This window comes from Leucobacter musarum subsp. musarum, assembly GCF_001273845.1.
Classification (GTDB): domain Bacteria; phylum Actinomycetota; class Actinomycetes; order Actinomycetales; family Microbacteriaceae; genus Leucobacter; species Leucobacter musarum.
The window spans coordinates 115,344-163,738 of record NZ_JHBW01000068.1 but is presented as its reverse complement, the minus strand read 5'-3'; the positions used below and the strand labels follow the sequence as shown (position 1 = coordinate 163,738).

The 48,395-nt window shown below is 68.3% G+C and carries 43 protein-coding genes, 1 tRNA gene and 1 riboswitch (1 of these 45 only partly in view); of the genes, 13 read left to right on the top strand and 31 right to left on the bottom strand.

Annotation, left to right across the window (positions count from 1 at the left end; translation table 11 throughout):
- Positions 1 to 91 precede the first annotated feature (91 nt).
- Positions 92 to 1,426, top strand: coding sequence for a tRNA guanosine(34) transglycosylase Tgt (tgt, locus tag CH42_RS06765; protein ID WP_053352440.1), 1,335 nt, complete (start codon positions 92 to 94; stop codon positions 1,424 to 1,426).
- A gap of 71 nt (positions 1,427 to 1,497) precedes the next feature.
- Here the strand turns inward: tgt and CH42_RS06760 are convergent, their stop codons facing one another.
- The 4 genes from CH42_RS06760 to CH42_RS06745 are packed head-to-tail and all read right to left on the bottom strand — an operon-like array spanning position 1,498 to position 6,250.
- Positions 1,498 to 2,484, bottom strand: a complete 987-nt coding sequence (locus CH42_RS06760; protein WP_053352439.1) for an NAD(P)/FAD-dependent oxidoreductase — start codon at positions 2,482 to 2,484, stop codon at positions 1,498 to 1,500.
- A 23-nt stretch (positions 2,485 to 2,507) separates the two neighbouring features.
- A complete protein-coding gene (gene gltX, locus CH42_RS06755; protein WP_053352438.1) occupies positions 2,508 to 4,028 on the bottom strand; it encodes a glutamate--tRNA ligase in 1,521 nt (506 codons plus the stop codon).
- 10 nt (positions 4,029 to 4,038) lie between these two features.
- Complete coding sequence (locus CH42_RS06750; RefSeq protein ID WP_075205275.1) at positions 4,039 to 5,289, bottom strand: MFS transporter; 1,251 nt, start codon at positions 5,287 to 5,289, stop codon at positions 4,039 to 4,041.
- Between the two features lies 1 nt (position 5,290).
- Positions 5,291 to 6,250: a LysR family transcriptional regulator gene (locus CH42_RS06745; RefSeq protein ID WP_053352437.1), complete on the bottom strand. Its 960-nt coding sequence runs from the start codon at positions 6,248 to 6,250 to the stop codon at positions 5,291 to 5,293.
- Positions 6,251 to 6,342: 92 nt separating this feature from the next.
- Between CH42_RS06745 and CH42_RS06740 the strand changes: the two genes are divergently transcribed.
- Complete coding sequence (locus tag CH42_RS06740) at positions 6,343 to 7,422, top strand: aminotransferase class V-fold PLP-dependent enzyme (RefSeq protein ID WP_053352436.1); 1,080 nt, start codon at positions 6,343 to 6,345, stop codon at positions 7,420 to 7,422.
- A gap of 9 nt (positions 7,423 to 7,431) precedes the next feature.
- Here the strand turns inward: CH42_RS06740 and rlmN are convergent, their stop codons facing one another.
- The 15 genes from rlmN to guaB1 form a co-directional block, all read right to left on the bottom strand.
- Positions 7,432 to 8,739 carry a 23S rRNA (adenine(2503)-C(2))-methyltransferase RlmN gene (rlmN, locus tag CH42_RS06735; RefSeq protein WP_053352435.1) on the bottom strand — a complete coding sequence of 436 codons (1,308 nt, stop codon included), beginning with the start codon at positions 8,737 to 8,739 and terminating at the stop codon, positions 7,432 to 7,434.
- 34 nt (positions 8,740 to 8,773) lie between these two features.
- Positions 8,774 to 9,298 (bottom strand): DUF779 domain-containing protein, encoded by a 525-nt coding sequence (locus CH42_RS06730; protein ID WP_082309330.1) that lies wholly within the window; start codon positions 9,296 to 9,298, stop codon positions 8,774 to 8,776.
- 102 nt (positions 9,299 to 9,400) lie between these two features.
- Entirely contained in the window at positions 9,401 to 10,420 is a 1,020-nt protein-coding gene (adhP, locus tag CH42_RS06725) for an alcohol dehydrogenase AdhP (RefSeq protein WP_053352462.1), read from the bottom strand.
- 111 nt (positions 10,421 to 10,531) lie between these two features.
- Entirely contained in the window at positions 10,532 to 12,055 is a 1,524-nt protein-coding gene (exaC, locus tag CH42_RS06720; RefSeq protein ID WP_053352434.1) for an acetaldehyde dehydrogenase ExaC, read from the bottom strand.
- Between the two features lie 111 nt (positions 12,056 to 12,166).
- Entirely contained in the window at positions 12,167 to 13,519 is a 1,353-nt protein-coding gene (locus tag CH42_RS06715; RefSeq protein ID WP_075205274.1) for a hypothetical protein, read from the bottom strand.
- A 67-nt stretch (positions 13,520 to 13,586) separates the two neighbouring features.
- A complete protein-coding gene (locus tag CH42_RS06710) occupies positions 13,587 to 14,141 on the bottom strand; it encodes a hypothetical protein (protein ID WP_053352432.1) in 555 nt (184 codons plus the stop codon).
- A 35-nt stretch (positions 14,142 to 14,176) separates the two neighbouring features.
- Entirely contained in the window at positions 14,177 to 15,274 is a 1,098-nt protein-coding gene (locus CH42_RS06705) for a carboxylate-amine ligase (protein WP_053352431.1), read from the bottom strand.
- 112 nt (positions 15,275 to 15,386) lie between these two features.
- Positions 15,387 to 17,162, bottom strand: coding sequence for an alkaline phosphatase family protein (locus tag CH42_RS06700; protein ID WP_053352430.1), 1,776 nt, complete (start codon positions 17,160 to 17,162; stop codon positions 15,387 to 15,389).
- The gene (locus CH42_RS06695) at positions 17,159 to 17,953 is read right to left on the bottom strand and encodes a fumarylacetoacetate hydrolase family protein (protein WP_053352429.1); all 795 of its coding nucleotides are present in this window, start codon (positions 17,951 to 17,953) and stop codon (positions 17,159 to 17,161) included. Before CH42_RS06695 ends, CH42_RS06700 begins: the two co-directional genes overlap by 4 nt.
- Complete coding sequence (locus tag CH42_RS06690) at positions 17,950 to 19,056, bottom strand: branched-chain amino acid aminotransferase (protein ID WP_053352428.1); 1,107 nt, start codon at positions 19,054 to 19,056, stop codon at positions 17,950 to 17,952. The genes CH42_RS06695 and CH42_RS06690 overlap by 4 nt, the downstream gene beginning before the upstream one ends.
- 32 nt (positions 19,057 to 19,088) lie before the next feature.
- Positions 19,089 to 20,153 carry a 3-isopropylmalate dehydrogenase gene (locus CH42_RS06685; protein WP_053352427.1) on the bottom strand — a complete coding sequence of 355 codons (1,065 nt, stop codon included), beginning with the start codon at positions 20,151 to 20,153 and terminating at the stop codon, positions 19,089 to 19,091.
- 165 nt (positions 20,154 to 20,318) lie between these two features.
- Positions 20,319 to 20,391: transfer RNA gene (locus CH42_RS06680), tRNA-Glu, on the bottom strand.
- A gap of 157 nt (positions 20,392 to 20,548) precedes the next feature.
- Complete coding sequence (locus CH42_RS06675; protein WP_053352426.1) at positions 20,549 to 21,715, bottom strand: AI-2E family transporter; 1,167 nt, start codon at positions 21,713 to 21,715, stop codon at positions 20,549 to 20,551.
- A gap of 59 nt (positions 21,716 to 21,774) precedes the next feature.
- Positions 21,775 to 23,205 (bottom strand): threonine synthase, encoded by a 1,431-nt coding sequence (gene thrC, locus CH42_RS06670; RefSeq protein WP_053352425.1) that lies wholly within the window; start codon positions 23,203 to 23,205, stop codon positions 21,775 to 21,777.
- Between the two features lie 46 nt (positions 23,206 to 23,251).
- A complete protein-coding gene (gene guaB1, locus CH42_RS06665) occupies positions 23,252 to 24,751 on the bottom strand; it encodes a GMP reductase (protein WP_053352424.1) in 1,500 nt (499 codons plus the stop codon).
- Positions 24,752 to 25,012: 261 nt separating this feature from the next.
- Here guaB1 and CH42_RS06660 point away from each other — a divergent pair, with 261 nt between their 5' ends.
- Positions 25,013 to 26,122 (top strand): DUF4190 domain-containing protein, encoded by a 1,110-nt coding sequence (locus CH42_RS06660; RefSeq protein WP_156322491.1) that lies wholly within the window; start codon positions 25,013 to 25,015, stop codon positions 26,120 to 26,122.
- Positions 26,123 to 26,183: 61 nt separating this feature from the next.
- Positions 26,184 to 26,642, top strand: a complete 459-nt coding sequence (mscL, locus tag CH42_RS06655) for a large conductance mechanosensitive channel protein MscL (protein WP_053352422.1) — start codon at positions 26,184 to 26,186, stop codon at positions 26,640 to 26,642.
- Positions 26,643 to 26,765: 123 nt separating this feature from the next.
- Here the strand turns inward: mscL and CH42_RS06650 are convergent, their stop codons facing one another.
- Positions 26,766 to 28,175, bottom strand: coding sequence for a dipeptidase (locus tag CH42_RS06650; RefSeq protein WP_053352421.1), 1,410 nt, complete (start codon positions 28,173 to 28,175; stop codon positions 26,766 to 26,768).
- A gap of 172 nt (positions 28,176 to 28,347) precedes the next feature.
- Here CH42_RS06650 and CH42_RS06645 point away from each other — a divergent pair, with 172 nt between their 5' ends.
- The gene (locus CH42_RS06645; protein WP_053352420.1) at positions 28,348 to 28,794 is read left to right on the top strand and encodes a YdeI/OmpD-associated family protein; all 447 of its coding nucleotides are present in this window, start codon (positions 28,348 to 28,350) and stop codon (positions 28,792 to 28,794) included.
- Here CH42_RS06645 and CH42_RS06640 read toward each other — a convergent pair.
- Positions 28,791 to 29,978 (bottom strand): YihY/virulence factor BrkB family protein, encoded by a 1,188-nt coding sequence (locus CH42_RS06640; protein ID WP_082309335.1) that lies wholly within the window; start codon positions 29,976 to 29,978, stop codon positions 28,791 to 28,793. The two genes, CH42_RS06645 and CH42_RS06640, sit on opposite strands and share 4 nt — an antisense overlap.
- A 199-nt stretch (positions 29,979 to 30,177) precedes the next feature.
- On the opposite strand from CH42_RS06640, the gene CH42_RS06635 reads away from it, so the two are divergent.
- Together CH42_RS06635 and CH42_RS06630 are read left to right on the top strand one after the other, a co-directional pair.
- Positions 30,178 to 31,332: a DNA alkylation repair protein gene (locus CH42_RS06635; protein ID WP_053352419.1), complete on the top strand. Its 1,155-nt coding sequence runs from the start codon at positions 30,178 to 30,180 to the stop codon at positions 31,330 to 31,332.
- A 26-nt stretch (positions 31,333 to 31,358) separates the two neighbouring features.
- Positions 31,359 to 32,042 carry a GyrI-like domain-containing protein gene (locus CH42_RS06630; protein ID WP_053352460.1) on the top strand — a complete coding sequence of 228 codons (684 nt, stop codon included), beginning with the start codon at positions 31,359 to 31,361 and terminating at the stop codon, positions 32,040 to 32,042.
- Here the strand turns inward: CH42_RS06630 and CH42_RS06625 are convergent.
- Both CH42_RS06625 and CH42_RS06620 read right to left on the bottom strand, forming a co-directional pair.
- Positions 32,039 to 32,863, bottom strand: coding sequence for an ABC transporter ATP-binding protein (locus tag CH42_RS06625; RefSeq protein ID WP_239683971.1), 825 nt, complete (start codon positions 32,861 to 32,863; stop codon positions 32,039 to 32,041). The genes CH42_RS06630 and CH42_RS06625 overlap by 4 nt on opposite strands.
- Positions 32,860 to 33,546 carry a FadR/GntR family transcriptional regulator gene (locus tag CH42_RS06620; RefSeq protein WP_053352418.1) on the bottom strand — a complete coding sequence of 229 codons (687 nt, stop codon included), beginning with the start codon at positions 33,544 to 33,546 and terminating at the stop codon, positions 32,860 to 32,862. The genes CH42_RS06625 and CH42_RS06620 overlap by 4 nt, the downstream gene beginning before the upstream one ends.
- Before the next feature lie 171 nt (positions 33,547 to 33,717).
- Here CH42_RS06620 and CH42_RS06615 point away from each other — a divergent pair, with 171 nt between their 5' ends.
- Positions 33,718 to 35,568 (top strand): 2-isopropylmalate synthase, encoded by a 1,851-nt coding sequence (locus tag CH42_RS06615; RefSeq protein WP_053352417.1) that lies wholly within the window; start codon positions 33,718 to 33,720, stop codon positions 35,566 to 35,568.
- Positions 35,569 to 35,639: 71 nt separating this feature from the next.
- On the opposite strand, the gene CH42_RS06605 is transcribed toward CH42_RS06615, so the two are convergent.
- The 3 genes from CH42_RS06605 to CH42_RS06595 all read right to left on the bottom strand — a co-directional run bounded on the left by CH42_RS06605 (position 35,640) and on the right by CH42_RS06595 (position 39,318).
- The gene (locus CH42_RS06605; RefSeq protein WP_156322490.1) at positions 35,640 to 38,237 is read right to left on the bottom strand and encodes a M1 family metallopeptidase; all 2,598 of its coding nucleotides are present in this window, start codon (positions 38,235 to 38,237) and stop codon (positions 35,640 to 35,642) included.
- Positions 38,238 to 38,406: 169 nt separating this feature from the next.
- Positions 38,407 to 38,694 (bottom strand): LPXTG cell wall anchor domain-containing protein, encoded by a 288-nt coding sequence (locus CH42_RS06600; protein WP_053352415.1) that lies wholly within the window; start codon positions 38,692 to 38,694, stop codon positions 38,407 to 38,409.
- Between the two features lie 48 nt (positions 38,695 to 38,742).
- Positions 38,743 to 39,318, bottom strand: coding sequence for a TetR/AcrR family transcriptional regulator (locus CH42_RS06595; RefSeq protein ID WP_053352414.1), 576 nt, complete (start codon positions 39,316 to 39,318; stop codon positions 38,743 to 38,745).
- A 151-nt stretch (positions 39,319 to 39,469) separates the two neighbouring features.
- On the opposite strand from CH42_RS06595, the gene CH42_RS06590 reads away from it, so the two are divergent.
- On the top strand, positions 39,470 to 40,555 hold the full coding sequence (locus CH42_RS06590; protein ID WP_053352413.1) for an NAD-dependent epimerase/dehydratase family protein: 1,086 nt from the start codon (positions 39,470 to 39,472) through the stop codon (positions 40,553 to 40,555).
- A 66-nt stretch (positions 40,556 to 40,621) separates the two neighbouring features.
- On the opposite strand, the gene CH42_RS06585 is transcribed toward CH42_RS06590, so the two are convergent.
- Together CH42_RS06585 and CH42_RS06580 are read right to left on the bottom strand one after the other, a co-directional pair.
- Complete coding sequence (locus tag CH42_RS06585; RefSeq protein ID WP_053352412.1) at positions 40,622 to 41,104, bottom strand: hypothetical protein; 483 nt, start codon at positions 41,102 to 41,104, stop codon at positions 40,622 to 40,624.
- A gap of 72 nt (positions 41,105 to 41,176) precedes the next feature.
- Entirely contained in the window at positions 41,177 to 41,596 is a 420-nt protein-coding gene (locus CH42_RS06580; protein WP_053352458.1) for a DUF4383 domain-containing protein, read from the bottom strand.
- Positions 41,597 to 41,838: 242 nt separating this feature from the next.
- Here CH42_RS06580 and CH42_RS06575 point away from each other — a divergent pair, with 242 nt between their 5' ends.
- The 3 genes from CH42_RS06575 to CH42_RS06565 are packed head-to-tail and all read left to right on the top strand — an operon-like array spanning position 41,839 to position 45,012.
- Positions 41,839 to 42,987, top strand: coding sequence for a type III polyketide synthase (locus tag CH42_RS06575; protein WP_053352411.1), 1,149 nt, complete (start codon positions 41,839 to 41,841; stop codon positions 42,985 to 42,987).
- The gene (locus CH42_RS06570; RefSeq protein WP_053352410.1) at positions 42,984 to 43,730 is read left to right on the top strand and encodes a methyltransferase domain-containing protein; all 747 of its coding nucleotides are present in this window, start codon (positions 42,984 to 42,986) and stop codon (positions 43,728 to 43,730) included. Before CH42_RS06575 ends, CH42_RS06570 begins: the two co-directional genes overlap by 4 nt.
- A 4-nt stretch (positions 43,731 to 43,734) precedes the next feature.
- Positions 43,735 to 45,012 carry an FAD-dependent oxidoreductase gene (locus CH42_RS06565; protein ID WP_053352409.1) on the top strand — a complete coding sequence of 426 codons (1,278 nt, stop codon included), beginning with the start codon at positions 43,735 to 43,737 and terminating at the stop codon, positions 45,010 to 45,012.
- Here CH42_RS06565 and CH42_RS06560 read toward each other — a convergent pair.
- From CH42_RS06560 to CH42_RS06550, 3 genes are read right to left on the bottom strand one after another with little or no spacing between them, the layout of a single operon-like run.
- Complete coding sequence (locus CH42_RS06560) at positions 44,982 to 45,764, bottom strand: ABC transporter ATP-binding protein (RefSeq protein WP_053352408.1); 783 nt, start codon at positions 45,762 to 45,764, stop codon at positions 44,982 to 44,984. The genes CH42_RS06565 and CH42_RS06560 overlap by 31 nt on opposite strands.
- Positions 45,761 to 46,561 carry an ABC transporter permease gene (locus CH42_RS06555; protein ID WP_239683970.1) on the bottom strand — a complete coding sequence of 267 codons (801 nt, stop codon included), beginning with the start codon at positions 46,559 to 46,561 and terminating at the stop codon, positions 45,761 to 45,763. Before CH42_RS06555 ends, CH42_RS06560 begins: the two co-directional genes overlap by 4 nt.
- A complete protein-coding gene (locus CH42_RS06550) occupies positions 46,558 to 47,625 on the bottom strand; it encodes an ABC transporter substrate-binding protein (protein WP_053352407.1) in 1,068 nt (355 codons plus the stop codon). Before CH42_RS06550 ends, CH42_RS06555 begins: the two co-directional genes overlap by 4 nt.
- Before the next feature lie 31 nt (positions 47,626 to 47,656).
- Positions 47,657 to 47,766: riboswitch (TPP riboswitch) on the bottom strand.
- Between the two features lie 51 nt (positions 47,767 to 47,817).
- Between CH42_RS06550 and CH42_RS06545 the strand changes: the two genes are divergently transcribed.
- Positions 47,818 to 48,395, top strand: the 5' portion of a protein-coding gene (locus CH42_RS06545) for a YkoF family thiamine/hydroxymethylpyrimidine-binding protein (RefSeq protein ID WP_075205273.1). Its footprint extends 172 nt past the window's final position; the window shows 578 of its 750 coding nt (coding positions 1-578); it begins with the start codon at positions 47,818 to 47,820; its stop codon lies off the right edge, out of view.

The following is a 48,395-nucleotide window of genomic DNA, read 5'->3' as shown; positions in this document are numbered from 1 at the left end:
GGGCGCGCCGCACACCCGAAATGCCACTCCACCGATGCGTAGGCTCCCGTTTCCCCCATCGCATGTCTTTCGCGGGTGCTTAGATGGACGGGTGAATGACCCCTCCATCGCTTCGGCACTCCCCTCCCCCGCAGACTTCAGCTTCACGGTCGAGCATCGACTCGAATCAGGTGGCGCTATCGGGAGCGACGGCTCCCCCCTGGGGCGTGCGGGCACGATCCACACCCCGCACGGCGACATCCAAACGCCCGCGTTCATCCCGGTGGGTACGAAAGCGACGGTCAAGTCGCTGCTTCCTGCAACCGTGACCGAGCTTGGTGGCCAAGCCGTACTCGCCAACGCGTACCACCTGTTCTTGCAGCCGGGCAGCGACCTCGTCGATGAGGCCGGCGGTCTCGGCAAGTTCATGAACTGGGATGGACCGACGTTCACCGACTCAGGCGGATTCCAAGTGATGTCGCTCGGCGTCGGGTTTAAGAAGGTGATCTCGATGAGTGAAACAATGCACTCCGATGCCGAGGTCATCGCCAAGAACAAAGAGCGCCTGGCGCACGTTGATGAAGACGGCGTCACGTTCAAGTCGTTCTTGAACGGCGACAAGCATCGCTTCACCCCCGAGGTCTCGATGCGCATTCAGCACGAGCTCGGCGCCGACATCATCTTCGCGTTCGACGAGTGCACGACCCTGCTCAACACGCGTGCTTATCAAGAGGATTCCGTCGCGCGCACCGAGCGCTGGGCAGTCCGTTGCCTGGACGAGCACGCGCGTCAGACCTCATCTCGCACGCACCGCCCGTACCAGGCACTCTTCGGTGTCGTGCAGGGTGCGCAATACGAAGACCTGCGTCGCCAAGCGGCGTCCGGGCTCGCTCACCTGACCGGAGCCGACGCGACGGATCAGCAGTTCGACGGTTTCGGTATCGGCGGCGCGCTCGAAAAGAGCGAACTCGGCACGATCGTTGGCTGGGTCTCCGATGAACTCCCCGAGTCGAAGCCGCGACACCTACTCGGTATCTCGGAACCGGATGATCTGTTCGCCGGGATCGCTGCCGGCGCAGATACGTTCGACTGCGTCGCCCCGTCGCGCCAGGCGCGAGGTGGCACGATGTACTCGTCGCGCGGCCGCATCAACGCGAAGTCGGCGGGTCAACGCCGCAGCTTCGAATCGCTCGACGCGGAATGCGATTGCTACACCTGCGAGAACTACACCGCTGCATACTTGCACCACCTGTTCAAAGCGAAGGAGATGCTCGGTTCGACGCTGGCGACGATTCACAACGAGCGGTTCATCGTGCGTCTCGTCGAGCGCATTCGCGCGAGCATCATCGACGACACCTTTGCCGAGCTGCGTGACGAGGTGCTCGGACAGCAGTACGGGGTGGAGTACGCTCGGCAAGCGGCTGCCCGGTATGCATCGCAACGCTAGGTGATGCGGAGAGTTCGCCCGACACTGCCGTGTGCGGCAGCTGTCGGGCGAACATCAGCGAGTGAAGTTCGCTATTCGTCGACGCGACCGACGCCGAGTGCCCCGCGAATCATGTCGAGGTTCAGCTTGGCCGCGACTCGGGCGCCGCCGCCCGCAGCGATGATCAACTGCTGCGGACCGGGCGGCACGATATCGCCGACGCCATAAATTCCTCGGATCGACGATTCACCGCGATCGTCGACCTCCAGAAGCCCCCAGCCGTCTCGAGCAATATCGAGATCGCCGAGGAATTCCACCGGGGCATGCCACCGCGGCCGCACGAACCCGCCGACGCGCGGAATCACGGTGCCGTCGGCCAGTCGCACTCCGGTCATCTCCGCGCGTTCGCCGACGATATCGTCGATCGGACGTCGCTCGACACGGATACCGATGCGACCGAGCTGTGCTTCTTGCTCAGCACGCACAGTGTCGGCACCGTTGGTGAACACGATGAGGTCAGAGCTGAAGCGACTAATCAGCAACGCTCGCGCGAAGACGTCGGTCGTCTCTCCAATGAGTGCCAATGGCTTATCGGTCTTCTCGAACCCATCGCATTCCACGCAGCTATGTAGCGCCGTTCCGTAGTAGGCACGAATCATGGGGAGCGCTGGCAGCTCTTCCGTAAGCCCGGCGGCGATGAGTACTCGACGCGCCGTGTACTCGACGTCGGCAGCGCCGCGAATGCCCGCAGCGCGCACCGTGAACCCGATTCCGTCGGGGAACCCTGCTGCACGCGCCTCGGCCTCGTCGAGCGGAACCACCTCTCGTACGATTGCCTGCGCATACAGCGCGGTCGGGTACGCCGTGAATTCTTCCCGGCCAAGCCGACGGAGTTCGAGCGGTGAAGCACCATCGCGTGTCAAAAAACCGTGCGATCGCAGCGTCGCCGAATGACGCGGGCGATTGCTATCGATGATTGCGATGCGTCGATTCGCACGCACGAGTTGCAGCCCGGCGGACAGCCCAGCCGGGCCTCCCCCGATGATTGCGACACCGATCGGTGCTTCAGCCGTCGTCATACTCCTGCTCCGCGTGTTCGGAATCAGCCCGCGAGCTGGGCTTCCAGACGGCTCAAGCGTGCCAGCGACTCATCGCGGCCGAGCAGTTCGAACGACTCGAACAGCGGAGGCGAAACGCGCCGCCCGGATGCCGCGACTCGTAGCGGGCCGAACGCGAGGCGGGGCTTGATGCCGAGCCCATCGATGAGAGCCGACTGCAGGGCTTCCTGGATGCGTTCCGTCGACCACTCGTCTTCTGCAATGGGGTCGAGCGCCGCGATGCTCGCGGCGAGCACCTGTGGCGCGTCGTCTTTGAGGGAGGCGAGCGCGTCGTCTTCGTAGGCGAGATGCTCGGTCGTCGTGAACAGGAATCCGAGCATTCCGACGACGTCGGAGAGCACGGTCACCCGGCTTTGCACCAGCGGAACGGCGCGCCGGATGATATCGCGCTGCGCCTCCGTGGGTTCAATCTGCAGTGCGCCCCCAGCGATGAGGTAGGGCAGAATCCGCTGACCGAAGTCCTCCTCCGACAGCAGTCGGATCTGGTCGGCGTTGATCGAATCGGCCTTCTTCTGATCGAAGCGGGCCGGATTGGGGTTGACGTTGGCGACGTCGAACGCCGCCACCATCTCATCGCTGGAGAAGACGTCGCGATCCGGAGCCAACGACCAGCCGAGCAGCGACAGGTAGTTGAGCAGCCCCTCAGGAATGAAGCCGCGCGAGCGGTGATGCAGCAGGTTAGACTCGGGGTCGCGCTTCGAGAGCTTCTTGTTGCCCTCGCCCAGCACGTAGGGCAGGTGGCCGAACTGCGGGATCGCCTGGGCGATGCCGAGCTCGACCAGCGCGCGGTGCAGCGCGATCTGCCGCGGCGTGGACGAGAGCAGATCTTCGCCGCGGAGCACGTGCGTGATGCCCATGAGCGCGTCGTCAACCGGATTCACCAGCGTGTACAGCGGAGCACCGTTGGGGCGCACGACGACGAAGTCGATAGTGGAACCCGCAGGGAAGGTGATGTCGCCGCGCACGAGATCGGTGAACGACAAATCGGTGTCGGGAACGCGGAACCGCAGGGCGGGCTCGCGGCCCTCGGCACGGAACGCGGCACGCTGCTCGTCGGTGAGATCGCGATCGAAGTTGTCGTACCCGAGCTGCTTCGGGCGACCCGCGGCGATGTTGCGCGCATCGATCTCTTCGGCAGTGGAGTAACTTTCGTAGAGGTACCCGCCCTCGCGGAGCTGGGCGATCACCCCCTGGTAGATGTCACCGCGCTGCGACTGACGGTACGGGCCATTCGGGCCACCGATATCGATGCCCTCGTCCCAGTCGAGACCCAGCCACCGCAGTGAATCGATGATCTGGCCGTAGCTCTCTTCGCTGTCGCGCGCGGCATCCGTGTCTTCGATGCGGAAGACGAAGGTGCCGCCGGTGTGCCGGGCGTACGCCCAGTTGAACAGTGCGGTGCGCACCATGCCGACGTGCGGCGTACCGGTCGGCGACGGGCAAAAGCGAACACGGACATCGGCTCCGGTCGCAGTGGAAAACTGGGGGCTCTCGGTGTGTGACATCAACGTCAGTCTAGCGTCGTGCAGGCTCCCGTAGGCGAACGGTGCACACGACGCCCGCAACGATGAGCACCGCCGCGACGCTCGAGAGCACGGGGAATCCTCCGGTCGCGAAGAGCACACCAGATACGGCGCCGAAGAGCGCGCCCGCCGCGTTCATCGCGGTATCGGCCTGCCCTTGGCGTGCCGGTCGATCGGCTGCGGGAGTGAGTGCGGTGACCAGCGCCGCGCCCGCGACCGTCACGAGGCTCCACCCCACGCCGAGCAGCACCAGTGAAATCTGCACGGCGGGCACGGACTCGCCGCCGAGTGCGGTGCCGATCGCCGCGAGGGCGAGCAGCGCGAATCCCGCGAGCACCACAGGCACCGCACCGAAGCGCCCAGCGGCCAGGCCGACCAGGGGCGACAGTGCGTACATGCCGGCGATGTGCAGACTGATCGTGATGCCGACGAGCTCGATGCTGCCGCCGTGGTGCGTCAGGTGCAGCGGCGTCATCGCCATGATGCCCACCATGACCGCGTGCCCGATCGCCACGGCGGCGATGGCGAGGATCTGAGCCGTACGCGCACCCGGCGCGACCGACGGCACGGTGCGCGACGGTGCCGCGAGCACGACCCCGAGCTCAGTCTCACGGCCGACGTCGACTGCCGCGCGGCGCCGCGCTTCAAGCAGTGGGTCCGGTCGAAGACCACCCCAGACTACGAGCCCCGCCGCGAGCTGCGCGACGATCGTGAACAGGAAGATGCCCGAGAGCGGATGCAGACCCAGCGCATGCCCGATGGACTCACCCGGGCCGATCAGATTCGGTCCGATGACCGCGCCGACGGTGATCGACCAGACGACGGATGAGAGGTCTCGTGCGCGCTGCGCCGGGCTCGCAAGGTCGGTCGCGGCGAACCGCGCTTGCAGTTGCACAGCGGCCGCAATGCCGAGCACCGCGAGGCCGACAAACAGCAGCCCGCCGAGCTCCGCGCCGGCCGCGATGATGACGAGCGCCGCACCGGCGACAGCGCCTAAATTGCCTGAGGCGAGCGCCACGCGACGCCCGCGGCGAGCCGCGAGGCGGGCCAACGGAATCCCCGCGAGGGCAGCCCCCACGGCGTTCATCGTCGACCCGAACCCCGAGAGTGCCGGATTGCCGGTGACCTCGGAGATCAGCAGTGCCCCTGCCGACAACGATGCGCCCACCCCGAGGCCGCCGAGCACCGTGGCGGCTGCGAGCACCGCGACCGTGCGGCGCTGCACGCGGTGCGGCGCGATCACCTTAGACAGGCTGACCGACTGCTTCGAGATGCCAGGCCGACCCGTCGACCGCGGCGAGTAGACGCTTGGCGAGCCGCACCTGCGGGCTCTCGTTGGCGGTCGACATCGACACCAGCCCGATCGTGCGGTATCGCGGCGGGTCGAGCGGCAAGGCGCGCGCGTCTTCGGGCAGGATGCGCGCTGCAGCCAGTGCCAGGCCCGGAACCAGCGCGACCGCTCCACCTGCCGCGGCCATCGCGAGCATCGCGGGCACGTTGTCGGTCTCCTGGATGATGTCGGGCTCGAAGCCGGCGTCGGCGGCTGCAGCGAGCAGGTGGCCACGGCACTTCTCGCATCCGGCGATCCAGTGCTCTGCAGAGAAGTCGCCGAGCCGTGCGGTCGATTCGCCGGCCGCTCGCTCATCAGAGGCGACCAGGTGCACTTCTTCGCGCCACAGCGGCAAGAACGCGCTGCCCGCCGGAAGTTCTGCCGCACCCTCGTAGTCGAAGATGAGGGCGCAGTCGACCTCACCGTCGCGCAGCATTGCCGTGGCCGCAGGCGGTTCGGCTTCCCGGTACTGCAGCGCCACGTCGGGCGCTTCGATCGCGAGCTGACGCATGAGGGTGGGAACGACCGTTGCGCTCGCGCTCGGGAATCCGACGAGGCGCAGGGTGCCCGCACGTTCCCCCCGCAAGTCGTCGATCGCCGCCAGCGCCGCATCGATTTCGGTGACGACGGTGCGCCCGTGATCCGCGAGAATGCGGCCCGCGGTCGTCAGTCGGATTCCACGGCCGTTGCGCTCGATGAGCGGCACGGCCAAGCGGGTCTCCACGCGCTTGATGCGCTGGCTCACCGCGGGCTGGCTCAGCCCGAGGCTCTGCGCCGCGGCCGTGAGCGAACCTGTGGTGGCGAGTGCATGGAGAATGCGAAGCTCGGTCGAGTCGATCGACCCGAGCGGATCGGCAGTGCGCGTCGTACTCATGAGAGCAGTGTACACGAGACATAACTTAAAGCAAAGCAAAGCATAAGAATGATTCCATTTCATTATGCCTTGCGCTCTTCTAGCCTGGCGTGATGATCTCCCTCCCCGCGATCGCCGACGTGCAGGCGCAGTTCCCTCGAGTTCCCGGATACCTGTCGGCTTGCACCGCCGGCCTCCCCGCTCACGTCACGACCGACGCGGTGCGTGCATTCGTGGATGTGTGGGCGTCGGGGCGCATGCGCGCCGACACGATCAGCGAGCAGGTCGAGCAGTGCCGTGCACTTTACGGGCGACTCGCCGGGGTACCCGCCCACCGGGTCGCCGTGGGCACTCAAGCCTCTCAGTTCGCATCGATCGTCGCGACGGCCGTGCCCGACGGCGGGGAGGTGCTCTGCGTCGTCGGCGACTTCGCCTCACTCACGCACCCGTTCGAACAGCTTGCCCGGCGCGGCGTGCGCGTGCGTTACGCCCCGCTCACCGAGCTCGCCGCGTCGGTGCGCCCGACAACGGACCTCGTCGCGTGGTCGCACGTGCAATCCGCGTGCGGATCGATCGCGGACTCCTCGTCGATCGCCCGCGCTGCGGCATCAGCCGGCGCGCGCACGTGCGTCGACCTCACCCAGGCGCTCGGCTGGCTCCCCGTCGACGCGGGAGACTTTGATTTCACCATCTGCCACGCGTACAAGTGGCTGAGTGCTCCGCGTGGCTCTGCGTTCCTCACCGTACGAGAGGGCCTCGACGACGACCTAGTGCCGCTCGCCGCGGGATGGTGCTCGGCAGATGATCCCTGGTCGTCGTGCTACGCCGGGCACACACCGCTCGCCGCGGGCGCCGGACGGTTCGACCTCTCCCCCGCGTGGCCGGTCATCGGCGGCACCGTAGCGGCGCTCGACACGATGGTCGGCATCGACCCGGCAGCGGCGCACGCGCATGCGGTCGGCTTGGCGTCGCAGGCGCGTGAGCAGCTCGGGATCGCCAGAGCAGCGAACGACCCGGGCGCCACTGGCCGTTCGGCGATCGTCACCTGGGCTGACCCCGACGGGCTTGACCTCGCGGCGATGACGCGCGCCGGCATCGTGGCCTCCGGCCGCGCCGGGAACGCCCGCGTCGCCTTCCATCTCTGGAACACGACCGACGACGTCGACCTGCTGGTCGCAGCGCTCGGGCGCTGACTCGGGCGCTTAGCCGGCGGCGGCGAAGGCTTCGGCTTCGGCCTTGTCTTGCTCCGTCGCGACCAGCTGGCCGCAGGCACCGTCGATCTCCTTGCCGCGGGTGTCGCGCAGCGTCGTCGGGATGCCGGCAGCATTCAACCGGTCGACGAACTCGCGCGTGACCTCACGGGTCGACGACGTCCAGATGGAGCCCGGCGTCGGGTTCAGCGGGATCGGGTTCACGTGCACCCAGCCGCGCCCACGCGCATTGAGCTTCTCGGCGAGCAGGTCGGCGCGCCATGCGTGGTCGTTCATGTCTTTGATGAGCGCGTACTCGATCGAGACGCGTCGACCCGTCGTCTCGTAGTAGTGGTACGCCGCGTCGAGCACCTCCTCGACCTTCCATCGGCTGTTCACCGGGATCAGGTCGTCGCGCAGCTGGTCGTCGGGGGCGTGAAGCGACAGCGCGAACGTGATGGGGATGTTCTCGTCCGCGAGCTTGCGGATGGCGGGGGCGAGCCCCACCGTCGACACCGTGATGCCACGAGCCGACATGCCGAGGCCCTCGGGCGACGGTGCGATCATGCGGTGCACCGCATTCATCACGCGCTTGTAATTGGCGAGCGGCTCACCCATGCCCATGAAAACGATGTTGTTGACACGCTCGGGTTCGGCACCGTTGCCCTCGCGGCGCTTGCGGCCGAGGCCGCCCTCGGCGATGACGCGGTTGGCCTGCACGATCTGGTCAAGAATCTCGGCCGTCGACATGTTGCGCGTCAGGCCGGCCTGGCCGGTGGCGCAGAACGGGCAGTTCATGCCGCAGCCGCACTGGCTGGAGACGCACAGGGTGATACGACCCGGGTAGCGCATGAGCACGGACTCGACGAGCGCACCGTCGAACAGGCGCCACAAGAATTTGATGGTGTCGCCGTCGTCGGTGACGAGGCGCTTCACCTCGGTGAGCAGCGGCGGGAAGAACGCCTCGGCGAGCTCCTCGCGGCGGTCCTTCGGCAAATCGGTCATCTGCTCGGGGTCGGTGGTGCGGTGCTCGAAGTAGTGCTTCGAGATCTGCTTGGCACGGAACTTGGGCACGCCCATCTCGACGACCTTCGCCTCGCGCTCTTCGAGCGTCAGGTCAGCGAGGTGCGTAGCGGGCTGCTTCACGCGGGGTGAGGCGAACTGCAGCGTCGGGCGGCCGTCGGGGCCGGCGATCTGCTTCCAACCCTCGGCCTTCGGGCGCACCTGCGGGCGCGACGCCGCACCGGCCGCGGCGGGCCGGGTCTTGATCAGCGGCGTGCTCTTGGGGGCGCGATCATGGTTGAGCTTGTTGGGATCCACACCGTCTATTGTCGCAGGTCGCGGCGCGGGCCGATCACAGCAGGCGCGAACGGATCAGGAAGCGACGACCTTCCGGCGCTTCGAGGGAGAACCCGCTGCCGCGCCCGGGCACCGCGTCGACGGTGAGGTGGGTGTGCGCCCAGACGCCGAACTGCTCGCGCGACATCCAGAACCCGATCTCTCGCGATTCGGGCGCGGGATCGCCTCCCGCAGCGGCTTCCACAGCTGCAGCGGGCAGTTCGAGCGTGCCGAGCAGCACGTCTTGATCGCCCGTGCGGAACTCGCCGCGCTGGTAGCACATTGGCGAGCTGCCGTCGCAGCAGCCGCCGGACTGGTGGAACATGAGCGGCCCGTGCATCGCCCACAGCTGTTCGATCAGGCGCAGCGCGTCCGGCGTGAAGGCGAGTCGGCTTTCCGACTCCCCCGCGACCTCAGGTCGCGCTGCGATGGTGCCGGGAAGCTCTGCCGTACCCGCGGGGGCAGGAGGTGCCGGCGATCCGGACACGGTACACGCGTCGCCGATGTTCGTCGGCGACGAAACTGATTCTGGAGCACTCATGAGCGCGTTCCTCTCCGCGGCCGCACTGCCGCTGCTGCTCCCCAGCCTACGCCGGGTGTGGGGATGGGCCCCGCCGCTGTAGGCCTCGGGGCCCATCCGGTCTCACGCCGCCGCGAGGCGGAGCACGACGCGACCATCGATCTTGCCGGCGCGCATCTCGTCGAGCACGTCATTGACGTCCTCGAGCGGGCGCTCTGCGACGGTCGGGTGGATCAGGCCGCGCGCATAGAAGTCGAGCGCCTCGATCATGTCTTGCCGCGTGCCCACGATCGAGCCGCGGATGGTGAGGCCCTTGAGCACGATGTCGAAGATCGGCGCGGGGAAGTCTCCCGGCGGCAGACCGTTGAAGACAATGGTGCCGCCGCGGCGGGTCATGCCGATCGCCTGCCCGAAGGCGGAGGGGTGAACGGCCGTGACGAGCACCCCATGCGTGCCGCCGGTGAGTCGCTGGATCTCGGCCACTGGATCGGTCTCGCGAGCGTTCACTACGACCTCGGCTCCGTGGCGCTGCGCGAGCGCAAGCTTCTCGTCGGAAATGTCGACCGCGGCGACGCGCATACCCATCGCCACGGCGTATTGCACGGCAATGTGCCCAAGCCCACCGATTCCCGAGATAACGACCCACTGCCCGGGCCGCACCCCCGTCACCTTCAGCCCCTTGTAGACCGTCACCCCGGCGCAGAGCACCGGTGCGACCTCGACGGGGTCGGAACCGGCTGGCACCACCGCAGCGTAGGCGGCGTCGACGAGCATGTACTCGGCGAACGAGCCGTCGACGGAGTATCCGCCGTTCTGCTGCTGCTCGCAGAGCGTCTCCCACCCGGTGCGGCAGAATTCGCAGTGACCGCAGGCGGACCAGAGCCACGCATTGCCCACGAGGTCGCCGACCGCGACGTTCGTCACGCCCTCACCGATCGCTTCGACAATGCCAACGCCCTCGTGTCCGGGGACGAACGGGGGGCTCGGCTGCACGGGCCAATCCCCCTCGACGGCGTGCAGGTCGGTGTGGCAGACCCCCGTGGTCAACACGCGAACGAGCGCCTGGCCCGGCCCGGGCGTCGGGATCTCCAGCGCCTCGACATCGAGGCGGGCGCCGAAGGCGGGCACGGATGCCCCACGCATCGTTGCGCCATCTGTGCGGGCATCGGCCGATCGTGCGGTGGTCTGAATCGGAAGCGTCGTACTCATCGTGCGGTGTCCTTTCTCAGTGCGGATGCGGGGTGGCTCGTCGGCTTAGAAGAAGCCATCGGCCGTCTCGCGGTAGCTCACGAGCAGATTCTTCGTCTGCTGGTAGTGGTCGAGCATCATCAAGTGGTTCTCACGGCCGATGCCGCTCGATTTGTAGCCGCCGAACGCGGCGTGCGCCGGGTAGGCGTGGTAGTTATTCACCCACACGCGGCCCGCCTGGATCGCGCGGCCGGCGCGGTACGCGGTGGTGCCGTTGCGGCTCCAGACGCCGGCGCCCAGGCCGTACAGGGTGTCGTTCGCGATGCGGATCGCGTCGTCGAAGTCCGTGAACGTCGTGGCCGAGACGACGGGCCCGAAGATCTCCTCCTGGAAGATGCGCATCGAGTTGTCGCCGCGGAAGATGGTCGGCTGAATGTAGTACCCGCCCGAGAACTCGCCGCCGAGATCTTCGACGCCACCGCCGGTCAGCACCTGCGCGCCCTCCTGACGGCCGATGTCGAGATACGACTTGATCTTCTCGAACTGGTCGTTCGATGCCTGGGCACCGACCATCGTGTCGGTGTCGAGCGGATTGCCGCGGGTGATGCGCTCGGTGCGCTCGACGACCGCGTCGAGGAAGTCGTCCGCGATCGACTCATGGATGAGCGCGCGCGACGGGCAGGTGCAGACCTCTCCCTGGTTCAGCGCGAACATCGTGAATCCCTCTTGGGCTTTGTCCCAGTACGCGTCGTCTTGGGCGCGCACGTCCTCGAAGAAGATGTTCGGGCTCTTGCCGCCGAGCTCGAGGGTGACCGGGATGATGTTGTCGGATGCGTACTGCATGATCAGGCGGCCGGTGGTCGTTTCGCCGGTGAAGGCGATCTTGCGGATCCGCGGGTTCGATGCGAGCGGCTTGCCGGCTTCGGCGCCGAACCCGTTCACAATGTTCACAACACCGGCGGGCAGCAGGTCCCCGATGAGTTCGAACAAGAACAGGATCGACGTGGGCGTCTGCTCCGCGGGCTTCAGCACGATGGCGTTGCCCGCGGCCAGTGCGGGAGCGAGCTTCCAGACCGCCATCAAGATGGGGAAGTTCCAGGGAATGATCTGGCCCACCACGCCCAGCGGCTCGTGGAAGTGGTACGCGACGAGATCCTCGTCGATCTGTGAGACCCCGCCCTCTTGCGCGCGGATCGCTCCGGCGAAGTAGCGGAAGTGGTCGATCGCGAGCGGAATGTCGGCGTTCAGCGTTTCACGGACGGCCTTGCCGTTGTCCCAGGTCTCGGCGACCGCAATGGCCTCCAGATTCTGCTCGATGCGATCCGCAATGCGGTTCAGGATCACCGCGCGCTCTGCGGGGCTCGTACGCCCCCACGCTGGTGCTGCGGCGTGGGCCGCATCGAGCGCCGCCTCGATGTCTTCGGCAGTGCCGCGGGCCACCTCGCAGAATGCCTTACCCGTCACGGGCGTGATGTTCTCGAAGTACTGGCCCTTTACCGGCGCCACCCACTCGCCGCCGATGTAGTGCTCGTAGCGCGACTTGAAGGTCACGAGCGAATCCGGGTGCCCGGGTGCTGCGTACACGGTCATGGTGCATCTCCTCTGACGTCGTTGTCGGTGCCGATCACTCGGTGAGGATCGGTTGCGACGACGGTACGTCTGCGGACGTTGCACGCACGTTGCGCGCGTGTTTCGCGGCGGTTATCCGAGCTGTTCGAGTCGGGCGACGACGCGGGCGCGCTTGGGCGACATCGGCGGCAGCACCTGCAGCAGGGTCTCCCACACCTGCGCATCGTCGGACGCCCAGTTCTGCGCGTAGGCGAACAACGCATCGGGGGCGGCCGACTGCAGCATGGACTCCCGCAGGGTCGCATCGACCGATGCCCGCAGCTCCTCGACGACGGGCGCACTCGAGGCGGGAAGCACCGGACCTTCATAGGCCGCGAGCGCCAAGCGATGGGCGCCGCGTCCGAGTGCCTCGAGGCTCTCGGTGGCGTCGACCCGCACGCCGGGCTCGAGCCGGTAGGGCCGGGAAGCGAGAGCGAGCCCCGTATCGTGCTGCTCGAGCCACTTGCGCAGGCGCACCATCTCCGGGCGGAGCGTGCCCTCTGCTCCGTCGTGCCCGTAGATCTGCCGGGCGAGCGCAGTGGCACCGAGCCCGCGCGGTGACGCAGCCAGGGCGAGCAGGATCTCGGCGTGCCGACCCGCGACGGGCAGAGCGCGGCCTCCGCACTCGAGCACGGCGGGGTCGCGACCGAGCACGACGAGGCGCGGTGCGGGGCCTGCAGAGGCGATGGGCGCCCGAGGCCGTCGGCTGCTCGTGCGGGCACCGCGATCCTGCTCCATGCGCCGTCTGAGAGCCGCGAGCTGTAGTTCGGCCTCGACCGCGGCCACTGTCGCGTCCATGAGCGGCATCAGGTGCGGAGACGCGGCGCCGTCGCCGCCCGTCACGTCGATGACACCGATGATGGCGCCGCTTACCGGGTCGTGCACCGGCGCCGCGGTACAACTCCACGGGTGCACCGCGCGCGAGTAGTGCTCGGCACCGAGCACCTGCAGGGCGTGGTCGAGAGCGAGCGCACTCCCGGGCGCGCTCGTGCCGACCGCGCGCTCGGACCAGTCCATGCCCGCACGGAACCCCATATCTTCCGCACGGGTGCGCAGTCGCGCGTCTCCGTCGACCCAGAGCAGCCGACCGGACGCGTCGCCGAGCGCGACAATGAATCCCGACTCGCTTGCCTCCTCGAGCAGCAGGCGGCGCACCACCGGCAGCGCCTCGCCGATCGGGTGCGTCCGCTGCAGATCGACGAGCGCGTCGGCATCGATCGCCGGGCGGTCGGGCACGCGGTCGGGGTCGACGGTGTGATGCTGCGCTCTGAGCCAGGACTCCAGCACGAGGGGGCGCACCGCGGTGGCCTGTGCGAACTGAGCTCGGCCGTCAGAGTCGAGCACGATTCCTCGATCTGCCACGAACCGCTCGTGCGCGCGTTCGAGCATTCGCCGTCGCTCCAGCGCCGATTCCCCGCGCCGCAGCGCCTGCCAGGTGTGAGACATCACGACCCCCTCCTCGCGGTCCCGAATGCTCAGAGCGTACCCGACTCGGCTTGCATCGTGCCGAGCGTTACACGTCGCCTCGCTGCAGATCGAGCATGCCGGGGTGACGCCGCGGGTCGGCCCGGTTGCGCAATCCCGCCGCCGCGCACCAGGTGAGCACGCACTCGGGAGGGCTGACATCTTCGATACCCGCACGGTATCCGACGAGCGCGACTGCCCCGATGAGGGCCGTCAGTGGGCGGGCCGTGCCGGCGATCTGCACGCGGGCATAGTCGGTGCCGGATCGCAGCATCAGCCGAGTGACCGCGCTCCAGGGCAGATCGATGTCTCGTGAGCCGATCGCGGCCGTAAGCCCGTGGGGCGTGACTCTCAGGTGCAGCGTGCCGGCACTCACTCGGAGCACGGCGGCCAGCACGAAGAATGCCGCGATGCCGATCACCGCAGAGATCCACACCACCTGCCAGCGCGGCAGCCAGTCTCGCTCAGTGCCGGTGAGTGCGATGAGCAACGCGACCGCCGCGGTTCCCGCACACACGATGGTGCCGACCAGCAGCGCAACGAACACGCCGAACGGCAATGCGAGCGCCCGCACGCGCAGCACGGCCTCGGCACCGTCGGCCACAACGACCCACCCAACGGGCCGGTTCGCCCGCCTGCTCACGGTTCGCGATGCGCGCCGCGGTACAGCCCCAGGAGCGCGCTGATGCCGCCGGAGCGCCAATGCTCGAGTTGTGCCCGCGCGCCACCGCCCTGCTTCCGACGTTCGATGAAGGCTGTCACCAGTGCGAGGTCGCCCGCGCGTTCGAGCTCGGGTGCGACGTGGACGAGCAGCGCGTCGACGACGTCGAAAGCCGGTCGCGGATCACCGGAAGTCGGATCGACCAGCACCGACTCGAGCCCGTTACGCGCCGCTACCCAGTGTGCGCCGCGCAGGTGGTCGCGCTGCGGTTCTTCGACCACCGTGCCGAGCTCATGCTCGCGCAACGCCCGAGCGACCAGGGCCCGGAAGAGCAGCCCGTACGCGACCGCGTCGCCCGCGGCCAACTGGGAATCGGCGAGGCGGGCTTCGATGGTCGGGTACTTGTCGGAGAGCCGAACGAGCCAGTTCACGAGTCCACCGTCGAGCAGGGCGCCCGAGCGCACCAAGCCGGAGACGACGCGATCGTATTCGGCCGCGTCGTCGAACTTCGGCGGGTACCCCGAGGTCGGCCACTGCTGAATCGACATGAACCGCCAGTCGGCGTAGCCGGTCTCTTCACCGAGCCAGATCGGCGAGTTCGCGGTCAACGCGACGAGTGCCGGCGACCACGGTGCGATACGCGCGATCGCACCGACGCCGGCATCTCTCGAGGGCACCTCGACGTGCACGTGTGTGCCCGTCGAGTAGTAGCGCGTCACCATGCCGCGCATCGCCGATTCGATGTCGCGGTAGCGCTGCTTGCCGACTCGCGTACCGTGCCGTTCACCCCCGAGCGGAGGCAGACCGGACCCCGCGAGCACGACGCCCTCGCTATCAGCGGCGTCGGCGGCGGCGACCCGGAACTCGCTCAGGGCATGCAGCGCCTGCGCGCTCGACTCGCACACCGGAGTTGCGGTCTCCAGCTGGCAGTGAAAGTACTCGTGCTCCGCAAGCCGGCCCGGTAGCGCGGCGATCATCTCGTCGACGGCATCGCGGGGCACACCGGTCTGCGCGTCGAGCAGCAGGTACTCTTCTTCGACGCCGAATCTCGGCGACGCGGCGGGGGTCGCAGCCATCTCAGCACCTGCTCCTTCGTCGGGAGATTCCAGTGTGGCACAGGCCGTTCGCCTCAGGACCACGGCGCGTCACGAAGCGTGCTCGCCGGCTGGCATCGAACGCGATCGACCGCTACCCGGTGCCGAAGAGCCCAGCACCGTGGCGCGTGAGCACGCGATAGGCGTCGCCGAAGTTCTGGGGCGGACTTGCGCGCTCCTCGGGGGTGCCGTATCGCGAGAGTAGCAGCCCAATGAGGCCCTTCGCCGGCGGGCTGAGCGGTCGCATCGGGTGTGCGTCAGCCGGATGCGGACCCGCTTCTCCACTCGGAGGAACGTACGCCGCCGACGTCTGCGGCCAGTCGGCGATATTGCGCGGCACACGCCGATTGAACGCCGCGTCGAGCGTCGGCGCCTCCGCGTCACGTCGCGTGAGGGGCTCGAGGCCGAAGCGTTTGCACAGCGATGCGATCACCGACCCATGGTGCATCGCCCCCGAGAACACAGACCCCCGCTCGACGTGCGCCGAGACCAGGATCGCGGGGACGCGGCAGCCCAGACGATCGAACGTGAACCCCATCTCTCCTGCGCCTGAGTCGTCGGGCGGCGTCGCGGCTGGCGGCGGCACGTGGTCGTACGTGCCCCCGTGCTCGTCGAACGTGATGAGCAGCGCCGTGTTCAGATAGTTCGACCCGCGCTCCGACATCGCGTCACGCAGCGCCGAATACACCTCGTGAATCAGCGCGTCACCCGCGCGGACGTCGGAGACCGCCCCGTCGACCACCTTCTCCCCATCGACGGAGCTTTCGGCCGGCGTGCCGACCGGCGGATGGAAGTCGTTGTGATTGAAGATCATGCGCGGCTCAATGAACGCATAGGCCGGCAGCGTGCCCGCGGCCACATCGTCATGGAATTGCCGCATCGTCGCGAAGTGCTCCGTCTTCCAGTACTTCTCGAGCACCGGAGCGTGCAGCAGGCCGGTGAATGAGATGAGCTGCAACTCGTCGAAGTAGATGCGCCAGGTCAGCCCGGCCTCCTCGAGCCGATTCAGAATCGTCGGGGTCGGTGCGGCGTTCAACCACTTGTCGATGCCCCCGAGCGAGTTCGTGACGAAGCCGTGCGAAGTCGAAGCGTTGAAGAAACTGCGATTGCAAAAGGTTTGGCTCGGGACCGCGCAGTGCCAGTGATCAAAGACGCCGAACTCACGGGCGAGCCTCGAGACCACCGGCAGCATCTCGGGGTCGAACGACCCCATGATCTGATCGCGCTCGGTGGCGGTCGGCTTGCGCCCCGAGCGGCCGACGAAATCGGCCTCATAGTCGAGCACGAAACCGTCCATGCGCGGGTGCGCGGCGTCGCTGGGCGCGTTGTATGGCGCCGTCATGTCGGCAACGTCGCGCCCTCGGTTCTGCGGGTCGATCCGCCCGAACAACTGCGTGTTGACGTGGGGGTACTCCTCGCCCGGGTCGGGGTCGGGCTGCCCCATGATGCGGTCGGTGGGGCCGGCATAGCGGTGCGCCGACACCTCGGTGCCGTCGGCCGCCGCATTGCGGTAGTCGCCGAACGCGAGCCCGGCGAATTCGCCCGAGGCCGGAGGGGAGTCAGGGGTGTAGAGGTACCCGAGCAGGTTGTCGAAGGAGCGGTTCTCCCCCATGAGCACGACCAGATGATCGAAGCCCGGGTTCGCGCGCGGCTTCGGCACGGCGAAGCGCTCGGGCACATAGGTCGAACCATGCGTGTCAGCGGCGCGTTCACTCGCGACGCCCCACGCGGTCGCGGCGCCGCCCGCGCCGAGCGCTGCCCCCGCGGCGAGGATGCCGCCCCGGCGCAAAAACGCGCGGCGGCTGGTCCCGGATTCGGCCTGGGCCGCTCCCTCCGGGTGCTCGTCCTCGGGCACGGGGGCTGGGCTCATACGACCCGGTTTCTCAGAATGCCGATGCCCTCGATCTCGACCTCGACCGTGTCTCCGGCTTCGAGCAACCCGACGCCCGCCGGGGTGCCCGTGAGGATGACATCACCGGGCAGCAGTGTGAAGGCCTGCGACGCGTATGACACGATGCGCGCGAGCGAGTGAATGAGCTGCGACGTGCGGCCGTCCTGTCGCACCTCGCCGTTGACTCGCGTGACCACGCGGGCGTCGGCGAGATCGGGATCGGTCTCGATGATCGGCCCGAGCGGGCAGAAAGTATCGAAGCCCTTGCCCCGCGCCCACTGCCCGTCCTTGATCTGCAGGTCGCGCGCCGTGACATCGTTCGCGCACGTGAAGCCGAACACGTATTTCAGTGCGTCGTCTTCTGAAACGTCTTTCGCGACGGCGCCGATGACGAGAGCCAGTTCGCCCTCGTGCTCGACGCGGTTCGAGATCGATGGCCGCACGATCGCATCGTCGGGCCCGATGATCGAGGTGTTCGGCTTCAAGAAGAGCAGCGGCTCCTCGGGCGCCCCGCCGTCGATGCCGGTAATCCCCTGCATCTCGGCGACGTGGTCGGCGTAATTCTTACCGACGCAGACAATCTTGGAGCGGGGAATGACCGGAGCGAGCAACTGGGCGTCTTCCAGCTTGAAGCGCCGCCCGGTGGTGTCGTAGCCCGCCACCATTGGGTCGCCGCTGAGCTCCACGAGCTCGACTCCGCTGCCCTGCTCGGCGTGATCGAGCACACCAAACGCGATCTCGCCATCGATCTGAAAACGTGCGACCTTCATCGTGCGAGCTCCGCTGCGCCGACGATCACGTTGAGCCACCCGTGGCGATCTTCCACGGTACCGAACTGAATCCCGGTGAGTTCTTCGCGCAGCGACATCGTCAGCGCGCCGGGAGCCGCATCGCCGAAGTCGATGGCGAACCCGGCACCCTTGAGCTGGCGAATCGGGGTGATCACCGCCGCGGTGCCGCAGGCGAAGGCCTCGGTGATGGTGCCCTGCGCGACGCCTTCGCGCCACTCCGATACCGTCACCTCCCGCTGCTCGACCGCGTGGCCACGGTCTTCGGCGAGCTGGATCAGGCTGCGACGAGTGATGCCATCGAGAATGTTGCCGTTCAGCTGCGGCGTCACCAGTGTGCCGTCGGAACGGACCAGGAAGAGGTTCATGCCGCCGAGCTCGTCGATGGTGTCTTCCGTCGCCGAATCGGTGAAGAGCACCTGCTGGCAGCCGTTCTCAGCCGCGACCTGCTGCGGCAGCAGGGAGGCCGCGTAGTTGCCGCCGCACTTCGCCGCACCGGTACCGCCGCGACCCGCGCGTGCGAAATCTTCTGACAGCCAGATCGAGACCGGCTTCACGCCTCCGGTGAAGTACGGGCCTGCCGGGCTCGCGATGATCAGGAAACGCGCGCGCTCGGCCGCGCGCACGCCGAGAAAGCTCTCGTCGGCGATCACGAACGGGCGCAGGTAGAGGCTCTGGTCGGCCCCGCTCGGCACCCAGGCCGCGTCGACGCTCACCAGTTCGCGAATCGCCGCAACGAACAGCTTTTCGGGGATCTCGGGCAGCGCGAGACGACGGGCCGACTCATTCAGCCGACGCGCGTTCGCCTCGGGCCGGAAGGTGACGACTGAGCCGTCGGGGCGGCGGTACGCCTTGAGGCCCTCGAAGATCTCTTGGCCGTAGTGGAGCACCGAAGATGCCGGATCCATCGGGATCGGCCCGTAGGGCAGCGCCTCGGCATCGTGCCAACCGGCCTCTTTCGTCCACGTGATCGAGATCATGTGATCGGTGAAGTGATTGCCGAAGCCGGGATCGGCGAGCAGCGCCTCGCGCTCGGCGTCGGAGAGGCGGTCAGCCTCGGTACGGGTGAACTGCAGGTCGGTCATCGAAATTCTTTCTCGCGTGAGTGGAAGCGGGGTCAGGCCCCGCGCTGCGGAAGCTGTGCGATCACGGCGTCGCCGATCTCGGAGGTGCGGCGTGCACCGGCACTTCGAGAGGCGAGGTCGGCACGGACGGCGTCGCGGATGCGATCGCCATCGGTGACGAGCCCCAGATGATCGAGCATGAGACCCGCGGAGAGGATCGCCGCGGTCGGGTCTGCCTGCTGCTGCCCCGCGATGTCGGGTGCAGAGCCGTGCACCGGCTCGAACATACTCGGGAACGTGCCGTCGGGATTGATGTTGCCGGAGGCCGCGAGCCCGATGCCGCCGCCGATAGCGCCGGCCAGGTCCGTGAGGATATCTCCGAACAGGTTATCAGTGACAATGACGTCGAAACGCGACGGATCTTGCACCATGAAGATGGTGGCCGCGTCGACGTGCATGTAATCGACTGCGATGTCGGGGTACTCGGCGGCGACCGACTGCACGATGCGCTGCCAGGTGGCACCGGCGTGCACGAGCACATTGGTCTTGTGTACCCAGGTGAGCTTCTTGCGCGGGCGCGTCAGAGCCGTTTCGAATGCGTAGCGCACGACGCGCTCGATGCCGAACGCGGTGTTGACCGAGACTTCGGTAGCGACCTCAGCGTGGGTGCCCGGGCGCAGACGCCCACCATTGCCGGCATACGGCCCCTCAGTGCCCTCGCGGACCACGACGAAGTCAACGTCTCCCGGTGCCGCAAGCTTGGATTCGACACCGGGGAACAGCGTGCAGGGCCGCACATTGGCGTAGTGCTCGAAGTCGAAGCGCAGCTTCAGCAGCAGCCCGCGCTCGATATTCGCATCGCGCAGGCGAGGGTCACCCGGCACTCCCCCGACAGCGCCGAACAGGATCGCATCGTGCTCGGCGATCGCCGCCTGCTCGGCCTCGGGCAGCGTGTCGCCCGTCTCGAGAAAGCGGTCGGCGCCGAGTCGGAACTCCGTGCGATCGAGCACCACATCGCCGCCGTCGAGCACCGCATCGAGCACCCGATTCGCCTCGGCGATGACCTCGGGGCCGATCCCGTCACCCGGAATGACTGCGAGCTTGATGGTACGGGTCACGTGGCGCTCCTTCGTTGCGTGCGAACCCCTCCAGCATACTGCCGAGATTCACACACGATTCGACTGCGCCCCGCTGCTGCACGACAGTGGCGCAGCCTGCGCTCGGCACCGAACAGTGCCAGAAACAGCAGAAGCCCCACCCGAAGGTGAGGCTTCTGCGTTCGGTGACCCCAGCGGGATTCGAACCCGCGTTACCGCCGTGAGAGGGCAGCGTACTAGGCCGCTATACGATGGGGCCGAACGTGATTCCCAGCTCTTCGGGCTTCCCCGCCGCGCTGGCAACTCATATATATAAACACACGCCAGGCCACTGAGCCAAATCGGGGCCCGTCGCCCGGGTGTGTCCCGCATGATTCCGGGGAACGCGTCGCGCGCGCTCCCCGGAATCACGCAGGTCAGAAATCAGCGGTGCGATGCGGGCGGGCCCACTTCGCTGGCGTGTCCGGACCATCCCACACCTTGACGACTCCCCACGCAACTGCGGCGATAGGCACTGCGAGGATCGCGCCGAGGATTCCGCTGAGTACCGTGCCGATGGTCAACGCCAGCAGAATCACCAGGGAGTGCAGCTTGAGCGCGCGCCCCATCAGCACGGGCTGCAGGAAGTTGCCCTCGAGCTGGTTCACTAGAATCACGACGCCGACGACGATGATCGCATTCACCGGGCCGTTCGCCACGAGTGCGACCAGGGCTGCGAGGATGCCCGCGACGGTCGCACCGACGATCGGGATGAATGCGAGCACAAAGACGAGTACGGCGAGCGGCAGCGCGAGCGGCACCTGCAGGATCACCAGGCCGAGCCCGATGCCGAGCGCATCGACGGCGGCGACCGCGGCCGTGCCGCGCACGTAGGAGCCCAGGGTCTCGACCGTCTTCGCCCCCGCGCGCTCCGCGCGGCGCAGGCCCTCTCCCTGGAAGGGTCGCAGCAGGAAGCGCCAGATACTGGGGCCGTCCTTGAGGAAGAAGAAGAGCACGACGACCATGAGCACGAGACCGGTGATGAAGCTGGTCACGGCCCCCACACCGGCGAGTGCCCCGGATCCGAACTGCGCGCTCGTCAGGAAGTCGGTGATCTGGTCGCCCCACTCATGCAGCTGGGATTGATCAGGAAGGAACGGCAGCGTCTTCGACCAGTCGACAACCTGCGCGAAACCGTCTTGCGCCTGCGACGACAGATCATCCCACTGGTCGCGCACGGCCCAGACGATGAGCCAGCCGATGCCCGTCAGCATCACGACAATTCCAAGCAGCACGATGGCGGCCGCAAGCGCACCGGGAACCCGACGTCGACGCAACCACGCGGTGACCGGCGAGAACGTGCTCGCGAAGATCAGCGCGAGCAGGATGGGGATGACCACCGTGGTGAGCGAGCGCATTCCCCAGATCACCGCGGCAGTGAGCAGCAGCACAATGATGATCTGCAGCGATCGCGTGGCCATCAGGCCGAAGCCGTCGCTCCATGTGTGTTTCACGGAACGCGGCGCTGGCCGCTCGGCGGCCTCACCGTACTCCAAACGCGTCAGTCGATCCTCGATCTCGCGTTTCGCACCCCAGCCGAACATGTGCACTCCCCTTCGTCGATCGAGTTGTCTTGCACCCGCCGACCCGGCGGGTCTTGCGCTTAGCGCTGCACGGCGCGCGCCGCGATGAAAGCACGAAGCTCAGCGGCATCGTCAGCCATCTCCGTGACGCGCTGCGGCAGCTCAAGCAGCCCTGCGAGGTGCTCCGGCATACCGAGACGCTGACCGGTCGCCTCGAAGACGATGTCGGGGAACTTCTCGGGTTTCGCCGTTTCGAGCACCAGCATGGGCACTCCGGCTTCGAGATGCTCACGCGCGACCTTAACGCCGTCGGCCGTGTGCGGGTCAATCAAGATGCCGCTGCCCGCGAAGACCGAGCGAATGGTGTCGACGCGATCCGCATGGGTGCTCGTGCCGCTCTGCAGCCCGAACTCGGCTTCGAAGCGCGGCAGTTCGGCGGTGAGGTCGATGCGCCCCGTCTCGTCGAGTTCGCGCCAGGCCGCTGCCAAGCGCTCGGCGTCGCGTCCGAGCAGATCGAAGATGAAGCGCTCGAGATTTGACGCCTTCGAGATATCCATGGACGGGCTCGACGTCGCATGCGTATCGGCTGCACTGCGCGGTGCGTAGACCCCGGAGCGGAAGAACTCGTCGAGCACATTGTTCTCGTTGGCGGCGAGGACGAGCCGGCGCAGGGGCAGGCCCATGGACTTGGCCAGGTGCCCCGACAGGATGTTCCCGAAGTTGCCCGACGGCACCGTGACCGAGACCTCGAACGACGCGCGATCGGCCGCGGCAACCGCGTCGCTCGCGCGCAGCCACGCCCAGAAGTAGTAGACGAGCTGCGCGCTGATGCGGCCCAAGTTGATGGAGTTGACCGTGCCGAGCTCGTGCGTGCGCTTGAAGTCGAGATCTCCTGAGAGCGCCTTAACGAGATTCTGGCAGTCGTCGAAGACGCCCTCGACAGCGATGTTGTGGATGTTCGCATCGTCGAGCGAGTACATCTGCGCACGCTGGAAGTCGCTCATGCGCCCCTGGGGAGACAGCATGAAGACGGCGATGCCCTCTTTGCCGCGGAGGGCGTACTCCGCGGCCGACCCGGTATCGCCCGAGGTCGCGCCGATGATGTTGAGCGCGCGATCGCTGCGCGCGAGCACGTACTCGAGTGACTGACCGAGGAACTGCATCGCCATGTCTTTGAACGCCAGCGTCGGCCCTTCGGAGAGGCCGACCAGAGTGATCTCATCATCGAGCTTCGTGAGCGGAACGATCTGCTCGGAGACGAACTTCTCAGCGCTGTAGGCCGCGCGCATCATCTCATCGAGATCTGCTCGAGGAATATCGGTGGCGAACCGGCTCAAAATCTCAGCGGCGAGCTCGGGGTAGCTCAACGAGCGCCATGACTCGATCTCGGCCGCGGTCACCTTCGGCAGCGTCTCCGGAACGACGAGACCGCCATCTGTCGCGAGCCCCTCAAGCAGGATCGCGCTGTACGGTGCCGGCTCCATGCCGCCGCGGGTCGAGATGTACTTCACCGATGCTCCTTACGGTCGTAGAAACACCAGTCTATGGGTCGCACCGTCACCAGGAGACGGGCAGGGCCTTCCCCTCCTCGTAGCCGGCAGCCGACTGCAGCCCGACTCGGGCGCGCACGTGGAACTCGGCGACCGTGCCCGCGCCCGCGTAGGTGAACGAGGAGCGCACCCCCGAGGTGATCATGTCGACGAGATCTTCGACGCTCGGACGCTGCGGGTCCAGATAGATCTTCGACGACGAGATGCCCTCGGCGAAGAGTTCTTTGCGCGCGAGGTCGTAGGCGTCGAGACCGCCGAAGCGCCCCTGCACCGCCTTCGTCGATGCCATGCCCCACGATTCCTTGTACTGGCGGCCGTCTGCATCGGCGTGCATCTCTCCGGGTGATTCCGCGGTGCCGGCGAACCACGATCCGATCATGATCGACGCGGCTCCGGCGGCCAGGGCAAGGGCGACGTCACGCGGGTACCGCACCCCTCCGTCGGCCCACACGTGCGCGCCGAGCTCTCGGGCCGCCTGAGCGGATTCGAGCACCGCCGAGAACTGGGGCCGCCCGACTGCGGTCATCATGCGCGTCGTGCACATGGCGCCCGGCCCGACGCCGACCTTCAGAATCGTCGCGCCCGCGTTCACGAGATCGTGCACACCCTCGGCCGTCACGATGTTGCCCGCGACGATCGGGAGGCCCAGGTCGAGCGCGGCGATCGCATCCAGCGCGCGCAGCATTCCGCTCTGGTGCCCGTGCGCGGTATCGACGACGAGCACATCGGCGCCCGCATCGGCGAGCGCGCGGGCCTTCGATGCTGCGTCGCCGTTAATGCCCACCGCCGCCGCGACCGCGAGACGGCCGTCGCGGTCGAGAGCGGGGCCGTAGATCGACGCCCGCAGGGCCGAACGACGCGACAGCGTGCCGAGCAGCATTCCGTCGCGCACGACGCACACAAGGTCGGCGGCGCCACCAGGATTTGCGGCCAGCGCGGCGTCCACGGCGTCGAAGGCTGCCCGGGCGTTGCCCAGTTCTGATTCGTCGAGGGTGACGGTCTGCGCGTGCAGCAGATCACCGAGACGCGCATCAGCGGGCACCGACGCGAGTCGGCTCGCGCTCAGGGTGCCCCGCACGCTGCCGATCGGGATCGCCCCACCGAATCCGCCTTCGGCGTGAACGGGCGCATCGGCCACGACGACTGACTGCCCCTCGGCGCGCGGGATCCATCTCAGTGCGTCGGCGGCCGTCGCGTCGGGAGCGAGCACGATTGGCGCATCGACGGACACCGGCGCTGCCTTCACCTGCGCGATCGCCCGGGTGGTCTGCTGCAGCGACAGGTCTTGCGGCAATACGGCCAGACCACCGCGACGCGCGAGCACTGCCGCGAGGCGAGGCCCGGTGACCGAGTTCATATTCGCTGCCACCAGCGGAATCGTGGCCGGCGTGCCATCGCCCGGTGCGAGCGAGACGTCGAGTCGGCTGCGCACGTCCGAGTGCCGGGGCACCAGGAAGACATCCGAGTAGGTGAGATCGACCGTGGGTAATGCTCCGAGGAACTCCATGTGCTCCACGCTAGGCCATGGAGTCGTGCGGCACCCCGGAGCACTGGAATTTCGCTCAGTACATTCGCGAAAGCGGCGTGCTCGAGCACCGATGCCTCCCACTGGGCTCATCCACAGGATCACCACTGTTCGGGCAGGACTGCGTCTAGAATTATTTCCGTGCAGCGGGGAAACAGCTGCGCGAACCGGGGTCCCGCACGTCTGTTGACGCGGTGGATCGGCCCAGGGGAAGCCGATCAACTCAGAAGGAGCATGACGCTCATGTCCGATCCCAATCTGCCGAGCGACTCGAACGCATCGCGGCCGAGCGACGCCAACGACGCGCAGCCGACAACGCCACTACTGCCTCCGAACATTTCGGAGCCGCAGCCCACGTCGAAGCTGCCGACCGACTTCGTGCCGGGCGCACCGGTGCCGCCGCCGGCCTCCCCCGCGTTTGAGCCCACCGCTCCCCCGGCTCCGGCCGCGGCTCAGGGCGTTGTGCCTCCGCAGTCTCCGACGTACGGCCAGCCCGGCCCCGGCGCACCGGTGACGCCCACCGGCGCACCTCAGCCTCAGCAGACCTACGGTGCGGTGCCGCCCGCCGCGGACGCACCGCCCGTGCCGCCGAACCTGCAGTACCCGCAGCCTGCCTACGCCGCAGGCGGGTACCCGGCGCCGAAGAAGATGGGGCTCGCGATCTCCGCGCTCATCGTCGGTATCGTGAGCCTGCTGTTCTGCTTCGTTCCCTTCATCGGAAACGCCATCGGCATTCTCGGCGGCATCACCGCCGTCGTGCTCGGCATCCTCGCCATCAAGAAGGCGCAGTCTAAGGGCATGTCGATCACCGGCATCATCACGGGCGGCATCGCCACGCTCATCGCCGTCGCCGGGATCATCTTCTGGGTGTTCTTCATCGGCGCTGCCGTCAACTCGACGAACTCCGCCCTCAGCGATCTGGAAGACTACTCGAGCTCGCTGCCGACCGACGGCAGCGATGGATTCACCGCCGACGTCGCGTCGGACGCGGCCGCCAGCGCCGCCGCGGATATCTCGGCGAACGCGGCCTCGGAAGGCGCGTCGAACGGCGCGTCCGACGGTGCCGCCGATGGCCTTGACGAGTACTACTCCGAGCTCGGCATCGAAGCGGGTGAGCGTTCGCCCGAGTTCTGCGCGGCCTTCAACGACTTCGTGTCAGCACCCGTGACCGAGGACGCTCGCCCCGGTTGGATCAGCGCGCTCGAGAAGCTCGCGACGATCGACAGCCCGAACCAGGCGGTCTATGAGCGCTACCTCGAGATCACGACGAACGGCATCGATGCGGGAGCCACTTCGGGCGACGGCGAGGCGTTCGCCGAGGCGGTCACCAACGATGGAGTGAGCTGCTACTAAGCCGCACGTCGGCAGCCTGCAGGTACAGGCCGCCACTCATTAACGAACGAAAGGACCCCACATGTTCAAGGGATTCAGAGACTTCATTCTGCGCGGCAACGTGATCGAGCTCGCGGTCGCCGTGGTCATCGGCGCCGCATTCAACGCGGTCGTGCAGAAGGTGGTCGATTCGCTGATCAACCCGATCATCGGTGCGGCGTTCCAAGCGGACACGCTCGATGGAGCACTCAAGGTCGGCCTCCCCGGCCCCAACGGGGGTGAGATCGCGTTCGGCGCGGTGATCGGCGCGATCCTGAACTTCGTGATCGTCGCCGCGGTGGTGTACTTCGTGTTCGTGCTGCCGATGAACAAGCTGCGCCCGAAGGTGCCCGAGGCGCCGACCGGCCCGAGCGACGTCGACCTGCTCGGCGAGATCCGCGATCTGCTCAAGGCTCAGGCGGAGGGACAGACGCAGGCTCCGGCCGCCGCTCCGGCAACAAACGCCGATGAGGCAACCGGAGGCCCAGCGCACAAGCACTGAGCTGCACCGCACCGTGAATCGGTGTCACTTTCTGCGCGAACTGAAACATCTTTCGCACAGAAAGTGACACCGATTTCGCGTATGAGCCGGGGCGACGGGCGCCCCAGTCGCAGGGCTAAGCCGTCAGGCGTCGTGCACGTTCACCCGGGCGAGGAACAGTGCCTCGGTCAGCAGCGCCTTGCGGAACGACTCGAGGTGCAGCGACTCGTTCGGGCTGTGCGCACGGCCGTCGGGGTCTTCGACGCCAGTCACCAGGATCTGCGCGGCCGGGAACTCCTCGACGAGCTCGGCGATGAACGGGATCGACCCGCCGACACCGATGTCGACGGGCTCGCGCTCCCAGGCGTCAGCCATCGCGCCGCGCACGTCGGCGACGGCCCAGCCACTGGTGTCGACCTGGAAGGCTTGGCCGAGCCCCGGATCTTCGAAGGTGAGCTTCGCACCGAACGGCGCGCGCTGCTCGAGGTGCTGGGTGAGCGCGGTGTACGCCGCGCTCGGATCCTGCCCCGGCGCGATGCGGGCGCTGATGCGCACCCGCACACTCGGAATCAGCGTGTTCGACGCGTTGGCGACGTCGGGCACGTCGATGCCGGTGATCGAGATCGCGGGCTGCGCCCAAAGGCGAGAGAGGATCTCCCCGCGACCGATGGGGCTCACGCCCTCGAGCAGTCCGGTCTCGAGGCGCAGGCGATCCTCGTCGTACGCCGGCACGTCGAGTTCCGAGGAGCCGAGCCCCTCGACGGCAACCGCGCCATCCGCGTCCCACAGCGTGTCGAGCAGGCGCACCGCCGCGAGCATTGCATCGGGCACTGCGCCACCGAACATGCCGGAGTGCGAGGCGCGGTCGAGGGTCTCGATGCGCACGTTGAACGCGACGGCGCCGCGCAGCGCGACGGTGAGCGCGGGCGTCACCTCGTCCCAGTTGCTCGAGTCGGCGACAATGATCGCGTCGGCGGCGAGCAGATCGCGGTTCTCGCGCAGGAAGTTGCCGAATGACTGCGACGCCCACTCTTCTTCGCCCTCGATGAACAAGGCGATGCCGAGGTCGAGCTCGCGACCCTCGGCTTCCGCAGCAGCGGCGAGGGCCCGGATCGCGCCGATGTGCGCCATCACGCCGGCCTTGTCGTCGGCGGCACCGCGACCGTAGAGACGGCCGTTGCGGAAGGTCGGTTCGAATGCCGGGGACTCCCAATCGGCGTCTTTGCCCGGGGGCTGCACGTCGTGGTGCGCGTACAGCAGCACGGTCGGGCGGCCGTTCTTTGCCTCGCGCCGCGCCACAACGGCGGGATGACCGAGCTCGGTGCCGCCCTCGATCGGCGCGCGACGGACGTCGACGACGTCGAAGACACCGACCTCGCGCAGCAGTTCGGCGATGGCCTCGGCGCTCGCCGCGACGTGCGCCGGGTCGAACGCCGGCCAGGAGACGGACGGAATGCGCACGAGGCGCTGCAAGTCGTCGAGCGTACGCTCGTGCCCCGCCGTCGCCGCGGCGCGAATGGCCGCCTCGAAGGTGGACTGCTGCTGGTCGGTCATGTGCGCCTGCCTTCCCGCGGGGGTCGCCCGCGATGGGATATCGATGCGATGACCCGTCGATTCGGGCCGCGAATCCAGCCTATCCCCGAGGTCACCGACCCACGAGTTCCCTGCCTTTCCCGCTGATGCAGAATCTCGCCCACGCCTCACCTGCCCGCAGTAGCATGACGCCATGACACTCCAGATCGACACCGTGCTCGAAGCACAGGGCCCGGCAACGGCCATCGAACTCACGGACGCCCAGGTCGAGGCGCTGGGCGGCGGGGGTCGTGCCGCCGTGCGCGTCACCATCGCGGATCGCACCGCCAGGTTGCGGCTCGGACGCATGGGCGGGCGCAACCTGATCGGCCTGTCGAAGGCCGCGCGCGCGGAGCTCGGCGTCGAGATCGGCGACGCGGTGTCGGCGACGATCGAGCTCGACACCGCGGAGCGCGAGGTGGAGGTACCCGAGGATCTCGCGACGGCGCTCGAGGGCGCCGGCCTCCGCGGTGCGTTCGATGCGCTCGCGTTCACCCACCGCAAGGAGCACGCACGCTCGGTGACCGAGACGAAGCGCGCCGAGACCCGTGAGCGCCGGGTCGCCGCGGTGATCGCGAAGCTCGGAGGCGACGCGGCTTAACGCGAATCCGGCTCGCGGTTCGGGTCGGCGCCAACTTTTCCGGAAGCGTCCACTGCGTCGGCTCCGGCTTCTGAGGCCGCGGCGGAGCGCGCCGCCTTCGCGAGCTCCTGCTGCTCCGCGTCTTGGGCGTCGCGCAGTTCTCGGGTCGCGGCCTGCACGAGCTCCTCGGCACGGCGACGCCGGTGCTGCGCGAGCGTCTCGGCGCCGAACTTCTCGCGCACGCGATCGCGATCTTCAGCGGTGGCCGTGATGATGACGCTGCTGGCGATGAGGATCACCTGCACCGACAGATTGATCCAGAGGAGCAGTGCAATGAGTGCCGCGAACGAACCGAGCAGCGGGTTCGACGTCGCGCCGCGCACGAAGAGGCCCGAAAGCTCTTGCAGCACGACGAGGCCGACGCCGCCGATGACCGCCCCGCTCCACAGCGCTCGCGCCGGTGCGCGCACGCCCGAGAGCACGCGGAACACGAGCGCGATCGCGATCGTGTCGATGACGAAGACGATGAGCACGCCGAAGATGCGCGTCACCGTCTCTGCGACGGGTCCGTCGCCGATCCCGATCCACGACAGCACCGCCGAGATGCCGACGGACCCGACGACGCTCAACACCGCGGCGCCCGCGAGCAGACCGCCGAAGACGACCGCGACGAGCAGGTTGCGCAGGATCCCCCACACCACGAAGACATCGTCGTGGATCTCGTCGGCCAGCGTGCGGAGCGCCGTGCGCAGGCTGCCGATAGCGCTGATCGCGGCCCCGACGAGACCGAGTAGCGAGATGATGCCGGCGATCGTGAACCCGACGGGCGCGATCTCGGTCGTGTTGACGAGACCGCCGATGCCGGGGATGACGCGATCGAGGGTGTCAACCAGCAACGCCATTGCGTCAGGGTTCGACCCCAGCCAGAGCGCGGCGATCGAGAAGCCGAGCAGAATGCCGGCGAACACACTGAACAGCGCGCGATAGGTGATGCTGTTGGCGAGCATCGACCCCCGGTGCTCGCTGTATCGCAGGAACGCGCGCACGAGTCGCAGGCGGAGCGCACGCGCGATGAGCTTCGGAACGAACCCGCGCTCTTCGACGGGCGGAGCCCCGCCGAGGTCGCTCGCTGCGCCTGCCGCGGACGAGGCCGCAGACGAGGCCGGAGGCGATGCCGAGGGGCTCGGCGCTGCGTGCGTGCTCATGGTGCGTCCCTTCTGATGATCGGCTGCGGCCCCTGCCGAGCCGACCGGTTCACCGTACCGCCGACGGTATCCGGCGCGCGCGGGGGCGACAACCGGGTTTCCGCACGCGAACCGGGTACCGTACACTCCAGCCGTACCCTGTGGGTCGCCGTGGCGCCTCGCGCTCGGGCCCACCACACCTCGCGAGACGGAGCCCGCCATGTCGATGACCGACGACCTGCTCGGCATGAGCCAGGCCACGACGCTCGCGCAGATCCTCGGTGCCGCGCACGCGGGGAAGCCCGGCTCCGGAGGCGCAGCTACTACGACCTCAGCCGTAGCCCCGGAGATGTCAGCCGCCGCGCAGTCGCTCGCCGGACTCGGGCTCAGCGAACGCGCACGAGCGCTCGCGAGCGCCATCGAAGCCGACTTCGGTCGCGACCCCGTGCGTATCGCGGCGCTCACTCGGAACGCGCTCGCCGATGACGAATTCACCGGCTGGATGCTGTGGCCCGCGGGGCTCGCCGTCGCACGCACGGCCGTCGCCCGTGATGACGCGCACGCGTTCGACGACGCGCTCACGGTGCTGCGCGAACTCACCCCGCGTATGACCTCCGAGTTCGCCATCCGGCCGCTCCTGCTGCACGATCTGGATCGCGCGCTGCCCCAACTACTCGAGTGGACGCGGCACGACGACTGGAATGTGCGTCGCCTCGCCTCCGAGGGCAGCCGCCCGCTACTCCCCTGGGCCGAGCGCATCCCCGCCCTCGTCGCCGACCCGGTGCGCAGCCGGTCGATCCTCGACGCGCTCTACGACGACCCCGAGGAGTCGGTGCGCCGATCCGTCGCGAACCACCTCAACGATCACAGCCGCGCGCACGCGGCGCACGTGGTCGACGCGGTCACCGCGTGGCGCACGAGCGGCGGCACGCACGTCGAGCGCACCGCTCGCCACGCCCTCCGCACGCTCGTGAAGCGCGGGGATGTCGGCGCACTCGCGTTTCTGGGGTTCGGTGCCGTCGAGATCTCGGTCGCGCCGCTCGTGCTGACATCGGAGCAGGTGCCGCTCGGCGGAGAGATCGGATTCGCGGACGAGCTCACGAACGTCGGCGATACGATCGCTCCCGTCATCGTCGATTACGTGCTCGGCTTCCCGGATGCGCGTGGCGGCGAGCGGCGCAAGGTGTTCAAGCTCGTGCAGCGCGAGCTCGCCCCCGGGGAGTCCGTGACCGTCAGCGGGGCGCAGTCCTTTCGCCCCCTCACGACACGGCGCTACTATCCGGGCGCGGCGTGGGTCGCATTGCAGGTCAACGGCGTGGTGCAGGATCGCGCGGCGTTCGAGCTGGTCGACTCGGATGGCGCGGCGCGCTCGTGACCGAAGCACACCAGATCGACGCGCACATGGCCAATACACAGACGCCAGGCGATCCGCCCGCGATTCCGAAGCGCGACCTGAAGCGCGAGCTCGATGCGTATCGGGCGAAGCCGGGAGAGTTTCGGGTGCTCGAAGTGCCGTCCCAGCGGGCCGTGATGATCGACGGGCACGGCGATCCGAACGTCGACCCGGCGTATGCGGCCGCCGTTGCCGCGCTCTACCCGCTCGCCTACGCGGTGAAGTTCGCGAGCAAACGGGAACTCGGTCGCGATTACACCGTGATGCCGCTCGAGGGTCTCTGGTGGGCCGACGACTACGCCTCGTTCACGACCGCTCGCGACAAGAGCCAGTGGCGTTGGACGCTGCTGATCGTGCAGCCCGATTGGATCGACGCCGCACTCGTCGAGACCGCTCGGGCGCGGGTCGCTGCAAAGCCCGACGCTCCGGCGCGGCTCGCAGACGTGCGCTTCGAGACGATCTCGGAGGGCCGCTGCGTGCAGACGCTGCACGTCGGCTCGTACGACGATGAGGCGCCGGTGCTCGCGCAAATGCACGACGTGTTCATGCCGTCGCAGGGCCTGCGCCCGCGTGGAACGCATCACGAGATCTACCTGTCGGATCCGAGGCGCACCGCACCCTGCTGGCTGCGCACGATTCTGCGCCAGCCCGTCGAAGATGCCGGCACAGCGACCGCGCCCGACATCGCCTAGGCCGAGCGTGCCGCCCGTGCTGCCCGCGCACCCCAGCGGCCTTCGGCGTGCGTCACCTCGATGGGGTAGGCAAACGCTCGGGAGATGATCTCGGTGGTGACGACGTCGCCGACCCGGCCCGCCTCGACGACCGCACCCTCCGCGATCGCAACGGCGTGCGTGGTGGTCTCGGGAAGCTCCTCGAGATGGTGCGTCACCAAGATCGTGGTGAGTTCGGGCGACTCCACCGCGAGCCCGTCGACGGTTTCGAGGAACTGCTCGCGCGCAGCGACATCGAGGCCCGTGGTCGGTTCGTCGAGCAGCAATAGCTCGGGCTGCGCGATCAGGGCCCGAGCAATCAGCGCACGACCGCGTTCCCCCTGCGACATGACCGGCCAGATCGCATCACGCCGGTGCGCGAGCCCCACCGCCGCGAGCCCCGCATCGGCACGGGCGATGTCGTCGGTCGACGCTGCCCAGCGCATCGGCAACTCGATGGTGCCGGTGATACCGGTGAGCACGACCTCCCGCGCCGTCAGCGCCGACCGCACCGGGTGCCGCGGGTTCACGTGCCCGATGTACCGACGCAGCTCCGAGAGGTCGACCCGACCTAAGCGGCGCCCGAGGATGTCCACGCTGCCCGACGTCGGATGCGTTTGCGCGCCGCAGAATCCGAGGATCGTGCTCTTGCCCGCGCCGTTCGGCCCGAGTAGCGCCCAGCGCTCCCCGCGTCGCACCGTGAGATCGACTCCGTGCAGGATGTCGGACCCATTGCGGCGGAAGACGATGTCGCGGAGTTCGAGCACCGGCGGTGCCAGGTTGGGAGCAGGGTGCGGGGTCACGCGAGGGCCTCCTTCAGTGCCTCGAGGTGGGCGCGACTGAGCGAGCGCGCGGCATCGGCATCGCGCAACACCACCGCCTCGGCGAGCTCGGTGTGGGCTCGGTGATCCGCATCGCCGCCGAACACCCCGCGAATACGGAGCATCTCGATCATGGCGCGACGGGTGCGCGGGGTGAAGCCGTCGAAGAGTTCGAGCAGGATCGGATTGTGCGACGCGGCGACGATGGCGCGGTGCAGTGCGGTGTCGGCGTCGACATGAGCCTCCAGGTCGGCGCGCTGCGCGTCGCGAGCGGCGAGCGCGGCTCGGATGGCGCGCACGTCAGCGGCGGTGCGCCGCTCTGCGGCGAGCGCGGCGGCCTCGGTCTCAATGCCGCTGCGAGCTTCGATGACGGAGACGATGTCGGCGCGCAGCAGCACGACATCCCAGTCTTCGCGGGCGTCGAGGGCGGTGACAAAGACGCCGGCGCCCTGTCGGGTGGCGAGCAGGCCGCGACCGGCGAGCTGGCGGATGGCTTCGCGGACTGTGGAGCGGCCGACACCGAGCTGCGGCGCGAGCGTCGTCTCACCCGGGAGCTTCTGCCCCAGTTCCCACTCACCGCTGCGGATGCGCGCGAGAAGCAGGTCGGCGGCCTGGTCGGCCAGCGGTGCGCGGCGCTCGACGTGGGAGGAGGTCGGGGCTGACATGCACCTGAGCCTATCACTCCGCTACTTGTCTGAGGAGTTGTGCTACGCTCGTCGCCATGCGCCCCACCACGCTGCTCCTGCTTCGACGCCACGACGAGACCTAGCCCGGCCGGCTCCTCGTCGTGGTGGCATTCGTGCCGGCCCGCACGATCGAACCGAACGGAGCCCCGCATGTCTCTCATCACTCGCCCCACTGACCCCGCGCAGCCGACGGCCAGAAATCGCTGGAACCGCCAGACCCCCTCGGCGATGCCCTCGCACCGCTACCGCGACGCCTTCGCACGCGTGGCGATCCCGCACCCTGCGCCGAGCGCAACCCGCGCCTGGCCCGACGCCCGCCTCACCGAGGCGCCGCTCTGGGTGCCCGTCGACCTGCGCGACGGCAATCAGGCGCTCGCCGAACCCATGGACCCCGAGCGCAAGCGCCGGTTCTTCGAGCTCATGGTGCGGATGGGCTACCGCGAGATCGAGGTCGGCTACCCGTCGGCCTCGCAAACCGACTACGACTTCGTGCGCCTGATCGCCGAGACCGATATCGCACCTGACAACGTCACCATCGTGGTGTTCACCCCCGCGCGACGCGACCTGATCGAGCGCACCGTCGCGTCCATCGCAGGCATCACGAACGACGTCGTGATCCACATGTACACGGCGACCGCTCCCGCCTGGCGCGACACAGTGCTCGGTCGGGATCGCACGGCTCTGCGCGAACTGATTCTCGATGGCGGCCGCGACCTGGTGGAACTGGCGGGCCACCTCCCCAACGTGCGCTTCCAATTCTCCCCCGAGGTCTTCAACCTGACCGAGCCCGACTACGTGGTCGAGATCTGCGACGCGATCACCGAACTGTGGGATGCGCGCCCAGAGCGCCCGGTGATCCTGAACCTTCCCGCCACCGTCGAGATCGCGACCCCCAACGTGTACGCCGACCAGATCGAGTACATGCACCGCACGCTCGCCCGGCGCGACGGCGTCATCCTCTCGGTGCACCCGCACAATGACCGCGGCACCGGCATCGCGTGCGCAGAACTGGCGGTGCTCGCGGGGGCGCAGCGAGTCGAAGGGTGCATCTTCGGCAACGGCGAGCGCACCGGCAACGTCGATATCGCGACACTCGCCCTCAACCTGCACGCGCAGGGCATCGACCCGATGATCGACTTCTCAGACATCGACGAGGTACGCCGCACGGTGGAGTACTGCAACCGCATCGAGGTGCACCCCCGGCACCCGTATGTCGGCGACCTCGTGCACACGGCCTTCAGCGGCACCCACCAGGATGCCATCAAGAAGGGCTTCGCTGAGCACCGCGCCCGGGCCGCAGCCTCCGGAGTCCCCGAGCACGAGGCCGAGTGGCGCGTGCCCTACCTGCCCATCGACCCGGCCGACATCGGGCGCAACTACGATGCGGTGATCCGCGTGAATTCCCAGTCGGGCAAGGGCGGCATCGCGTACCTGCTCGAGGCGGCGTACGGCATCGAGTTGCCCCGTCGGTTCCAGATCGAGCTGGCGCGGACGGTGCAGGCGCACACCGACCACAGCGGCGTCGAGGCGACCGCTCACGAGCTCTGGAGCGTACTGGAGCGAGAGTTCATCGCACCGGTGCCCGTCGACGACGCGACCCAAGGCATCAAGCTTGTCGCGTGCGAGGTGCGCAGTGCGTCGGGTACTGACGTCAGTTCCCCTTCTGGTGCGGGCACCGATGCAGGTTCCGGATCGCAGGTCGCGGTGACCCTCCGCGTTCCCGGCGGCAATGATTCGGGCCCCACTGACCCGCGCCTCAAGCAGCACACCTTCCCGGGCCTCGGCCCCGTCGAGGCGCTCACTGCCGCGCTCGCCGAGCACGGCGTCACGGTCGAGGTGCTCTCACTGCACCAGACGAGCGTCGGCTCGGGCAACGGCAGTCGCGCGCTCACCCTCGTGGAGTATCGCGGTGCGCATGGCGACGTGCGCTGGGCGGGCGGCCTCGACACCTCGATACTCGCCGCCACGACCGCCGCGGTGATGCGGGCGGCTGCAGCGTAAGCGCGCACTCGAGCTCACCTCGGGAAGGTGGGAGCGCCGTCGCATCAACCGCGGCGCTCCCACCCCGAGGGCTACGGTCGTGCGTTCTCCGAAGCCGACCCCAGAAGGTCATCGACTCCTGCCGCGTCGCCCGTCACGGTTGACCGTCGCCGACGCCCCGCGGCAACGAGGAGCGCACCCGCCGCAAGAACCACGATGGCACCTGCCCCGAGCACCCAGGGCAGCATCCCCGACGACCCCGTCACCGAGAGACCGTTCTTCGCGCCGGGAGCGCTCGCGGCGTTCGCACCAGCGGTGCCCGAGCCCGCCACCCCCGAGCCGGCCGCGCCAACATCACTGCCTGCAGCTGCGGTGCCGGTGGCCCCGCCCGTGGCACCCACTCCCGAATCCGCACCGGCACCCGCGTCCGCGGTTCCCGTGGCGGTGGCGCTCGCGGTCGCTCCGGCGGTGGCCCCGCCATCGGCATCCGCAGCAGCATCAACTGCGCTCGGAGCGGCAGCGACTTCGACGTCGCCCCAACCGATCAACTCGCCGACCGCAGACCGAATGGCGAGCTTGTGGCTGCGCAGTTCCGCATCGCTCGGAATCGTCACCGCGAAGGTGTTGCCGACCACCGGGCCGCTGCCGAGCTCAATCGGGTCAGAGAACAGCACCCCGCTAAACGTCTCACCGTCGTAGGCGTCGCTCGGCAGCGTCACCGTAATCGTCTGCCCCGGGTTCGCGGTAGCCGGGAGTTCGACCCCGCCGCGAGTCTCTTCCGTAAGGTCGTCCTCGGTGATCGGGGGAAGTGCAGCAGTCGAGTGCGCGACCGAGCACGAGGTGCACGTCACACCCAGCGTGTCCGCACGCGCCGCCACCTCGAACGCCGCACCGTGTGCCCGCTCGCCGATGTGGGCGACGAACGACACCGTAGCCGACGCCCCCAGCCCGGTCTCGGGCACCGTCCAGGTCAGGTGATCCCCCGTGAGCGAGAGCTCGGCCGGCAGCGTCGCGGCGTCGACGACGCCGGTGGGAAGCGCGCTCAGATCGACGGAGACGACGCTCCCGACCGCGGATACCTTGCCGGTGTTCAGCGCGGTGAGCGTATAGCTCACGTCGGACCCCACGGGCACCTCACCACCGGCAGGGTCACTCGCGAGTGCGAGATCAAGAGTTTCCTGCCAGGCCGGCTTGTCGGCGTCGAAGATCCAGTCCTGGAAAAACCCGCCCAGGTCGCGCCCCGAAAGTTCTTCGGCGAGTGCGCGGAACTCCGTCGTCGTCTGGCTTGTTCCGGCGTTGTCGGCGATCCAGGTCTTGATGAGTTCGTTGTACACGGGCGGAGTGAGCGCCTGCTTCAGGGCCTCGAACGTCATCGCGCCGCGGTTGTAGACCTGCCACCCGAACAGATCGGCGGGGTCGGTCATGGCCCCGGGAGGGGTCGCCCAGCGTGCGTGCGTCGCCGCAGTCGTGTTCCAGGAGTTGTAGTACGTGGTCGCCGTCGTGGTCGCGGAACCCTGCACCTCTTCGGCGTACATCGCCGACGAGTACGTGGCCATGCCCTCGCTGATCCAGATGCTGTTCCAGTCGGCGGGGCTCACCTCATCACCGAACCACTGGTGCGCGAGTTCGTGGACCAGTGTGCTGACGCTGACGTTACCCTCGAAGTACGAGCGATCCTGCGTCTCGAGCGCATACCCGAGACTCGTCACGTCGAACACGAGGCCGGTGCTGTTGCCGGGGTACGGCCCGTACTTTGTTTCCAGAAACTGGATCATCCCCTGGATCTGCCCGCGTCGAGTCGCAATCGTGTCTTTCAGCGACTGCCGCACCGACGAATCAACGAACGACCACTCCGGAATCACGCGACCATCGGTCAGGGTCACCGACGACTCGTGCACGTCGTAGTTGCCGATTGACAGCATGGTGACCATCGTGGCCATCTGCTTCTGCTGCTGCCACACCCACGTCGTCTCGCTGCCGTCACCCGACGGAGTACGCGATATCAATTCGCCGTTACTCGCCGCTGCGGCGTCCTTGCCGCCGATCTGCGTCGGGATCGTGATCGCGAAGTCGAACGTCGCCTTGTCCGCCGGGGTGTTGTTGCTCGGAATCCAGGTCATCGTGCCGACCGGCTGGCCGAGCGCAGTGGCTCCGTCGGATGTCGGCACCCAGCCTTCCGGTGACCCGTCGGGGTCAGTGTGCGTGACCGGGGTGCCCGAGTACGACACCGCGACGGTGAATTCTCCCGCAGCGACAGGTGCCGTCGGCGTGATGATCAACTTGTACGCGCTCGTCGCCGGATCCTCGGTACGCGTGAACGTCGCAGCATTGCCGTTGACCAGCACCGAATCGACGGTGAGTCCCTCGAAGTCGAGCGAGAAGGATCGCAGCGCCTCGGGCGCCTGCGCCGTGATCGTCGTGGTCGCGGTGATGGACCCATCGGCCACGTAGCGCAACTGCACGTCGTAATGGCTGACGTCATAGCCCGTGTTGCCGATGCCCGTGAAGAGCGAATCGCCGATGGATTGCCCACCGTCAATGGGCTCGGCAGCCTGCACCGCGGAGGTGCCGAGCGCAAGGCCCAGCGGAGCCGTCAGTGCCAGGCTGGCGGCCAGGGCGATCGCGCGGGTACGCCTCCGCGTTCGAAGATGGGCGCGCTGGGGAGCACGCCACAGAGAGGTGATCTGCATGGGTCACGCTTTCTCGACGAGCGCAGGGCAGCGCTGCGGTGCGCTCGTCAGGTCGAGGTCGTGGCCCAAGTGGACCACGACCTCACGCTAGCGAAGGCATGTTACGGCAGCAATACAGTTTCTGTGAGTGCACTCAAGACTGCGTATGCAGCGAAGACGCGAGCGACGACTACCGGGTGGGGTCGCTCGGGTCAGCAGGGTCTGTCGGATCACTCGGGGTCGTCGGATCAGCCGGACTGTGCAACCCGAGAGGGTCCGCAGCATCCACCGCACCGCCTGCGGAGCTCACGGCGCCCGGTGATCCGGCAGCCGACTCGGCGGTCGCCGCCGCGCGCCGCTTGCGCACCGCACCGAAGATCAGCAGCGCCGCCGCGAGAGCGATGACGACGATCGCTGTGATGACCCACGGGAGCGTGCTCGCGCCGCCGGTCTGTGCCAGTTCGTCGATGCCAGTCATGGTGCACTCCTTTCGGCCGCGCCCCGTGCAGGCGGGTCTGCCCCCACCCTACGCGGTCGATGCCTCGGCGAGCACGGCGACCTGTCGACGCAGCGCCTCGCGCCGGTCTTCGGCGCTGCTGCCGGGCCCGAGCACGAGTTCGGCGAGTCGCTCGAGCGTCCACCAGCCCGTCACGAGCGTGACGATCGTGAGCAGTAATTGCTCGGCACCAGCATCATCGAGCGTCGGGATCGCCCGTACCAGCGACGCCGCCTGGGCCTCGCACGACAGCCGACGATCGCTCGGAGCCGCGGGCTCCTCAAGCTCCAGGCTCTCCCAAGCGAGCAACCGGGCGAGCTCGGGCGACTCGCGATAGCGATCGAACAGGGCGATCGCGTAGTTCGCGGCCGCCTCGGGGCCACTGCCCTCGATCGGGGCGCTGTCGAGCAGGTGATCCAAACGGTCGGCGAGCACCGCGGAGAAGAACGCCCGCTTACTGCCGAAGTATTGGTAGACCCGCTCTTTATTGACGCCCGAGTCGCGCCCGATCGCGTCCATGGTCGTACCGGCGAACCCGTTCAACGCGAACTGGCGCACCCCCGCCTCAAGCAGTTTGCGCTGTGTCGCCCGCGTATCCCAAGCCATGCGCCCACCCTACCGAGCGAGCGTCTGAATTTGCAAACGAGCATTTGCAAACGGACCGTTGGGGAGGTACCGTTTTCCCAACGATCCGTTTGCAAACAATCATTTGGATCAGCGAAGCGCCCGATCGCGGCGCAGGAAAGGCAGCAGTCACGTGTCTCAGCACCCCACCCCATCCGTCGATCACGCACGCCTCGACACCCATCGGCGCACCGTCTCCGCGCTCGTCATCGGCGCGAGCGGAGCCGTCGGCCGAGCCATCACTGAGGAACTCACCCGCACCGGTCACCGCTTCACCGCAGCGAGCCGACGCGCAGACGACCCGGCGGCACGCATCGACCTCGGAGCGACGCACGGGCTCACTGCGCTCAGTACGGCAGCGAGGCAGCACGACGTCGTCATCAATGCCTCGGGCATCGAGCGCGCCGAGATCGCCGGCGTGCTCGCCACGGCAGGCACGCCCCTGGTCGACATCTCGGCGACGGGCGCATACCTGCACGAGCTTGCCACGGCGAGCAGAGCAGGGGCCCGCACCGCAGCACCCAGTACCGCAGCACCCGAGCCCGAGCCCGGGCCCACCGTGGTGCTCGGGGCAGGCATCGCACCCGGGCTCAGCACCGCGCTCGTCGCCGATCTGCTCGAGAAGCACGACGTTTCACGGGCGACCGCGCCGACGACGGGCGCACCCGAGATCGACGTCGCCGTGACCCTCGGTGCCGGCGAGGTGCACGGGCCCGCGGCACTGGCATGGACCGCGGGCTTGGCCGGTCGCGCGGTCTACGGTGCGCCGGAACCGCACGCCGTGCAGAACTTCATCGAGAGGCGCACGTTGCCCACAGCGATCGGGCCGCGCCGCTTCCTGCGGGCCGATTTCCCGGATCATGTGCTGCTGGCGACCCCGCCCCGCCCCGGTGCGACCCCCGCGATTCGCAGCTACCTCTCGACGGGCAGCCGTCTCGCAACGGCGGCCCTCGGGTTGGTCGGGCGGGTGCCCGCGCTGCGATCGCTCGCGGCCCGCGCTCCCCATATCGGTGATGAGCGCTGGGAGATTCGTGCGATCGACCGCGCGACTGGAGCGCACCGCATCGCCACCGGATCGGGGCAATCCCGGGCGACGGGCATTATCGCCGCGCACGCCGCGATCGCGGCGGCTGATCAGCCCCGGCTCGGGGCCGTGCCGATGAGCGCAGTGCTGCGCACGGAACAGCTGGCCCAGCTGCCCGGCGTCACCGTCGGCTGAGACCGAGGACGCACACCGAGGGCGCACACCGGAGCGAGCCGGGCGCACGCGAGCCTCACCGGCCCGTCAGTGCCCGCCGTGGTGGAACGTGCCGTGCGGCACCGCGAACTCGCCGGCTTCGCTCGCGGCGAGGGCCGGCGTCGCAATGGCCGCGACCAGCATGGCCTGAACGACGAGCGCGAGGGCGAACACGCCGGCGCGGCGCGTTCCGCGACTCCCATCGCGTGCCGCACTCCCCCGCCGCACCTCGATCACCGCGGCGATCGCGATCGACCACTGGAAGATGAAGAGCGCGAGAAACGGCACGAGCGCCAGAGGCCCGGTGAGCAGGAGGAACGCAGCGGCGACCAGGCCGATGAGCCCTCCGGCAATTGAAGCGCGAGGCATCACCACACGTTCGGCGCGCAGCACCGCGAAGGCCCATACGAGATGCAGTGCCCCCAGGGCACCGACGGGGATCGCGACGGCGAGGGGTGACCCGGCCGCGGTCGCGAACCACACGAGGCCGGCTCCGAACGATGCCAGAGCCGGCCACAGTGCGCGAATCATCAGAAACCTCGAATCATTCGACGGTGATGAACGGTGCGGTGGTGCACCGCACCGTTCAGAGCGGAGCGACGATCAGATTGCCGCGCGAGGCGCAGCGGGAGCCACCTGCTTGTCGGCGCCGAAGGCGACGGCGAGCAGCACCAACGCGCTGCCGAGGTGGAGAATGTGGTCAGCCGTGTTCAGCGCCAGAATATTCGCCGCGGTGTTCGCGATGAAGAAGCCGACGATACCGAGCAGCAGGTAGACCGCACCGACGGTGCCATTGACACCCTTCGCCGCGCGCACGTTCGCGAGACCGGCGAGCAGCAGCACGGCACCGATCAACAGGTGGGCGATGTTGTGCAGCGGATTGACCTCGAAGATGCCGAGCAGCAGTCCGCCCTCGGTAGCGATGAATCCAACGCCCCCGGTCACGGCAAAGCCCAGCAGACCGACCAATACATAGACCGCACCGAAGATCACTCCGAGAATGCGGTTGGGTGAGTTCTTCACGACGTTCTCCTTCATTGTTGCGGTGATGTTCGCCGTGGGACTGACGTGTCGACGCCGCGCGCATCACCTGGTTTCCCCAGTGTTGATCGTTCGGAGCCAAAGCGATAGCGGGTTGCGGGACACCGCGAACGTGCAGTAAGTTCCCAGCTTTCTCCGCAATCCGCCCCCAGCCAGTGTTCGTCGGCCCGTGCACCCCACGTCAAGGCCTGGGCAAAGTCAGTGCTCGGGGCTAGGTTGGCCCCATGGTCACGCAGATTCTTGGAATCGGCACCGCAGTGCCGCGCGCTCGTCTGGCCCAGTCCCGTGCCCGGGACTTCTTCGCCGCCCAGCCGGGGGTTGATCGGCTCGCCGCCAGACTCATCGCGGCCGCCTTCGATCAATCGGCGATCGAGTCGCGCTACTCGGTCATCGGCGGGCTCGATGACGATGACGGCTCGTTTTCGCACGCCGAATTGTTCACGGAGGATCGCGAGGTGCTGCGGGCCCCGTCGACCGGCGAGCGGAATCTCGTGTATCGCCGGGAGGCGCCCCCGCTCTCGGAGCGCGCCGCCCGCGACGCGCTTGGCCGGGCCGGTGTTGCCGCAGCCGACGTGACGCACGTGGTCACGGCGTCGTGCACCGGATTCTTCGCACCGGGCCCCGACTACCTGCTCGTGCGCGACCTCGGCATTCCGACGAGCGCCGAACGTACCCACATCGGTTTCATGGGCTGCGCTGCGGCGTTCCCGGCATTGCGCGCCGCAACCCGCATTGCCGACGCCCAGCCAGGTTCGGTGATCCTCGTCGTCTGCACTGAGCTCTGCTCGCTCCACATCCGCTCGTCACGCGATCCCGAGCAGATCGTCGCCTCGGCCGTGTTCGGCGATGGATCGGGCGCTGCGGTGGTCGCGTCAGACCCATTCCCGCACCACCGAGCGACGCCCACGCTCGAGGTCGGCGCATTTTCTACGGCGATCACGTCGGAGGGCGAGGCCGACATGGACTGGACCATCGGCGACCACGGGTTCGAGATGCGACTCACGGCAAACGTGCCGCGCATCATCGGGCGCGAGATCGCCGGCGTCGTCGGGCCGATGCTCGCCGATGACGCTGCGGGCGTGGAGAGCGCCGAGCCGCACGGCGTCGACGCGTGGGCCGTGCACCCCGGCGGGCGCAGCGTGCTCGATCGCGTCGAGAGCGGGCTGGAGCTCCCGGAATCGGCGATGCAGATCTCACGCGGCGTGCTGCGCGACTACGGCAATATGTCGAGCGCAACGATCCTGTTCATTCTGCAGCGCATCCTCGCCGACGACGCGCTGCACGACGGCGCGAGCATCGCTGGGCTGTGTTTCGGCCCAGGGCTGACCGTCGAAACCGCGCGATTCACCCGGCGGGCGGCGCGCTCGACATGAAGCTCTCCGAGCTCGACCGGCGGAACACGCAGCTGCGCGAGATCATGGATGACCCCGAGTGCGAGCCGGCGCAATTGCGGCGGACGCTCGAGCGTTTCGGCATCGTGAACTCCGCCGTCGCGCGCTGGGGTCGGGTGTACCGCACGCACATCCGCCCCGCGCTCTCGGCTGCGCGCGCCACGGGCGGGGCGGAGCAGCGTCTGCTCGATATCGGTTGCGGAGGCGGTGATGTGCTGCGCCGCCTGGTGCGCCGGGCGCGACGCGACGGCTACCGCGTCTCCGGCCTGGGCATCGATCCTGACCCGCGTGCCATCGCCGTCGCCCGCGCCGCAGCGCCGCTCGACGGCGTGCGCTACCGGGAGTGCTTCAGCGACGAACTCGCGGCATCGGGGGCGCGCTTCGACGTGGTGCTCTCGAATCATCTGCTGCACCACCTCGAGTCGCCGGCACTCGAGGCGCTGCTCGCCGACTCCGAGCGGCTGGCGGATCGCCTCGCCGTGCACTCCGACATCGCACGCGGGCGGTTCGCCTATGCCGCATTCTCCATCGGCGTGGCACCGGTGTCACCCGGCACTTTGTTGCGCGTCGACGGCCTGCGTAGCATTCGGCGGAGCTACCGGCCCGCTGAGCTCTCGGAAGCATTACCGGCGGATTGGCTCATGGAGCGCGTTGGGCCGTTCCGACTGCTCGCCGTGCATCGGCCGAAGCGGGCGATGGCGCGGCGCGAGACGGCGCGGGTGTGAACCCATGAGCGCGGAACGCGAGGCCCCCGGGGTGCACGAGGTGCTGATCATCGGTGCGGGGCCGAGCGGCACGCTCCTGGCCGCCGAACTGCGGCGGCTCGGCGTGGAAGCGCTGCTCATCGAGCGTCGCACTGACTCAGCGCCGGGCAGCCGGGCGATCGGGGTGCATCCGCCCGTGCTCGCAGCGCTCGAGCCGAGCGGGGCGACCGCACGCATTCTCGAGGGTGCCGCCCGCATTCCTCGGGGCATGGCCCGCGCAGCCGGGCGCACGATCGCGACGGTGCGATTCGATCGTCGGCACCCGCGCTTCCCGTTCATCGCCGCGGCTCCGCAGCAGGTCACGGAGGCGGCGCTCGCGGCGATCGCCCCTGAGCCTGTCCGGGGAATGCGGGTCATCGGGGTGCACGCCGCGGGCGACCTGATGCGGGTGCGCGCCGAAGACGCCGCCGGTGACACGACCGTGTGGGCTGCGCGCACGGTCGTGGTCGCAGCGGGCGCCCGCGGACGGCAACTGCTGAGCGGGTTTCTCCCGGTGCGCTCGCACGCCTACGCCGACCGGTATCTCATGACCGACCTCGCCGATGCTCCGGGGGAACCCGAGCACACGGCGGTCATCACGCTGGGGGCGAGCGGTGTCGCCGAATCGTTCCCGCTTCCGAACGGCGGTCGGCGACTGGTCGCGCGCGTCACCGCCGCCGGCCCGCACGAGGCGCGCGAGCGTGCGAATCGCGGAACCGAACATTGCTCCGATCTCGCCGGGCCGCTGGCGCGCGCCGCGCAGGCGGCCGATGTCGATCGGCTGTCGGCTGCGGTACTCGAGCGGATCGGGCGCGCCGAGCTGGCATCGCGCGTCACGGCGGCGACCGGGTTCGGCATCCGTCGGGTGCTGCTCTCGCGCATGGTTTCGGGGCCGTGGGCGCAGCACGGCGCCGGATCCGGCTACGTCATCGCCATCGGGGACGCGGCCCACGAAGTCAGCCCGATCGGGGGCCAGGGCATGAACCTCGGTCTGCTCGATGCGGTGACCCTCGCCCCGGTGCTCGCGCGCCTCCACGCGCACGCTCTGGTCGACGAACCGCACGCGCTTGCGCACTGGGAGCGCAACCGACTCGCGTCGGCACGCACGGCCGGGCGACTCGCCGGGCTCAACACCGCGCTCGGGCGCCCGTGGCCACGGTCGGTCACGGGCACGATCGCCGCCGCCATGCGCACGGCGATGCGCACTCCGCTCGTGCGACTGCCCGAGCGGGCCTATGCCATGGGGTTCGATCGCGACGCCTGAGCCCGCAAGAGCGCATGGAGCTCCGCTTCGAGCGCGGGCACCCGAGGGTCGACGAGAAACCGTTCGTCGCGCGGAATGTCTCGGCTGACCTCGACCGCCCCTGCGATGGGCGCGGGCCGGTTGGCAAGTACGAGCACCCGATCAGCCAATCGCACCGCCTCCCGAATGTCGTGCGTCACGAACAGGATGCTCCAGCGGTGCACGCCCCACATGTCGAGCAACCAGCGCTGCAGCTCATCGCGCGTGATGGCGTCGAGCGCCCCGAAGGGTTCGTCGAATAGCAGGATGGGGCGATCCTGCACGACCGCACGCAGAAACGACACCCGCTGCCGCATGCCACCCGAGAGCTGCCGCGGATACCGATCGGCCGCGTCGGCCAGCCCGAAGGGTTCCAGGAGCGCCGTCACCCGCTGTCGGGCCTCGGCGCGAGATACCCCCTGCACTTCGAGTCCGATCGCCGCATTCGCGACCACGCGCCGCCACGGCAGCAGGGCGTCGCGCTGCGGCATGAACGCGAACGGGCGCGGTGACGGTAGTGGTGATCCGTCGTACCTGATCTCGCCGCCGTCGAGCGGGAGCGCGCCCGTGAGCAGCGAGAGCAGTGTCGACTTCCCGCTGCCGCTGGCGCCGACCAGTGCGACGATCTCACCCGGGTCGAGAGTGAACGAGACGTCGGCCAGCACACGGCGCTCGCCGAAGCGCTTCTCGACGGAAGCGAGCTCGAGCGTCGCCTTGCCGGCACCCGCCGTCATCGCGCACCCGCCGGCTCGCCGCGTTCGATGCGCATCCACGGCAGCGCGACGCGCTCGACGAACACGACGAGCCCGAAGAGCGCCAACGTCAGCGCGGTGCTGACGCCCACGGCGGCGAGCACGAGGTCGGTGCGGAAGACATTCTTCGCCGATTGCATGTACACGCCGAGCCCCGCGACGGCCCCGGCGTACTCGGCAAAGATCGCACCGACCACGGCATACGTGATCGAGATGCGCAGCGCCGAGAAGAAGGACGGCATGGCCGAGGGCAGCCGCACGAGACGGAAGACCGAAACACGTGACGCCCCCATCGAACGCAGGAGCTGCTCAGCGTCGGGGTCGGCAGACGCGAAACCGCGCAAGAGCCCCACCACCATCGGAAAGTAGGTGACGAATGCGACGAGCAGAATCTTCGGCACCAGCCCGAACCCGAACCAGAGCACCACCAAGGGCGCGATCGCGATGAGGGGAAGGGTCTGGCTGACGATCAGCAGCGGCAGCAACGCTGATCGGAGCACTCGTGAGAAGTCGAGCACCGTCGCGGTGAGCGCCGCCACGACGACCGAGAGGCTGAACCCGGTCAGCGTCGCCAGCAGCGTCGGCAACGCATGGTGCAGCAGTGCGCCGCGTTCGGTGGCCCCAGACGACGCGACACGGGCCGGCGACGGCAGCAGTTCGGAGGGAACGATGCCCGAGACCGAGACCCATTGCCAAAGACCGAGCAATGCGACGAGCGCGACGGCGGGCGGGAGCACCCGCCGCACCGTCACGCTCACCGCGTCTCGGGCGAAGGTCACTCGAGGTACTCGTCGGTGTAGTAGTCGCTCCAGTCGGGCGCCTCGGTCACCGTCGTGCCGTCGGCGTCGGTGAGGAAGCCACCATCGACCAGAAACGCGCCGAATGCGTTCCATGCATCTGGGTTCGCCGCACCGATCTCGCGGTCGGGCGACGTGAGGTACTCGTCGGCGAGCAGTTTCGCACTCTGGTGCACGAGCTCGGTCGCGGTGCCGAGCGTGTCGGGGTTCGCCTCGATAAGCAGATCGGCGGCTTCCTCCGGATGCTCGGCAGCGTAGGCGTACCCGCGGGCGACCGCCTGCACGAACGCGCGGGCTTCGTCGGGGTGCGCGTCGAGGTAGGCCTCGCTCGAGACGATGCCCGTCGACTGCTGCTCGGGCACCCCGAAATCTTGGTAGCTGAACTCGCGGTAGGGGTGCCCGTCGATCTTCGCCTGCAGATCTTCCCAGGTCGCCACTGACAGCGTGAAGTCGATGCGGCCCTGCGACAGCGCCTCGTAGGCTCCGGTGTCGAGCGTGACCTCGGTGAAGTCGCCGGTGCCGCCGTCGCCCGCGATCGTGGACGATGCGAGTGCCGAGTACAAGGGGGCCCCGAAGCCGCCGAAGGTCTTGCCGTCGAGGTCTTTCGGTCGGGTGATATCGTCTCGGTCGGCGAGCGCGACGATGCGACCGGAGTCGCTCTGCGTGACGCGGTACACCGACACGAGGTCGAGGCCCGCGGTGCGGGCCATCTGCACGCCCGACTGCCCGCCGATGCCGAAGTCGGCCTCGCCCGCGGAAACGAGCTGCGTCGCCGACGTCGTGCCGTAGGGCAGAATCTCGACGTCGAGCCCGGCATCGTCGAAGTAGCCGAGTTCGTCGGCGACGTAGACACCGATGTGGTTGGTGTTCGGCGCCCAGTCGAGCGCGAAGGTGACCGGGGTCACTTCGTCGGAGCTAGAGTTCGCCGAGTCGTTCGCATCGGCTGCGGTGGAGCAGCTCGCGAGCCCTGCGGCGAGCGCCGCGGCGATGAGACCTGTGGCGATCCGGCGCATATTGCGGCGTGGATGGGTGGGGTGGTTGCGCATGAAAGCGTGCCCTTCTGTGGTGAATGGGGCACGGGTTCGTAGAGCGTCTCCCTGCGCTGGCATGATCCAGATCAGGTTCGACGGTCGAAAGTTGAGTACTTTCCTCTCAGCCCGGCCTACCGGACTCCCGTGTGGCACTCACCCTAGCAACATTCGCGCGAGTGGCGCGCGTCGTCCCCTAGGGTGGGCTGCGTGACGCAGACCTCACCGAGCACGCAGCCCACGCCGACCCTTCAGCCCGCATCAGGCGTTCCACGCGCACCCGGGTCTCTGACCTCAGCCGAGACGATGACGCCCGTGGAGTACGGCGTCGGGGCGCGCTTCACGCTCTCCGTGTACGACTCCGAGTATGTCCGGATCATCTTGGGTGCCCTCGCAAGCGCCCCGGCTGATGGGCTCACCGTCGAGACGAATGACATCTCGACGTTCATCACCGGCAGCGAACAGCGGGTGCTCGAGTACGTGCGCGACGTGATCGCGGCGGCTGCGGAGAGCGGCGCGCACCTCTCGGCCGCAATTTTGCTATCGCGCGGCTGCCCCGGCGAGCTGCAGTGCGCGCTGCCGCCCGGCGTGCACGCGCTCGCTGCGTCACCCATTGCGCTGGCGCCCACCGGGGTGCGCGCCCGAGCGCACTGGTCGCTCTACCCGCTGCTCGACGCACACGGCGCCGACGGAGCGCACGGCCCGCGTGCCGACTCCGCGCCCGCCGACCACATGACCCCGATCTACGCGGCGATCGAGCAGGCGAAGCACGAGGGCGTCTACTCCGG

Bases quoted from the DNA above. Each gene is read 5' to 3' on its own strand.
- exaC (WP_053352434.1), bottom strand. From the start codon at position 12,055: ATGACCGTGTACGCAGCACCCGGGCACCCGGATTCGCTCGTGACCTTC.
- CH42_RS06560 (WP_053352408.1), bottom strand. From the start codon at position 45,764: ATGACGGCGGGTGCCGGCAAGGCGACGCTCGAGCTCGCTTCCGTCGAG.
- CH42_RS06705 (WP_053352431.1), bottom strand. From the start codon at position 15,274: ATGGCTGCGACCCCCGCCGCGTCGCCGAGATTCGGCGTCGAAGAAGAG.
- mscL (WP_053352422.1), top strand. From the start codon at position 26,184: ATGTTCAAGGGATTCAGAGACTTCATTCTGCGCGGCAACGTGATCGAG.
- gltX (WP_053352438.1), bottom strand. From the start codon at position 4,028: ATGTCACACACCGAGAGCCCCCAGTTTTCCACTGCGACCGGAGCCGAT.
- CH42_RS06565 (WP_053352409.1), top strand. From the start codon at position 43,735: ATGAGCGCGGAACGCGAGGCCCCCGGGGTGCACGAGGTGCTGATCATC.
- adhP (WP_053352462.1), bottom strand. From the start codon at position 10,420: ATGCGTGGGGCATCCGTGCCCGCCTTCGGCGCCCGCCTCGATGTCGAG.
- CH42_RS06585 (WP_053352412.1), bottom strand. From the start codon at position 41,104: ATGATTCGCGCACTGTGGCCGGCTCTGGCATCGTTCGGAGCCGGCCTC.
- CH42_RS06600 (WP_053352415.1), bottom strand. From the start codon at position 38,694: ATGACTGGCATCGACGAACTGGCACAGACCGGCGGCGCGAGCACGCTC.
- CH42_RS06695 (WP_053352429.1), bottom strand. From the start codon at position 17,953: ATGAAGGTCGCACGTTTTCAGATCGATGGCGAGATCGCGTTTGGTGTG.
- CH42_RS06660 (WP_156322491.1), top strand. From the start codon at position 25,013: ATGTCCGATCCCAATCTGCCGAGCGACTCGAACGCATCGCGGCCGAGC.
- CH42_RS06605 (WP_156322490.1), bottom strand. From the start codon at position 38,237: ATGCAGATCACCTCTCTGTGGCGTGCTCCCCAGCGCGCCCATCTTCGA.
- CH42_RS06730 (WP_082309330.1), bottom strand. From the start codon at position 9,298: ATGAGTGCTCCAGAATCAGTTTCGTCGCCGACGAACATCGGCGACGCG.
- CH42_RS06675 (WP_053352426.1), bottom strand. From the start codon at position 21,715: ATGTTCGGCTGGGGTGCGAAACGCGAGATCGAGGATCGACTGACGCGT.
- CH42_RS06700 (WP_053352430.1), bottom strand. From the start codon at position 17,162: ATGAGCCCAGCCCCCGTGCCCGAGGACGAGCACCCGGAGGGAGCGGCC.
- CH42_RS06630 (WP_053352460.1), top strand. From the start codon at position 31,359: ATGGCCAATACACAGACGCCAGGCGATCCGCCCGCGATTCCGAAGCGC.
- CH42_RS06570 (WP_053352410.1), top strand. From the start codon at position 42,984: ATGAAGCTCTCCGAGCTCGACCGGCGGAACACGCAGCTGCGCGAGATC.
- CH42_RS06615 (WP_053352417.1), top strand. From the start codon at position 33,718: ATGTCTCTCATCACTCGCCCCACTGACCCCGCGCAGCCGACGGCCAGA.
- CH42_RS06715 (WP_075205274.1), bottom strand. From the start codon at position 13,519: ATGTCTCACACCTGGCAGGCGCTGCGGCGCGGGGAATCGGCGCTGGAG.
- CH42_RS06635 (WP_053352419.1), top strand. From the start codon at position 30,178: ATGTCGATGACCGACGACCTGCTCGGCATGAGCCAGGCCACGACGCTC.
- CH42_RS06690 (WP_053352428.1), bottom strand. From the start codon at position 19,056: ATGACCGACCTGCAGTTCACCCGTACCGAGGCTGACCGCCTCTCCGAC.
- CH42_RS06760 (WP_053352439.1), bottom strand. From the start codon at position 2,484: ATGACGACGGCTGAAGCACCGATCGGTGTCGCAATCATCGGGGGAGGC.
- CH42_RS06620 (WP_053352418.1), bottom strand. From the start codon at position 33,546: ATGTCAGCCCCGACCTCCTCCCACGTCGAGCGCCGCGCACCGCTGGCC.
- CH42_RS06645 (WP_053352420.1), top strand. From the start codon at position 28,348: ATGACACTCCAGATCGACACCGTGCTCGAAGCACAGGGCCCGGCAACG.
- CH42_RS06650 (WP_053352421.1), bottom strand. From the start codon at position 28,175: ATGACCGACCAGCAGCAGTCCACCTTCGAGGCGGCCATTCGCGCCGCG.
- CH42_RS06640 (WP_082309335.1), bottom strand. From the start codon at position 29,978: ATGAGCACGCACGCAGCGCCGAGCCCCTCGGCATCGCCTCCGGCCTCG.
- CH42_RS06595 (WP_053352414.1), bottom strand. From the start codon at position 39,318: ATGGCTTGGGATACGCGGGCGACACAGCGCAAACTGCTTGAGGCGGGG.
- CH42_RS06745 (WP_053352437.1), bottom strand. From the start codon at position 6,250: ATGAGTACGACGCGCACTGCCGATCCGCTCGGGTCGATCGACTCGACC.
- CH42_RS06550 (WP_053352407.1), bottom strand. From the start codon at position 47,625: ATGCGCAACCACCCCACCCATCCACGCCGCAATATGCGCCGGATCGCC.
- CH42_RS06575 (WP_053352411.1), top strand. From the start codon at position 41,839: ATGGTCACGCAGATTCTTGGAATCGGCACCGCAGTGCCGCGCGCTCGT.
- guaB1 (WP_053352424.1), bottom strand. From the start codon at position 24,751: ATGGAGTTCCTCGGAGCATTACCCACGGTCGATCTCACCTACTCGGAT.
- CH42_RS06740 (WP_053352436.1), top strand. From the start codon at position 6,343: ATGATCTCCCTCCCCGCGATCGCCGACGTGCAGGCGCAGTTCCCTCGA.